58 protein-coding genes and 4 tRNA genes (1 of these 62 cut by a window edge) are annotated in these 56,782 nt (G+C 46.9%); 25 read left to right on the top strand and 37 right to left on the bottom strand.

Going from position 1 to position 56,782, the window contains the following annotated elements; translation table 11 throughout:
* Position 1: 1 nt before the first annotated feature.
* From CLC91_RS06620 to ybgC, 10 genes are all read right to left on the bottom strand, one after another.
* Positions 2 to 77 (bottom strand) — tRNA-Lys (locus CLC91_RS06620).
* Positions 78 to 102: 25 nt separating this feature from the next.
* Positions 103 to 178: transfer RNA gene (locus tag CLC91_RS06625), tRNA-Lys, on the bottom strand.
* 24 nt (positions 179 to 202) lie between these two features.
* Positions 203 to 278 (bottom strand) — tRNA-Lys (locus CLC91_RS06630).
* A 141-nt stretch (positions 279 to 419) separates the two neighbouring features.
* Positions 420 to 1,169 (bottom strand): tol-pal system protein YbgF, encoded by a 750-nt coding sequence (ybgF, locus tag CLC91_RS06635; protein ID WP_095500179.1) that lies wholly within the window; start codon positions 1,167 to 1,169, stop codon positions 420 to 422.
* A 12-nt stretch (positions 1,170 to 1,181) separates the two neighbouring features.
* Complete coding sequence (gene pal / locus CLC91_RS06640) at positions 1,182 to 1,730, bottom strand: peptidoglycan-associated lipoprotein Pal (RefSeq protein ID WP_095498150.1); 549 nt, start codon at positions 1,728 to 1,730, stop codon at positions 1,182 to 1,184.
* Positions 1,731 to 1,770: 40 nt separating this feature from the next.
* Positions 1,771 to 3,102: a Tol-Pal system beta propeller repeat protein TolB gene (gene tolB, locus CLC91_RS06645; RefSeq protein WP_095500180.1), complete on the bottom strand. Its 1,332-nt coding sequence runs from the start codon at positions 3,100 to 3,102 to the stop codon at positions 1,771 to 1,773.
* Positions 3,103 to 3,110: 8 nt separating this feature from the next.
* The gene (gene tolA, locus CLC91_RS06650; protein ID WP_095498152.1) at positions 3,111 to 4,049 is read right to left on the bottom strand and encodes a cell envelope integrity protein TolA; all 939 of its coding nucleotides are present in this window, start codon (positions 4,047 to 4,049) and stop codon (positions 3,111 to 3,113) included.
* A 3-nt stretch (positions 4,050 to 4,052) separates the two neighbouring features.
* Complete coding sequence (gene tolR, locus CLC91_RS06655; protein WP_095498153.1) at positions 4,053 to 4,490, bottom strand: protein TolR; 438 nt, start codon at positions 4,488 to 4,490, stop codon at positions 4,053 to 4,055.
* A complete protein-coding gene (tolQ, locus tag CLC91_RS06660; RefSeq protein WP_095498154.1) occupies positions 4,490 to 5,179 on the bottom strand; it encodes a protein TolQ in 690 nt (229 codons plus the stop codon). Before tolQ ends, tolR begins: the two co-directional genes overlap by 1 nt.
* Positions 5,169 to 5,570 (bottom strand): tol-pal system-associated acyl-CoA thioesterase, encoded by a 402-nt coding sequence (gene ybgC, locus CLC91_RS06665; RefSeq protein WP_095498155.1) that lies wholly within the window; start codon positions 5,568 to 5,570, stop codon positions 5,169 to 5,171. The genes tolQ and ybgC overlap by 11 nt, the downstream gene beginning before the upstream one ends.
* A 555-nt stretch (positions 5,571 to 6,125) precedes the next feature.
* On the opposite strand from ybgC, the gene rnt reads away from it, so the two are divergent.
* Positions 6,126 to 6,740 (top strand): ribonuclease T, encoded by a 615-nt coding sequence (gene rnt, locus CLC91_RS06670; RefSeq protein ID WP_198950916.1) that lies wholly within the window; start codon positions 6,126 to 6,128, stop codon positions 6,738 to 6,740.
* 61 nt (positions 6,741 to 6,801) lie between these two features.
* Here rnt and CLC91_RS06675 read toward each other — a convergent pair whose 3' ends face one another.
* Positions 6,802 to 7,407: a peroxiredoxin gene (locus tag CLC91_RS06675; RefSeq protein ID WP_095498157.1), complete on the bottom strand. Its 606-nt coding sequence runs from the start codon at positions 7,405 to 7,407 to the stop codon at positions 6,802 to 6,804.
* Positions 7,408 to 7,676: 269 nt separating this feature from the next.
* On the opposite strand from CLC91_RS06675, the gene CLC91_RS06680 reads away from it, so the two are divergent.
* Positions 7,677 to 8,999, top strand: a complete 1,323-nt coding sequence (locus tag CLC91_RS06680) for a Na+/H+ antiporter family protein (protein WP_095498158.1) — start codon at positions 7,677 to 7,679, stop codon at positions 8,997 to 8,999.
* 55 nt (positions 9,000 to 9,054) lie between these two features.
* Here CLC91_RS06680 and CLC91_RS06685 read toward each other — a convergent pair whose 3' ends face one another.
* Positions 9,055 to 9,384 carry a Grx4 family monothiol glutaredoxin gene (locus CLC91_RS06685; protein WP_095498159.1) on the bottom strand — a complete coding sequence of 110 codons (330 nt, stop codon included), beginning with the start codon at positions 9,382 to 9,384 and terminating at the stop codon, positions 9,055 to 9,057.
* 194 nt (positions 9,385 to 9,578) lie between these two features.
* Between CLC91_RS06685 and CLC91_RS06690 the strand changes: the two genes are divergently transcribed.
* The 4 genes from CLC91_RS06690 (at position 9,579) to CLC91_RS06705 (ending at position 15,189) form a co-directional block, all read left to right on the top strand.
* Entirely contained in the window at positions 9,579 to 10,163 is a 585-nt protein-coding gene (locus CLC91_RS06690) for a Fe-Mn family superoxide dismutase (protein ID WP_095498160.1), read from the top strand.
* Between the two features lie 285 nt (positions 10,164 to 10,448).
* Complete coding sequence (locus tag CLC91_RS06695) at positions 10,449 to 12,383, top strand: PrkA family serine protein kinase (RefSeq protein WP_095500182.1); 1,935 nt, start codon at positions 10,449 to 10,451, stop codon at positions 12,381 to 12,383.
* Positions 12,384 to 12,406: 23 nt separating this feature from the next.
* Positions 12,407 to 13,672 (top strand): YeaH/YhbH family protein, encoded by a 1,266-nt coding sequence (locus CLC91_RS06700; protein WP_095500183.1) that lies wholly within the window; start codon positions 12,407 to 12,409, stop codon positions 13,670 to 13,672.
* A gap of 11 nt (positions 13,673 to 13,683) precedes the next feature.
* Positions 13,684 to 15,189, top strand: a complete 1,506-nt coding sequence (locus tag CLC91_RS06705) for a SpoVR family protein (RefSeq protein ID WP_095500184.1) — start codon at positions 13,684 to 13,686, stop codon at positions 15,187 to 15,189.
* Positions 15,190 to 15,244: 55 nt separating this feature from the next.
* Here the strand turns inward: CLC91_RS06705 and fadR are convergent, their stop codons facing one another.
* Positions 15,245 to 15,964 (bottom strand): fatty acid metabolism transcriptional regulator FadR, encoded by a 720-nt coding sequence (gene fadR / locus CLC91_RS06710; protein ID WP_095498164.1) that lies wholly within the window; start codon positions 15,962 to 15,964, stop codon positions 15,245 to 15,247.
* A gap of 299 nt (positions 15,965 to 16,263) precedes the next feature.
* On the opposite strand from fadR, the gene nhaB reads away from it, so the two are divergent.
* The 3 genes from nhaB (at position 16,264) to CLC91_RS06725 (ending at position 19,045) form a co-directional block, all read left to right on the top strand.
* On the top strand, positions 16,264 to 17,853 hold the full coding sequence (gene nhaB, locus CLC91_RS06715) for a sodium/proton antiporter NhaB (protein ID WP_095498165.1): 1,590 nt from the start codon (positions 16,264 to 16,266) through the stop codon (positions 17,851 to 17,853).
* Between the two features lie 113 nt (positions 17,854 to 17,966).
* Positions 17,967 to 18,467 carry a disulfide bond formation protein DsbB gene (dsbB, locus tag CLC91_RS06720; protein ID WP_095498166.1) on the top strand — a complete coding sequence of 167 codons (501 nt, stop codon included), beginning with the start codon at positions 17,967 to 17,969 and terminating at the stop codon, positions 18,465 to 18,467.
* Positions 18,455 to 19,045, top strand: a complete 591-nt coding sequence (locus CLC91_RS06725; protein ID WP_095498167.1) for a VOC family protein — start codon at positions 18,455 to 18,457, stop codon at positions 19,043 to 19,045. The genes dsbB and CLC91_RS06725 overlap by 13 nt, the downstream gene beginning before the upstream one ends.
* Positions 19,046 to 19,052: 7 nt before the next feature.
* On the opposite strand, the gene CLC91_RS06730 is transcribed toward CLC91_RS06725, so the two are convergent.
* Positions 19,053 to 19,889, bottom strand: a complete 837-nt coding sequence (locus CLC91_RS06730; protein WP_095498168.1) for a M23 family metallopeptidase — start codon at positions 19,887 to 19,889, stop codon at positions 19,053 to 19,055.
* Positions 19,890 to 19,891: 2 nt separating this feature from the next.
* Entirely contained in the window at positions 19,892 to 20,776 is an 885-nt protein-coding gene (locus CLC91_RS06735; RefSeq protein ID WP_095498169.1) for a 6-pyruvoyl trahydropterin synthase family protein, read from the bottom strand.
* A gap of 114 nt (positions 20,777 to 20,890) precedes the next feature.
* Here CLC91_RS06735 and CLC91_RS06740 point away from each other — a divergent pair, with 114 nt between their 5' ends.
* Complete coding sequence (locus CLC91_RS06740) at positions 20,891 to 22,237, top strand: dihydroorotase (protein ID WP_095498170.1); 1,347 nt, start codon at positions 20,891 to 20,893, stop codon at positions 22,235 to 22,237.
* 52 nt (positions 22,238 to 22,289) lie between these two features.
* On the opposite strand, the gene yejK is transcribed toward CLC91_RS06740, so the two are convergent.
* A complete protein-coding gene (yejK, locus tag CLC91_RS06745; protein ID WP_095500185.1) occupies positions 22,290 to 23,333 on the bottom strand; it encodes a nucleoid-associated protein YejK in 1,044 nt (347 codons plus the stop codon).
* Between the two features lie 75 nt (positions 23,334 to 23,408).
* Here yejK and CLC91_RS06750 point away from each other — a divergent pair, with 75 nt between their 5' ends.
* The 3 genes from CLC91_RS06750 to CLC91_RS06760 all read left to right on the top strand — a co-directional run bounded on the left by CLC91_RS06750 (position 23,409) and on the right by CLC91_RS06760 (position 26,271).
* A complete protein-coding gene (locus CLC91_RS06750; RefSeq protein ID WP_095498172.1) occupies positions 23,409 to 23,627 on the top strand; it encodes a YejL family protein in 219 nt (72 codons plus the stop codon).
* Positions 23,628 to 23,694: 67 nt separating this feature from the next.
* Positions 23,695 to 25,473: a DUF3413 domain-containing protein gene (locus tag CLC91_RS06755; protein ID WP_095498173.1), complete on the top strand. Its 1,779-nt coding sequence runs from the start codon at positions 23,695 to 23,697 to the stop codon at positions 25,471 to 25,473.
* Positions 25,474 to 25,488: 15 nt separating this feature from the next.
* Positions 25,489 to 26,271 (top strand): Zn-ribbon-containing protein, encoded by a 783-nt coding sequence (locus CLC91_RS06760; RefSeq protein WP_095500186.1) that lies wholly within the window; start codon positions 25,489 to 25,491, stop codon positions 26,269 to 26,271.
* Between the two features lie 68 nt (positions 26,272 to 26,339).
* Here CLC91_RS06760 and CLC91_RS06765 read toward each other — a convergent pair whose 3' ends face one another.
* Complete coding sequence (locus tag CLC91_RS06765; protein WP_095498175.1) at positions 26,340 to 27,104, bottom strand: hypothetical protein; 765 nt, start codon at positions 27,102 to 27,104, stop codon at positions 26,340 to 26,342.
* A gap of 183 nt (positions 27,105 to 27,287) precedes the next feature.
* Here CLC91_RS06765 and CLC91_RS06770 point away from each other — a divergent pair.
* From CLC91_RS06770 to CLC91_RS06805, 7 genes are all read left to right on the top strand, one after another.
* A tRNA-Pro gene (locus tag CLC91_RS06770) sits at positions 27,288 to 27,364 on the top strand.
* 626 nt (positions 27,365 to 27,990) lie between these two features.
* Entirely contained in the window at positions 27,991 to 28,869 is an 879-nt protein-coding gene (locus CLC91_RS06780; protein WP_095500187.1) for a hypothetical protein, read from the top strand.
* 75 nt (positions 28,870 to 28,944) lie between these two features.
* Entirely contained in the window at positions 28,945 to 29,283 is a 339-nt protein-coding gene (locus tag CLC91_RS06785; RefSeq protein ID WP_095500188.1) for a hypothetical protein, read from the top strand.
* 113 nt (positions 29,284 to 29,396) lie between these two features.
* Complete coding sequence (locus CLC91_RS06790; protein WP_095498179.1) at positions 29,397 to 30,035, top strand: outer membrane beta-barrel protein; 639 nt, start codon at positions 29,397 to 29,399, stop codon at positions 30,033 to 30,035.
* Between the two features lie 183 nt (positions 30,036 to 30,218).
* A complete protein-coding gene (locus CLC91_RS06795) occupies positions 30,219 to 30,773 on the top strand; it encodes an outer membrane beta-barrel protein (RefSeq protein ID WP_095498180.1) in 555 nt (184 codons plus the stop codon).
* Between the two features lie 180 nt (positions 30,774 to 30,953).
* Positions 30,954 to 31,628: a response regulator gene (locus CLC91_RS06800; protein ID WP_095498181.1), complete on the top strand. Its 675-nt coding sequence runs from the start codon at positions 30,954 to 30,956 to the stop codon at positions 31,626 to 31,628.
* Positions 31,619 to 32,986, top strand: a complete 1,368-nt coding sequence (locus tag CLC91_RS06805; protein ID WP_095498182.1) for an ATP-binding protein — start codon at positions 31,619 to 31,621, stop codon at positions 32,984 to 32,986. The genes CLC91_RS06800 and CLC91_RS06805 overlap by 10 nt, the downstream gene beginning before the upstream one ends.
* A 65-nt stretch (positions 32,987 to 33,051) precedes the next feature.
* Here CLC91_RS06805 and corA read toward each other — a convergent pair whose 3' ends face one another.
* Positions 33,052 to 33,999: a magnesium/cobalt transporter CorA gene (corA, locus tag CLC91_RS06810; protein WP_095498183.1), complete on the bottom strand. Its 948-nt coding sequence runs from the start codon at positions 33,997 to 33,999 to the stop codon at positions 33,052 to 33,054.
* A 27-nt stretch (positions 34,000 to 34,026) separates the two neighbouring features.
* On the bottom strand, positions 34,027 to 34,416 hold the full coding sequence (locus CLC91_RS06815; RefSeq protein ID WP_095498184.1) for a hypothetical protein: 390 nt from the start codon (positions 34,414 to 34,416) through the stop codon (positions 34,027 to 34,029).
* 84 nt (positions 34,417 to 34,500) lie between these two features.
* Between CLC91_RS06815 and CLC91_RS06820 the strand changes: the two genes are divergently transcribed.
* Positions 34,501 to 34,923 carry a GNAT family N-acetyltransferase gene (locus CLC91_RS06820; RefSeq protein ID WP_158220710.1) on the top strand — a complete coding sequence of 141 codons (423 nt, stop codon included), beginning with the start codon at positions 34,501 to 34,503 and terminating at the stop codon, positions 34,921 to 34,923.
* Between the two features lie 15 nt (positions 34,924 to 34,938).
* On the opposite strand, the gene CLC91_RS06825 is transcribed toward CLC91_RS06820, so the two are convergent.
* The 7 genes from CLC91_RS06825 to metA form a co-directional block, all read right to left on the bottom strand.
* Entirely contained in the window at positions 34,939 to 35,700 is a 762-nt protein-coding gene (locus CLC91_RS06825; protein WP_095498186.1) for an SDR family oxidoreductase, read from the bottom strand.
* Positions 35,701 to 36,594 (bottom strand): 3-hydroxyisobutyrate dehydrogenase, encoded by an 894-nt coding sequence (gene mmsB, locus CLC91_RS06830; protein WP_095500189.1) that lies wholly within the window; start codon positions 36,592 to 36,594, stop codon positions 35,701 to 35,703. It lies immediately after the preceding gene.
* The gene (locus CLC91_RS06835; protein WP_095500190.1) at positions 36,587 to 37,717 is read right to left on the bottom strand and encodes an enoyl-CoA hydratase/isomerase family protein; all 1,131 of its coding nucleotides are present in this window, start codon (positions 37,715 to 37,717) and stop codon (positions 36,587 to 36,589) included. The genes mmsB and CLC91_RS06835 overlap by 8 nt, the downstream gene beginning before the upstream one ends.
* Positions 37,718 to 37,727: 10 nt before the next feature.
* On the bottom strand, positions 37,728 to 38,885 hold the full coding sequence (locus CLC91_RS06840) for an acyl-CoA dehydrogenase family protein (RefSeq protein WP_095498189.1): 1,158 nt from the start codon (positions 38,883 to 38,885) through the stop codon (positions 37,728 to 37,730).
* A gap of 13 nt (positions 38,886 to 38,898) precedes the next feature.
* The gene (locus tag CLC91_RS06845) at positions 38,899 to 40,389 is read right to left on the bottom strand and encodes a CoA-acylating methylmalonate-semialdehyde dehydrogenase (protein WP_095498190.1); all 1,491 of its coding nucleotides are present in this window, start codon (positions 40,387 to 40,389) and stop codon (positions 38,899 to 38,901) included.
* A gap of 65 nt (positions 40,390 to 40,454) precedes the next feature.
* Positions 40,455 to 41,627: a thiolase family protein gene (locus tag CLC91_RS06850; RefSeq protein ID WP_179287543.1), complete on the bottom strand. Its 1,173-nt coding sequence runs from the start codon at positions 41,625 to 41,627 to the stop codon at positions 40,455 to 40,457.
* 149 nt (positions 41,628 to 41,776) lie between these two features.
* The gene (gene metA / locus CLC91_RS06855) at positions 41,777 to 42,724 is read right to left on the bottom strand and encodes a homoserine O-acetyltransferase MetA (RefSeq protein WP_095500191.1); all 948 of its coding nucleotides are present in this window, start codon (positions 42,722 to 42,724) and stop codon (positions 41,777 to 41,779) included.
* A gap of 157 nt (positions 42,725 to 42,881) precedes the next feature.
* Between metA and CLC91_RS06860 the strand changes: the two genes are divergently transcribed.
* Positions 42,882 to 43,622 (top strand): SDR family NAD(P)-dependent oxidoreductase, encoded by a 741-nt coding sequence (locus CLC91_RS06860; protein ID WP_095498193.1) that lies wholly within the window; start codon positions 42,882 to 42,884, stop codon positions 43,620 to 43,622.
* A gap of 20 nt (positions 43,623 to 43,642) precedes the next feature.
* Here CLC91_RS06860 and CLC91_RS06865 read toward each other — a convergent pair whose 3' ends face one another.
* From CLC91_RS06865 to CLC91_RS06875, 3 genes are all read right to left on the bottom strand, one after another.
* Positions 43,643 to 44,032: a YbaY family lipoprotein gene (locus CLC91_RS06865; RefSeq protein ID WP_095498194.1), complete on the bottom strand. Its 390-nt coding sequence runs from the start codon at positions 44,030 to 44,032 to the stop codon at positions 43,643 to 43,645.
* 19 nt (positions 44,033 to 44,051) lie between these two features.
* Positions 44,052 to 44,918, bottom strand: a complete 867-nt coding sequence (tesB, locus tag CLC91_RS06870) for an acyl-CoA thioesterase II (RefSeq protein ID WP_095498195.1) — start codon at positions 44,916 to 44,918, stop codon at positions 44,052 to 44,054.
* Between the two features lie 80 nt (positions 44,919 to 44,998).
* Positions 44,999 to 45,916, bottom strand: a complete 918-nt coding sequence (locus tag CLC91_RS06875) for an SDR family NAD(P)-dependent oxidoreductase (RefSeq protein ID WP_095498196.1) — start codon at positions 45,914 to 45,916, stop codon at positions 44,999 to 45,001.
* Positions 45,917 to 46,143: 227 nt separating this feature from the next.
* Here CLC91_RS06875 and CLC91_RS06880 point away from each other — a divergent pair, with 227 nt between their 5' ends.
* Positions 46,144 to 47,034, top strand: coding sequence for a 1,4-dihydroxy-2-naphthoate polyprenyltransferase (locus tag CLC91_RS06880; RefSeq protein WP_095498197.1), 891 nt, complete (start codon positions 46,144 to 46,146; stop codon positions 47,032 to 47,034).
* Here CLC91_RS06880 and CLC91_RS06885 read toward each other — a convergent pair.
* Entirely contained in the window at positions 47,017 to 48,912 is a 1,896-nt protein-coding gene (locus tag CLC91_RS06885; RefSeq protein WP_095498198.1) for a propionyl-CoA synthetase, read from the bottom strand. The two genes, CLC91_RS06880 and CLC91_RS06885, sit on opposite strands and share 18 nt — an antisense overlap.
* A gap of 178 nt (positions 48,913 to 49,090) precedes the next feature.
* Here CLC91_RS06885 and CLC91_RS06890 point away from each other — a divergent pair, with 178 nt between their 5' ends.
* Both CLC91_RS06890 and CLC91_RS06895 read left to right on the top strand, forming a co-directional pair.
* Positions 49,091 to 49,495, top strand: a complete 405-nt coding sequence (locus tag CLC91_RS06890; RefSeq protein ID WP_095498199.1) for a MerR family transcriptional regulator — start codon at positions 49,091 to 49,093, stop codon at positions 49,493 to 49,495.
* A gap of 18 nt (positions 49,496 to 49,513) precedes the next feature.
* Positions 49,514 to 50,674: an isovaleryl-CoA dehydrogenase gene (locus tag CLC91_RS06895; protein ID WP_095498200.1), complete on the top strand. Its 1,161-nt coding sequence runs from the start codon at positions 49,514 to 49,516 to the stop codon at positions 50,672 to 50,674.
* A 129-nt stretch (positions 50,675 to 50,803) separates the two neighbouring features.
* Here CLC91_RS06895 and CLC91_RS06900 read toward each other — a convergent pair whose 3' ends face one another.
* From CLC91_RS06900 to CLC91_RS06930, 7 genes are all read right to left on the bottom strand, one after another.
* The gene (locus tag CLC91_RS06900; protein ID WP_095498201.1) at positions 50,804 to 51,736 is read right to left on the bottom strand and encodes an SDR family NAD(P)-dependent oxidoreductase; all 933 of its coding nucleotides are present in this window, start codon (positions 51,734 to 51,736) and stop codon (positions 50,804 to 50,806) included.
* Positions 51,737 to 52,018: 282 nt separating this feature from the next.
* Positions 52,019 to 52,465: a GNAT family N-acetyltransferase gene (locus tag CLC91_RS06905; RefSeq protein ID WP_095498202.1), complete on the bottom strand. Its 447-nt coding sequence runs from the start codon at positions 52,463 to 52,465 to the stop codon at positions 52,019 to 52,021.
* 161 nt (positions 52,466 to 52,626) lie between these two features.
* Positions 52,627 to 53,199, bottom strand: coding sequence for an HNH endonuclease (locus tag CLC91_RS06910; protein WP_198950911.1), 573 nt, complete (start codon positions 53,197 to 53,199; stop codon positions 52,627 to 52,629).
* Between the two features lie 83 nt (positions 53,200 to 53,282).
* Entirely contained in the window at positions 53,283 to 54,011 is a 729-nt protein-coding gene (locus tag CLC91_RS06915) for an NYN domain-containing protein (protein ID WP_095498203.1), read from the bottom strand.
* Positions 54,012 to 54,065: 54 nt separating this feature from the next.
* Positions 54,066 to 54,419, bottom strand: coding sequence for a hypothetical protein (locus CLC91_RS06920; RefSeq protein WP_095498204.1), 354 nt, complete (start codon positions 54,417 to 54,419; stop codon positions 54,066 to 54,068).
* 81 nt (positions 54,420 to 54,500) lie between these two features.
* On the bottom strand, positions 54,501 to 56,270 hold the full coding sequence (locus CLC91_RS06925) for an ATP-dependent nuclease (RefSeq protein WP_095498205.1): 1,770 nt from the start codon (positions 56,268 to 56,270) through the stop codon (positions 54,501 to 54,503).
* Positions 56,271 to 56,304: 34 nt separating this feature from the next.
* Positions 56,305 to 56,782 carry the 3' end of a DUF3800 domain-containing protein gene (locus CLC91_RS06930; RefSeq protein WP_095498206.1) on the bottom strand. 689 nt of this gene lie beyond the right edge of the window, so only the last 478 of its 1,167 coding nucleotides appear in the window; its start codon lies beyond the right edge, outside the window; its stop codon occupies positions 56,305 to 56,307.

The following is a 56,782-nucleotide window of genomic DNA, read 5'->3' on the forward strand; positions in this document are numbered from 1 at the left end:
GTGGTGGGTCGTGAAGGATTCGAACCTTCGACCAATTGGTTAAAAGCCAACTGCTCTACCAACTGAGCTAACGACCCATCTTATGAGACTTCAAGTTGAAACTGGTGGGTCGTGAAGGATTCGAACCTTCGACCAATTGGTTAAAAGCCAACTGCTCTACCAACTGAGCTAACGACCCTAATTTGGTAAGTTTCAATTGAAGTGGTGGGTCGTGAAGGATTCGAACCTTCGACCAATTGGTTAAAAGCCAACTGCTCTACCAACTGAGCTAACGACCCACATTTCAAATTGTGGTTACCGCACTTGGGTGCGGCAACGGGCGCTTATAATACCCTTTTTAGTTTGCCATGCAAGTGTAAATCCGACATTTTTTGCCGTTTGTTGCAAAAACCATCGAATTGCCGCATTGCTGTACTAATTTACTTAATTTGTTCCAGTTGTTGCTGCGCTAAGCGAGCCGCTGCTGAACCGGAATATTCTTTTAGCACCTGATCATAAAGCTGCTTAGCGCGGCTTTGCTGACCTTCTTTTTCGGCAATCATGCCCAGCTTAACCATGCTATCGGCACGCTTGCTGGACTTAGGGTAATCGCTATTTACTCTGGCAAACGCCGTTTTAGCGGCGCCCAAGTCGTTCTTGTTAAACAACAATTGTCCTAGCCAGTAATTAGCGTTTGCCGCATATTCAGATTGCGGGTATTGCGCCAGAAACGCTTCAAATGCGGGGATGGCTTTCTCATACTCACGCTGTTTGAGTACCAAGTTAACCGCTTCTTGATAGGCGTCCGCTTCGCTTAGGCTGCCAATTGCCGCTCCTGTAGAGGCCGGAGTGGCCGCGGAAGCGGCTGACCCACCGCCTGCTGCAAGTTGATCCGACAAACGCGTTATTTCATCGTAGATTTGTCGTTGCCTTTGTTGCATCTGGTTTAGCTGATAAGCCTGTTGCTCATTAGCACCTCGTAACTCAAGCACTTCTTGCTGTAGCGCATCAATGCGTTGCTGCATCTCCAGCTGCAAGCGGTTGCTGGCATTGAGCATCCGCTGTAACTGTTCTGTTTTGCTTGTGGTTACCGAGCGAGAACCAGAGGTGGCATCTTCAACCGGTGCCGGCGCGGCCACCGCCGCACTCACACTCAACCATAGCAGGCTAGTAAGGGTCAGTCGTTTCATAGCTTAGCTACCTTAGTAAACTAATACCGCACGGCGGTTTTTAGCGAATGCATCTTCACTGCGAGAAACGTCTAGAGGCTTTTCTTCACCATAGCTTACAACGCTTAGCTGGCTCGATTGAACACCAAGACCTTGCAAGTATTTAGCAACCGCTTGTGCACGACGCTCACCCAAGGCAATGTTGTATTCTGGAGTACCGCGCTCGTCGGCGTGTCCTTCAATCAGTACAGAAACGTTAGGGTATTGAATTAAGTACTCAGCATGAACTTGCAGTAACTCAGCAAATTGCGCATTTACGTCTGAACGATCGAAGTCGAAGTAAATGATGTGTTCTTTTTGCATTTGTTCGAACTGTTGACGCTGTTGCTCTTCAGGGGTCATAGATGCTTCTAGACCACCTGTTTCAACGCCCGATGCACCACTGCCTTGTTCAATTCCGGCGTTACCACCATTAACACCAGTGTTTGACGCAGAGTCAGTGTCAGAAGTAGAGCTACAAGCACTGATCGCTAGTAATGGCATTGCAACTAGCATGCTCTTCATCAATTGGTTAAGTTTCATTAGTTTGTTCCTTTATTCTTCTCGAAATGAGAGCCAACAATTATAAAAACGGCGACCAGGCTGGCGCCTTAACTTCACCCTCTCGGGCTGGCAGTCTTGCCTTAAATCTTCCATCCATAGAAACGGCAGCCAATACTTGGCGTCCGTTGTGGGTGGTCCCGTAAATAATCATGCTACCGTTAGGTGCGATGCTTGGGGACTCATCCAATCGAGTCGTGGTCAATACTTGCATAAACCTCGACTCTAAATCTAATCGCGCAATATGGTAACGACCATTGGTGCGATTAACCATCACTAAGTTACGACCGTCTGGGGTAATTGAGCCACCGAGGTTCCATTCCCCTTCAAACGTGAGTCGTTGTACTTGTTTGGTTTGTAAATTTACCTGATAAATTTGCGGACGACCACCTCGCTCAGAGGTAAATACTAAGCTTTTTCCGTCTGGGGTCCAACTTGGCTCAGTATCAATGGCGTAGTGGTTAGTAATGCGGTTCAGGCGCTTAGTAGTAATGTCCACCACATAAACTTCCGGGTTGCCATCCTTAGATAACGACACCGCAAGCTTTTTGCCATCTGGTGAGAATTTTGGCGAGCCGTTAATTCCTGGAAAGCTGGTTACTTTTTGGCGTTGTTGGGAATAAATGTCTTGAATAAAAATCTCGGAACGACGATTTTCAAAAGAAACGTACGCCAGTTTGCGTCCATCCGGTGACCAGGTTGGCGACATTAGTGGTTCAACCGAACGTAACAGCAGAGTTTCGTTAAAGCCGTCGTAATCCGACACCATTAATTGGTATGGGTATTTAGCACCGTGCTCCACAACCACGTAAGCAATTTTGGTCAGAAAAGCGCCTCGCTCTCCGGTCAGCTTTTCATAAACGATATCGGCAATGCGATGTCCGTATTGTCGAAATTGCTTGGCGCTGATAACCGCCTCGCGACTGTCTAGCACGTATTCCGAAGAAAACGCTTGCGGTCCGTTTTCCGCCGCCATTTGCGCGCGCACCATGTCCACTAGTTCAAAGCCAACCAAGTATTGATCGGTGCCGTAGGGTTTCACCGTTCCCACAACCACTGCTTCAACCGCGGTGTTATTCCAAGCGCTAACGGTCAGTTGATTCGCCGCTTGCGGTTGTTGCGGCATGCTCACTGAATCAATCGGATTGAATTTACCGCTGCGGCGTAAATCTGACACCACCACATCGGAGATGTTCTCCGGCGCAGGCCCCGTGCCTAACCATTTAAAAGGAACCACTGCAACAGGGCGAGCACTATCCACCCCATCGGTAATGACAATTTCCAATGCTGCATAACTGTTGATGGACACAAGCGTGCACACAGTCAGCAAAACCCATTGACGTAACGACTTCATAACTCCCCTTAATCAAACTCAGGACGAACGGTTAGGTTAATATCTTTCAATTTTTGGTACACATCCGGCTCTTTTGACACCGGCAATCGTCCCGCTTTGTTGACCGCGAATTCAGCGGAACGACACACATGGCTATCCCCAGACAACACCGATACTCGAGTAACAAAACCATCCGGCGCAATGCGAATGTTAAGTCGGCAGCTTTTGCCGCGCATGGTCTCGTCTTTATTCCAATTACGCTGAATGGTGGCACTGATCATCGCCTGAAAGCGCTGAACTTCCGACATCACCTGACGACTGCGAGCATCGGCAATGGCCGCTTGCTCCGCCGCCATAGCTTCTTGCATTTGGCGTTCCATTTCAGCTCGGCGAGCTGCTTCTTCGCGCGCTTTTTTCTCAGCCGCGGCTTTGCGTTTTGCTTCTTCTTCGGCTTTGCGCTTACGCTCGGCTTCTTCTTTCTTGCGTTTTTCGGCTGCGGCTTTCTCGCGTTTTAGCCGTTCTTGCTCTTTGCGTTGCCGCTCGGCAGCTTCTTTAGCGGCCTTTTCTTTCTCTTGCTTGGCTTTTAATTTTGCTTGCTTGGCGGCTTCTTCCGCTTTTTTAACTTCCAACTCACGTTGTTTGCGTTGCTTTTCCAAATTAGCTAAGCGCTTTTGTTCTGCTTCCGCTGCGCGTTTGGCAGCAGCGGCTTTGCGCTCGATTTCTCGCTGGCGTTCAAGCTCTTGTTGCCGTTTCGCTTCCCGTTCCTTTTTGATCTTTTCAGCCGCTTGCGCCACTTTTTCTTGATCAATCACCACCGCTTGCACCGGTGGCGCAGAAGGCATAGTAATGGCTTTGGGTTTAGTGTCAAAACCGGCACTGACCAAGATTGCAATCAAGCCGGCTAAGTGCACTGCCAAAGACAGATACAATGCATGTTTTAACTTATTGGGGTCAAACTTAAATTTCACCCGCTAACCCCCTTGCTGCGGCTCTGTCATAAGCCCAACCGAGGGCACGCCAGCGCCCTGAAGACTGACCATTAACTCAATCACCTGCGAGTAGCTCACGTCTTTAGCCCCTCTCACCACCACCGGGCGATCCGGTTCAAGCGTTAACAGGGCTGCAACTCGAGTTGCCAGTTCATCAAGCTCAATTGGCTGTTTGCTGTCCACGCCATCAACGTCGAGGTAATAAAAGCCTTCTTCATCAACCGTGGCCACTACCGGTGGCTTACTGTCTTGCGATAAAGGTTCTGCCTCGCCTTGAGGCAAGTCGACTTTAACCCCTTGGGTAATTAACGGTGCTGTTACCATAAAAATAATCAATAACACCAACATGACGTCGATGTAGGGCACCACGTTAATCTCTGCGACCGGCCTGCGCCTTTTGCGTTGATAACCTTGGTGCATTATTGGGCTTCCTTACTGCCGTAGGTTTGGCGGTGCAAAATACTGGAAAACTCTTCCATAAAGTTAGCGTAAGCCGTTTCGATTTTCTCAACTTGCACGCTAAAGCGGTTATAAGCTACTACCGCAGGGATCGCCGCGAACAAGCCCATGGCGGTTGCAATCAATGCTTCGGCAATACCCGGCGCCACCATGGCTAAGGTTGCATTTTGCGCTGAGCCTAAAGCAATAAACGAATTCATGATGCCCCACACGGTTCCAAACAAGCCAACGTAAGGGCTAATTGAACCAATGGTCGCGAGCACCGGTAAGTGATTTTCCATGGTGTCCACTTCTCGAGTCAGGGATACGCGCATGGCTCGATAAGTACCGTCCATTACCGCCGCAGGCGCTTTGTCAGACAGGTTATTTAAGCGGGCGTATTCTCGAAACCCGCTACAAAATAAATTCTCCAAGCCAATGGTGGAACCGCTGCGGGCACTTAATTCTTTATAGAGTCGATTTAAATCAGCGCCTGACCAAAACTTGTCTTCAAATTTAGTGGCATTTTCTTGAGCGAGCTTTAACAGTTTATAGCGTTGAAAAATAATAGCCCACGACGCAACCGACATGGCCACCAACGTCAACATGACTAACTTGACCAGCAAACTGGCTTCTAAAAATAAATCAATAAAACTTAGTTCAGCTTGCACGCTTAAACTCCAAATGAATGTGCTGAGGAATTGCTGTGGGTTTCATGGTAGAAAGTTGAACACATCCTACTTTCACTTCTCCCTGACAATATAAGGTCCCTTCAAGGTCTTTTAATTCTTGTGTAAAAATAATTGAGGCTTTACCTAACTTACTGACAACAGAATCGACAACAAGTTTCTGCTCAAATCGAGCCGCTTTAATAAAATCCAAATTGGCGCTTCTAACGACAAATACCACGTCTTGCTCAAGCAACTGAGTTTGGCTGACATTCATTGCAGCTAACCACTCTGAACGGGCTCGCTCAAAAAAGTTAAGGTAATTTGAATGATAAACTACACCCCCGGCGTCGGTATCTTCGTAATAAACCCTAATCGGCCAACTGAAACTCATTCCTTTGCAACTCTTATAATTTGCGAATTAGCCAACCACTATAACCGATTCCAAAGCCATTTTTAACCAGTCAATTGCATCCTCGTCAACCCCGCATGATAGCCTCTTAACACTTGCCTCTACTAACCGCTGCAAAAAGGTGAACTCGATCACATTCGACCGTCAAAAATGCCACGTTTTCGTCACAAGTTGTTAGCGGTCATTAATAAATCATTTACCAATTAGTTTTTCTAATCCGAATATCTAATTTTTCTCGCTTGTCGAATTAAAGTATTGGCTCTAAACTTCGCTTCGTTATTGGGAAGCACCATTCTGCTGTGGTGAAACAATTCGGGATTTAGATTCCCATCGCCCGAGTTGTCCTTCCAACAATTTGTTGATTGCTATAATGTATTATTTCACCCGAATCGATATGATTCGGGTGTTTTTTTATGTACTCATGACAGCGCCGATCAGATACCGCATAATAAACGCATTAACAGAAGATAGAGAGTTCTTATGACCGCGGCCAGCGATTCCCCTGCAAATGAACCCAAGGATACTAATCCAAATTCGATGAAAGCACGTTTTCGAGGCTACTTACCCGTAGTTGTCGATGTCGAAACCGCCGGATTCAATGCCAATACTGATGCCTTGCTTGAAATCGCCGCCAGCATACTCACCATGGATGACGACGGCTGGCTCTCGGTCGAACAAACGGTGCATTTTCATGTCGAGCCCTTTGAAGGCGCCAACCTAGAACAGGCAGCTTTGGACTTTAACGGTATTCGCCCGTTTTGTGCATTAAGAGGTGCGGTGGATGAGAAAAAGGCACTGACCGAAATCTTTAAAGTCATTCGTAAATCACTCAAAAGCCACGGCTGTCATCGAGCTGTTATGGTGGCCCATAACGCAGCGTTCGATCACGGCTTTGTACACGCAGCTATTGAGCGCAGCAGCATTAAGCGCTCCCCTTTTCATCCCTTCGCCACCTTCGATACCGCGGCACTATCGGGTCTGGCATTAGGGCAAACCGTGTTAGCTAAGGCGTGCAAGGCCGCCAAAATTGACTTTGACAACCAGCAAGCCCACAGCGCCGCCTACGATACCGAGCGCACCGCCGAGCTGTTTTGCTATATTGTCAATCGTTGGAAGTCGCTAGGTGGATGGCCGATCGCTGAGTCGAATTAGCCAAGATTAAGCATAAAAAAAGCCCCTGTAGGGGCTTTTTATTTTAATCGAATCGTTAAGATTATAAGTCGTCAGCGTTCTCAGAAAGATAAGAAGCTACGCCTTCAGGGCTGGCAGTCATGCCTTTGTCGCCTTGTTCCCAACCTGCAGGGCACACTTCACCGTGCTCTTCGTGGAATTGAAGCGCGTCAACCATGCGAAGCATTTCGTCAACGTTACGGCCCAATGGTAAGTCGTTCACTACTTGGTGGCGAACCATGCCTTCTTTATCGATCAAGAAAGAGCCACGGAATGCAACACCCGCTTCTGGATGCTCAACATCGTACGCCTGACAAATTTCGTGTTTAACGTCAGCCACCAAGGTGTAACCCACTTGGCCAATACCACCGTCATCAACTGAAGTGTTACGCCATGCGTTGTGGCTGAATTGAGAGTCGATCGACACACCAATTACTTCAACGCCACGTTTTTTGAAATCTTCCAAACGGTGATCAAAAGCGATCAACTCTGATGGACAAACAAAGGTAAAATCCAATGGGTAGAAAAAGATGACTGCAGGCTTACCTTTAATGGCTTCTGCAAGGTTAAACGTATCAACGATATCGCCGTTACCTAGAACAGCGGCTGCAGTGAAATCTGGTGCTGGACGACCGACTAAAACACTCATGTTATCTCTCCGTGGTTATTTCAGTATGGATGCAGAGAACTCTGCAAGTTTTTAAATACCTGCCAGCATTATAAGAAGTGTTAACAAAGTCACAAGTACTTTTGTATATGATGACTCGATCTGGCTAGTTACTACTCAATAATAGGTGTTTCACAACGTTTCGTTGACATTTTGTTTAGAATCTACGGCTTTTACCGCGTCAATTGGGCTTTTTTTCTAAGCTTGTGGTTATAATGACGCTACTTTATTTAGCAAGGATAATAAGATAAATGAATGCAGTGGTTATCGCCGTATGCTTAATGCTTGGCTTGAGTATCGCCCGCGTCAACGTTGTGATCGCTCTCACCGTCAGTGCTTTGGTTGCTGGATTAATTGGTGGTTTGGATGTTAATGCCACTATAGCCGCCTTTAATGACGGTTTAGGCGGCGGCGCCCAAATCGCATTGAGCTACGCCATGTTAGGTGCTTTTGCGGTAGCCTTAAGCTACTCTGGACTGCCCGATGTCATTGCCAATGGACTCATCAAACGTGTGGGCAAAGACAGTCACTCTAGCGAAGCTAAGTGGCTCAAAACTGGGCTCATTTTAGTGATTTTGGCGATGGCCATTAGCTCACAAAACATTTTACCTATTCACATCGCTTTCATTCCGATTTTGATTCCACCGCTGTTGTTCTTAATGACGCGCCTTAGCATTGACCGCCGTCTTATTGCCTGCGTATTAACTTTTGGCCTAGTAACCACCTACATGATTTTGCCAGTAGGTTTTGGTGGCATATTCTTAAACGACATTTTACTGGCTAATCTCGAGAACAATGGCTTAGTGGCCACCACCTCTGAAATTCCACAGGCCATGCTCATTCCGGCGCTTGGAATGATTTTAGGTTTGCTTATCGCCGTGTTTGTCAGCTACCGCAAACCGCGTCAATATCGGCAAGTGGAAACTCAAGAAGCATCTAGCAATCAAGTTACCATCAATCGCCACGGTGTTATCGCCGCCATCGCCGCCATTATTACCACCTTAGCCGTGCAGCTTTATACCGACTCCATGATCATCGGCGCCTTAATGGGTTTTATTGTGCTTAATCTCAGCGGTGCGCTTAAACACGTTGAAAGCCAAGAGTTGATGGTGAAAGGCGTGGGCATGATGGCCATGATTGGTTTTATCATGATAGCCGCAGCCGGTTTTGCAGCGGTTATTAAAGCCACCGGCCAAGTGGAAGACCTAGTGCAAGCGGTATCAAGCATGATTGGCGATCACAAAGGGGTTGCTGCCTTCATTATGCTGCTTGTGGGCTTGTTGATCACCATGGGCATTGGCAGTTCATTCTCCACCATCCCAATTATCGCCACCATTTACGTGCCATTAGCGGCCTCTTTTGACTTCTCGGTGGCGGCTACGATTGCTTTGGTCGGTACCGCTGCGGCACTGGGAGATGCAGGCTCGCCAGCATCCGATTCAACCCTAGGTCCAACCGCGGGTTTGAACGCTGACGGTCAGCACGACCACATTCGAGATAGCGTTATCCCTACGTTCATCCATTACAATATTCCGTTGCTAATTTTTGGCTGGATAGCGGCGGTTATTCTGTAATGACGCATAAAAAAACCGCCTTTGAACAAGGCGGTTTTTTAGCACTTAAATTCAGTTATTCAGCGGCATGCTTAGCCGCTGTTTCCTTAATGAGTGTTTGCAATTCACCGCTTTGGAACATTTCCATGATGATGTCACAACCACCAATTAGCTCACCTTCCACCCACAGCTGAGGAAATGTTGGCCAATTGGCGTATTTTGGCAACTCAGCACGAATGTCTGGATGTTGTAGAATGTCGACATAAGCAAACTGTTCACCACAGTTAATGAGCGCTTGCCCTGCTTGAGACGAAAAACCACAGCTTGGCAGTTTTGGCGAGCCTTTCATGAATAGGATAATCGGGTTTTCACTGATTTGTTGCTTAATTTTGTCTAGGGTTTCCATTTGACTTCTCGGCCCTTAAATACGTTGGTTTGAATTGCCACAAGTTTACGCTAAAACCCGTCATAACAAAAACCTGCATTTAGTAAGGTTTTTAAAATGAGAAAAATGGGATTCACATCACGCTTTTTCTGAGTACAATACCCCCAAGGAAATATTCCTGTTCACTAACAACAATTAGTTACGGAGAAGTACAAATGGCGATTGAATTACCCGCTCTGCCTTACGCAATGGATGCACTAGAGCCGCATCTCTCAAAAGAAACTCTTGAATATCATTATGGCAAGCATCACAACACCTACGTTGTAAAGTTGAATGGCCTTATTCCTGGTACTGAGTTTGAAGGTAAATCACTGGAAGACATCGTAAAAACTTCAAGCGGCGGCATTTTTAACAACGCTGCTCAAATTTGGAACCACACCTTCTACTGGAATGGTTTAGCACCAAACGCTGGCGGAGCACCAAGCGGTAGCATTGCTGCAGCCATCGACGCCTCTTTTGGCTCTTTCGATGCGTTTAAAGCGGCTTTTAATGACAAAGCGGTTAATAACTTTGGTTCGAGCTGGACTTGGTTGGTTAAGAAAGCAGACGGCTCTTTGGACATTGTTAATACCAGCAACGCCGCTACCCCGCTTACCGATGATGGCGTCACGCCACTGCTAACCGTGGACCTATGGGAACACGCTTATTACATTGACTATCGCAACTTACGCCCAAGCTACCTAGACGGCTTCTGGGCTTTGGTGAACTGGTCTTTCGTTGAAGATAACTTCGCAGGCTAATTCATAAGCACTTGCAACCTAAAAATAAAAAGGAGCCAAACGGCTCCTTTTTTCGTATCTAGTGATAAACGCAGAAACATTTTGGGCCTACTAAAGGTCTAATTATTGAAGACTCAAGATGTAAAACTCGGTGACCGAGACATCTCGGCTTCTAGGATTAGCCACTGAAATAAATAGTGAAATGGTTAGAAAGCCGCGAAATAACGACTAGGATTAAAGAGACAAGGACTGAACGACACAACAACAAAATAGTGCAAGCAGCACCGAACCTTAAGGGGTGACATTATGGGTATTTTCGAACACTATCAATCTCGATTCGAGCAAGCTCGTGAAGAAGAATACAGCTTGCAGCAATTTTTGGATATTTGTCGCGAGCAACCGGATGCATACGCCCCTGCCGCGCAGCGTTTGCTGCAAGCCATTGGCGAGCCAGAGATTATTGATACCTCAAGCGACCCACGCTTATCCCGGATTTTTTCGAATCGCCTTATTGCTCGCTACCCTGCATTTTCTGAGTTTTACGGTATGGAAGAGGCCATAGAGCAAATCGTCGCTTACCTAAAACATTCAGCGCAAAATCTCGAAGAATCGAAGCAAATTTTGTACTTGCTCGGGCCGGTTGGTGGCGGTAAATCGTCGCTTGCAGAAAAGCTTAAAGCCCTAATCCAAAAAATACCCATCTATGTACTGATTGCTAATGGCCAGCGTTCACCGGTTAACGACCATCCATTTTGCCTTTTTGACGCCCATGAAGACGGCCATTTATTGTCCCAAGAATACGGCATTGATCGTCGCTACTTAAAAAACATAATGTCACCGTGGGCCGCTAAACGCCTTAAAGAGTTTCAAGGTGACATTAGCCAGTTTAGGGTCGCCAAAGTTAACCCTTCTATATTAGAGCAGATTGCGGTGGCGAAAACCGAGCCTGGCGATGAGAATAACCAAGACATCTCCAGTTTGGTGGGTAAAGTGGATATCCGACAACTGGAGCACTTTGCTCAAGACGACCCCGACGCCTACGCGTACTCTGGCGCTTTATGCCGCGCCAATCAGGGCTTAATGGAGTTCGTTGAAATGTTTAAAGCCCCCATTAAAGTGCTACATCCTTTGCTCACTGCCACCCAAGAAGGTAACTACAATGGCACCGAGGGGCTGTCGGCTTTGCCGTTTAACGGTATTATTTTGGCCCACTCCAACGAATCGGAGTGGCAAACGTTTCGCAACAATAAAAACAATGAAGCCTTTCTCGATAGAGTTTACATCGTCAAAGTGCCTTACTGTCTGCGCATTAGCGAAGAGCAAAAAATTTATCAAAAGCTGTTAGAGAATTCTGCTCTGAACAAGGCTCAGTGCGCTCCTGGCACGTTAGAGACCTTGTCGCAATTCTCAGTACTGTCCCGATTAAAAACTCCCGACAACAGCTCCATCTATTCTAAAATGCGGGTCTACGATGGTGAAACACTAAAAGACACCGACCCAAAAGCCAAAAGCGTTCAAGAATATCGAGATTATGCCGGTGTCGATGAAGGTATGGACGGGCTTTCCACCCGCTTTGCTTTTAAGATTTTATCTCGCGTATTTAACTTTGACAGCAGCGAAATTGCAGCCAATCCCGTGCACCTTTTTTACGTACTTGAAAAACAAATCGAGCAGGAGCAATTTCCCAAGGAAACCTCTGAGCGGTATCTCGAGTTTTTAAAAGGCTATTTAATACCCAAATACGTCGAATTCATTGGTAAAGAGCTACAAACCGCCTATTTGGAAAGCTACTCTGAGTACGGTCAAAACATCTTTGATCGTTATGTAACCTATGCCGACTTTTGGATCCAAGATCAGGAATATCGCGACCCTGAAACCGGGCAACTGTTTGACCGAGCGGCGTTAAATTCTGAATTAGAAAAAATTGAGAAGCCGGCTGGCATTAGCAACCCGAAAGATTTTCGCAACGAAATCGTTAACTTCGTATTGCGAGCTCGTGCTAACAACGAAGGTAAAAACCCCCGTTGGACCAGCTATGAAAAATTACGCACCGTCATCGAAACCAAGATGTTCTCTAACACCGAAGAATTGTTACCTGTGATTTCATTTAATGCCAAAACGTCCAGTGAAGATCAAAAGAAACACGATCAGTTCATCGCTCGCATGATGGATAAAGGGTACACCCAGAAACAAGTACGGCTGTTATCCGAGTGGTATTTACGAGTTAGGAAATCGTCTTAATCAAGCATGAAAGGAGGTTAATCATGACTACTTTCATCGATCGTCGCTTGAATGCGAAAGGTAAAAGCACAGTTAATCGACAGCGATTCATTAGGCGCTATAAAAACCAGATCAAACAGTCGGTTGCCGACGCCGTTACTAAACGCAGCGTGACCGACGTTGACTCTGGCGAAAACGTTAGTGTGCCAGCAAAAGACATACGCCAACCGCATTTTCATCAAGGACAAGGCGGTTATCGCCAGCGTATTTATCCGGGTAATGATCAGTTTATCAAAGGCGATCAGCTAGAGCGCCCAGAGCAAGGCGGACAAGGCAGTGGTGATGGAGATGCCTCTGATAGTGGCGAAGGGCAAGACAACTTCATGTTCGATGTATCTAAAGAAGAATACCTCGATTTGCTTTTTGAAGACTTAGAACTGCCTAATTTGGAAGAAAATCAGCTCGACAAACTGATTCAATACAAAACCCATCGAGCTGGATTCACCAACTCGGGTGTACCGGCCAACATCAACATTGTGCGCAGCTTGCGTGGCTCCCTAGCCCGTCGTACTGCGATGACTGCCTCCAAGCGTCGTCAACTAAAAGTCTTGCAACAGCAATTGCAGGAGTTAGAAAACACCCCTGGCGCCAGCGCCGATGCCATCATCGCGTTGAAGCAACAAATCGCGGCATTAACCAAGCAAATCGCTGCGGTGCCCTTTATTGACACCTTTGATTTGCGATACAACAACTTCGTTAAGCACCCGGTGCCCACCTCGCAAGCGGTCATGTTTTGCTTGATGGACGTTTCCGGCTCCATGGATCAAGCCACCAAAGAGATGGCCAAACGCTTTTACATACTCTTGTACCTGTTTCTAACCCGTACCTACGAGAACTTGGACGTGGTGTTTATTCGCCACCACACTCAAGCCAAAGAGGTTGATGAACAAGAGTTTTTTTATAGCCAAGAAACCGGTGGCACTATCGTCTCCAGCGCCCTTAAGCTGATGCATGAAATTCAACAGCAACGCTACCCAAGTAACGATTGGAATGTTTACGTTGCGCAGGCGTCCGACGGCGATAACTGGGCAGACGATAGTCCTAACTGTCATCGATGGCTTGAGAAAAAAATACTGCCTCATGTTCGCTACTTTAGTTACATCGAAATCACTACTCGTGCTCACCAAACCTTATGGCGTGAATACCAAAAACTGGCGCAAACTAACGATCACTTCGCCATGCAGCACATAAAAAGTGTGTCGGATATCTATCCGGTGTTCAGAGAGTTGTTTAAGCGTCAAAGCGCCTAAGGAGTATCAAGATGAGCAATCAACGATTAAATGATGGCCCAGATTGGACCTTCGAGTTATTGCAAGAGTATTTAAGCGCGATAGAAGAAGCGGCACAGCACTTTGGACTCACCACCTACCCCAACCAAATCGAGGTGATTACTGCCGAACAAATGATGGACGCCTATGCCAGCATTGGCATGCCAATTGGCTATAGTCACTGGTCATTTGGGCAAAAGTTCATAGAAACCGAACAAGGCTACAAACGTGGGCAAATGGGGCTTGCTTATGAAATTGTCATCAATTCTGATCCGTGCATAGCGTATTTGATGGAAGAAAATACCATCACCATGCAAGCACTCGTTATGGCCCACGCCAGTTTTGGCCACAACAGTTTCTTCAAGAACAATTACCTGTTTGAAACCTGGACTGAAGCCGATTCGATCATTGATTACTTGGTCTTTGCTAGAAACTACATAACCCATTGCGAGCAAACTCATGGTATCGATGCCGTAGAAGAGCTTATAGACTCCTGTCACGCTTTAATGAATCAAGGGGTCGACCGATACAAACGACCTGGCAGTTTAAGCTTAAAACAAGAACAGCAACGACAACAGGATCGCGCCGCCTACTTGCAATCTCAGGTCAATGATTTGTGGCGCACAGTCCCCAAAAAAGACACGCAACAGGGTGATAGTGCAGAAGCAATATTCCCCGAAGAGCCTCAGGAAAACCTGCTTTATTTCATCGAAAAAAATGCGCCTTTATTGGAGCCATGGCAACGAGAAATTGTGCGTATTGTGCGCAAGATGGCTCAGTACTTTTACCCACAAAAACAAACTCAAGTCATGAACGAAGGTTGGGCAACCTTTTGGCACTACACACTGTTAAACCACATGTACGACCAAGGTCGCCTAAGCGACAAATTTATGATGGAGTTTCTGCACAGTCACACCAATGTAGTTTATCAGCCCCCTTATAACAGCCCGCATTTTAGCGGCATAAACCCCTATGCATTGGGGTTTAATATGTTTCGTGATATTCGTAGAATCTGCGAGCAGCCCACTTCTGAGGATAAACAATGGTTTCCTGACATCGCCGGTAAAGACTGGCTCGAGACCCTGCATTACGCCATGAGAAACTTCAAAGATGAAAGCTTTATCAGTCAGTTTTTGTCGCCAAAACTTATACGTGACTTTAAACTGTTCAGCATTATCGACAACGACCAAAAAAGCTTTTTAAATGTGTCAGATATTCATGACCAATCGGGGTATCGAGCCATTCGCGAAGCTCTGTCGCAGCAATACAATTTGGCCAACTTAGAGCCCAATATTCAAGTTAAGCAAGTGGATTTACGCGGCGATCGGTCACTCACGTTAGAGTACACGCCCCATAACCGCATCCCTTTAGATGAAAGTGCCATTGACGTACTAAAACATGTGCATAGATTGTGGGGGTTCGATGTCAAGCTCACCGAGCAGCGAGAACAGTCATCTACCCTAGTTGCGCAAGTACCAGCGCTGGATGACAAACCATAGTCGGACATAAAAAAAGCGCCTTGCTAAAGGCGCTTTTTAACATCGAGAACCGCTTTTACATGGGCTCTTCGGCAATATCCAACGGCATATTCGCCCGCATTTGTTGCCAAATTTTGCCACTTTCCACACCATAATGGTGCATAAGGTCAGGCACTTGCTTGTAGTTGCCTTGTTGGGCCAACTCTGCCAGCGCCAAATAGAACTTTTGAGCTTCTGCTCGAGCCTGCGGGTGACTAAAGTAATACTCTCCCACTCGGCTATAAAGCCCTTTAAAGCCATTTAGGATAAGAACATAAATTGGGTTGCCGGCTGCAAACGCAAGTTTATGGTGCAGTTGATAATCAAACTCGGTATAGGCTTGGCTGCTGTCTTCGAGAGTAACGCCCTGAGTAATAAACTGAGCTACTTCTTCCGATTTGTTACGCACCGCCGTTCTGAAATACATGCTGCTGATTTCTGCACGCGCCGCTAACAGCTGATCCACAAGCTCTGGAACACCGTCTTGGTCCAAACGAGCAATGGTTTCTAAAATATTAAGCCCCGAGGTTTCCCAGAAATTGTTCACTCGTGTTGGCTTTCCGTGTTGAATGGTTAACCAACCATCACGGGCCAGACGCTGCAATACTTCTCTTAGAGTCGTTCGAGTGACACCAATGAGTTCCGACAGTTCTCTTTCGGCAGGTAAGATTGAGCCTGGAGGAAATTTATTTTCCCAGATTGAACGGACGATGTACTTCTCTGCAAAACTGGCAGGGCCTTTAGCATTAATAATCATGTACCGAGTCTTCTAGTTACTTTTAAGATTTTGACTGATCATACCAGATAGATTAACAACTAAAAACCGAAAGATTCAGCCAACAAACAAAATAGAAAGCCTCACAAAAAACCATCAGGTGTTGACCAATTGCCGCTTAATAGCTCGGTATTAATTTTGCAATAATTCGATAAAATTTGCGCTAACTATGACTTAATGCCTAGAGCAGATAAAAAACTACTGCTACAATGCCGCCGTCAAGTAGATAAGGTTCGTATAAAAAGCGGCCAACGTTTTTTCGAAGCAACGGAGCAACCAACATGCAAATGTCCATCGGACAGGCATTTATTTCTAACTTCTTAGGCCAGGCACCTAAGTGGTACAAACTTGCCATCATCGCATTCTTAGTAATTAACCCAGTCATCTTTTATCTCGACCCGTTTATCGCGGGATGGGTATTAGTGATTGAGTTTATCTTTACCCTTGCTATGGCGTTAAAATGTTACCCACTGCAGCCCGGTGGTTTGCTTGCCATCCAAGCCGTGGCCATTGGCATGACATCTCCCAACATGGTGTTGCATGAAATTCAGGCCAATCTGGAAGTCTTATTACTTCTGGTATTCATGGTTGCCGGTATCTACTTCATGAAGTCGCTGCTGTTATTCATCTTCACAAAGATGATCACCAAAATCCGCTCGAAAATAGTTCTATCGGTGATGTTTTGCACCGCTTCTGCATTTTTATCAGCATTTCTTGATGCGTTAACGGTCATCGCGGTTATTATTGCGGTAGCCGTTGGTTTTTATTCCATCTACCACAAGGTAGCGTCTGGTAAAGACTTTGGCCAACATCACGATCACACCGACGATGAAGCTAACCCAGAGCTGCAACGAGAAACCCTCGAAGAATTCCGAGCTTTTCTCAGAAACTTATTAATGCATGCCGGCGTAGGTACTGCCCTAGGTGGTGTGTGTACCATGGTGGGTGAGCCGCAAAACTTAATCATTGCAGCCCAAGCCAATTGGAACTTCACCGAATTTGCTATTCGCATGGCCCCGATAACCGTTCCTGTATTTATTATGGGTATTGCTACCTGCATCATTGTCGAGAAAATGAAATGGTTTAGCTACGGCGCCATTTTACCAGACAGTGTTCGCACCATTTTGCAAGATTATGCCGCCTATGAAGACGAGCGTCGTACCAACGCCGATAAAGCAAAACTGATTGCACAAGCCCTGATCGGAATTTGGTTGATAGTCGGCTTGGCTTTGCATTTAGCCTCTGTGGGTTTAATTGGATTAAGCGTAATTATTTTAGCCACCTCGTTCACCGGTGTAATCGAAGAGCATGCCTTAGGTAAAGCCTTTGAAGAAGCTCTGCCATTTACTGCATTACTAGCGGTATTCTTCGCCATTGTAGGGGTTATCATTGAACAACAACTGTTTACACCAGTCATTCAAGCCGTGCTGTCGGTGAAAGACGCGAATACTCAGTTGGTGATGTTTTATTTAGCTAACGGTCTGCTGTCGATGGTGAGCGACAACGTCTTTGTAGGCACGGTTTATATTAACGAAGTGAAATCAGCGCTGCTCAACGGCCAAATTACTCGCGACCAATTTGACATGTTAGCGGTTGCCATTAACACAGGTACCAACCTACCATCCGTGGCAACGCCTAACGGACAAGCCGCTTTCTTGTTCTTGCTGACGTCGGCCCTAGCACCACTGATTCGTTTGTCATACAGTCGGATGGTATGGATGGCACTGCCCTACACCATTGTACTGACACTGGTGGGTATGTTTATGATTCAATCGGGCTTGCTTATCGATGCCACCACCTGGCTGCATGAAATGCAATTAATTCAGCACCACAGCATTGCTGAAGCGGCTGGAACCGCCGTTACCCACTAAACGACGTCGATAAATCCTTGACCCATGTGAACAAATGGGCAAACTATAAGAGCGCCATATGGCGCTTTTATTTTACCCACCGCCCAACATGCTAAATAGGGAAGTTTACATTGATGTCTTTCACTCAATTTGCTCACAGCCGCAAGTCTTGGGGAGCATTGCTCGGTTTCGTCGTATTGTTTGAAGCATGCGCCCTAACCTTTCAATACCTGTTCGACTACCAACCTTGTATTATGTGCGTATACCAGCGTGCGGCACTGCTGGGTATTGGCTTAGCCGCTGTCATTGGCTCAATTAGGCCGGCGCATTGGTTGTGGCGGTCAATCGCGTGGCTTGTATGGTTAATCGCAGCAACGTGGGGCACTCAAATTGCTCACGAACTGGTGCAATTACAAACCAACCCTTCACCCTTTCATGTCTGCAGCTTTACTCCAGAGTTTTGGTTACCCCTTGATCAATGGATGCCGTGGTTGTTACAACCAACCGGTAGCTGTACCGATGAACTGTGGCAATTTGCAGGGCTCACCATGGCGCAATGGACCCGGGTGATGTTTGCCGGCTTCACCATAGCCGCTGTAGTATTTAGCAAGGCCTGTTTAACATGGAAAAAATAAGCGACCAAGAAGCACACATCAGCTGGGCTTGGCTTTTCAGCGAATGGCCGGCCTTTGTTGAGCGGCTAACTGAGTTTGAGCAAGAACTTGGACTAGAGACGCATTCGCTGGAAGTTGATCATTGCGCGCTTCGAGTAAATCAAACCAACACAGCCGAGCGCCTGCTCGAGTCCTTTGCTCCTTTCGGAAGCATTATCAGCAACAAACCCGTCAACGGTCGTCCTATTGCGCTGCTAAAGCTAAGCACTGAACTGGTCTATCAACAACGTCGCATTGGCTGCATTGAATTGCCTTTTCCAAGCAATAAACGCTATCCTAATGCCGGTTGGGAGCACATCGAAATGGTGGCCAGCAGCTCCGACAGCAGCATGAACGCACTGAGCGCTAGTTGCCAAACCTTAGTGACGAGGTACGTCCCCAACGCGTCAAAGATAGGGCAACAAATTCAAGTGAAACACAGCTCTCCCCAAGCCGAAGGTGAGCAATTGCCTAATCCAAGCATCGCCTTCAAAAAAAATGGGGTGTGCATTAAACTGCACCCCCATTCGATAATCGATGTCATAAACAGCGAACAATAATTAACGGTTATTGTTGTTTTTTGGCCTCGGCAATGGCTTGTTTCATAGGCGGCACAATGAGCTGCGGATCGAGGCGCAATTGAAACCAGTTAAGGCGCCAATCTAAGTGCGGCCCGGTTACTCGACCGGTCGCGCCAATTTCCCCAATTTTATCGCCTGCACTCACTTCCTCACCCACTTCCACCGACAGTTTGCTTAAATGCAAGTACGACGAAGACACTCCATAACCATGGTCGATAATGATGGTACCGCCGGAATAAAACATATCGGCGTCGGCAACCGTCACCACGCCGTTTGCTGGCGCGACAACAGGGCTTCCAGTAGGGTTAGCTACATCAACACCAAAGTGAGGACGGCCGGGAACGCCATTGTAAATTCGTTGACTGCCATAAACACCACTAATCCTACCTAAGGCTGGCCATTGAAAATCAGCGCGATAGTCATTCCGGTCACTGAATTGATTACGAGCTTGATGCACCATTTGGGCATTATCAGACGCTCGGGCGATGTCTTCTTCGCTGGGCTGCATAATGCGCTGAGCAATGCCTTCAATCACCTGCTTTTGATAGTCTCTGCTCTCAACGTCAAGAGCAATGGTTTCTACTTCACCATCTGGATGTTCAATCACTAATTGGTGATTACTCTTTGAATCCCGATCAAAACCAAAGACAAAGTATCCTTGCTCAGACACCTGCAGTTGCTGATCGTCCAAATGCACTACTGAGTTGGGCGTTGTTTGTCCACGCACCAATGCCCCTTGGATCATTTCTCCCTGAAGCAACGTTTCTGCAAAAACACTGGCATTTGTGCACAGTGCCACTAACCCAACTATCCATTTATTCATTGTTATGTTTCACCAATTTGGCAAAAGGCAATTGCGCCCTTTCCGATACCCTCGTAAGCAACCACTTCGACATTTTTATAATGATTCAGTTCCGCGGTTTGTTGGGCCATGTATTGCGCCAGTAATTCCACGGTTGTGTCGGTCGGTATAATGTCACATATTGCCATTGGGATCGCTAATTGAAAACACCCTTGCGGTGCCTGATAACAAAAGCCATAGTGACTGTTAACGCTCGCCTCACATTGACTTGAAAGGGTTAACGACTCTAACGCCACTAAATCTTCTTCACTGCCAAGGTAGCGATCTTGCCAACGATTCGCCCAATAGCGCTCCATGGCTTCGCTGCGAACTTTATTTAAATAAACTTCTACCGGGCTACGATGACCGTGAGCAATGCGTTGACAATTACCGTCGTGACGCTTTAAACCGTGGCTGTAATGATAATAAGGTGTTGCCAAGTGTTCGGCTCTAAAACTCAACTCAAGATCCAGCACATTGGTGGGCAACGCTTCCAATAAAGGCGCTGTTAAATACTCAACAACGGCCGCTTCATCAATGCGCTCGTTCGGAATTAAGGCGTAGGCTTGAGCTGGGCACGACAAATAGATATCACCTTTTTCGGTTTCGAAATCTACCCAAACCGTCTGCCCTTTTTGCTGCCAACGACAACTGGCCGATGAAGTGGGTACCAATAAACGATGGTCCACCAGCTCATCAATAACTTGTTTGATGCGCTTTTTCACTTTAGAAAAATCCAGCACCATATTTTGCTCATCCAACCCACCGGTTAGCGTGACATCAACACTCCAGCTTTCCCCTACCATGCCTCTTTTAGGGCATAAATAAGAAAAATCGGCGACGGTTAGATCCTTAACAAATAACTTCAATTAAACGCTCCTGGGCAGAGAAACAGTCCACCCTAATATGTATTCACGGTGTGATTGGGTTATTATATGTCAGTGACACCCTTAGCTGAAATTAAAATAATCATTAGGTACAGCATGAAAACCTTAATTCGCAATGCAAAGCTGGTAAACCAAGGACAAATTCGCCAACAAGATCTGCTCATAGATGCTGGTAGAATTGCACGAATCGACGACACAATAACCCCAGATGCCAATACAAAGGTTATTGATGCCGATGGAAAATATTTAATTCCAGGGATGATCGACGATCAAGTTCATTTCCGCGAACCCGGTTTTCCGAACAAGGGAAACATAGGCTCTGAATCCCGCGCCTGTGTTGCTGGCGGCATCACCAGTTTCATGGAAATGCCGAACGTAAATCCGCAAACCACCACGCTAGAGGCGTTAGAAGATAAATACGCACTCGCGGCCACCAAAGCCGTTGCCAACTTCAGTTTTTATTTAGGTGCCACCAATGACAACCTTGAAGTCATCAAGCGTTTAGATCCGAATCAAGCCTGTGGCGTAAAAACCTTCATGGGTGCCTCAACTGGCAATATGTTAGTAGATAACATTGAAGCGCTTGAAGGCATTTTTGCCAATGCGCCTACCTTGATTGCGACCCATTGCGAAGACACCCCAACCATTACCGAACAAGAAGAGTTGGCTCGCGCCAAATATGGCGACGACGTGCCCATGGAGTTACACGGTGAAATTCGCAGTCGCGAAGCTTGCTACAAATCTTCATCGCTCGCGGTTGAATTGGCAAAGAAACATCAGGCTCGATTACACGTTCTGCACTTAACCACAGCTGAAGAGCTCGAAATGTTTAAGCCGGCCAAGCAGCTTTCACAGCTCAGTAGTGCCAACATTACCGCAGAAGTGTGCGTCCACCATTTGTATTTTAATGACAGCGACTACACTCGCTTGGGCAGCCAAATTAAGTGCAACCCGTCGGTTAAAAAGCAATCGGATAAAATGGCACTCATTAAGGCGGTGAACGACAATGTCATCGACATCATCGCAACCGATCACGCGCCCCATACGTGGGACGAAAAGCAAAACAAATACTTCAATGCACCCTCTGGCGTGCCGCTGGTGCAGCATGCCCTGCTGAGCTTGCTGGAGCATTACCACAATGGTTTGTTCACATTAGAAAAAATCGTAGAGAAAACCTCGCATGCGGTGGCCGAGCGCTATCAATTAGCGGACCGTGGCTACTTGCGCGAAGGCTATCACGCCGACTTGGTGCTACTGGATTTGGACTCGCCTTATACAGTGACCAAAGACAACCTGCTGTATCACTGCAAATGGTCGCCCTTTGAAGGCCATCAGTTTAATTCAAGCATTGCGGCAACTTGGGTAAACGGCACACTCATGTTCGATGGCACCAATATCGTTGATAATCAACTGGGTGAGCGACTGGCGTTCAATCGCGACTAACAGCCGCCTAATCAAACAAAAAGCGCTGCCAAATAAGCAGCGCTTTTTTCTTTTAATCACCGCCTTTTAAGCGGCGCAGTAGCTGATCTTTCAAATTAGGTGGCACCCCTTTAATCGTCAGGGTGTCATGAATGGTGTTGTACACCACCCGCTCACCTAAATGGCTCGCGTCAAAACTAATGGACACGCCGCCGCCGCTGCCAGCAAACTTCTTAAGTTGGCGTAAGGTGGCTTTATCACCATCAAACTCGTCTTCTAATCCGTATTCTCCGGCATTAGTGAAATCGTAAAAGCTGTCCAAACCAGCCTGAGCCAGCTGCTCAGACAATTCCGGCAGTTTTACGCTGCTGCCTTGATCCACTTTATCGCTACAGTAGTCAAACAAAACTTCTCGCACCTGTTGGCGCTCTTCTTTATCCAACTCCGTGGCAGCCACGCAATCTTCCACCGCCACCATCAGTGATTTATTTTGCGCCTTTACATTAAGACCTTCGCTACAGCCCATAAAATCTAAAAAGAAATCCGCCACTTTCCGGCCCGCCCGACCTTTTACAAAACTTATGTACTTGCGACTTTGCGGATCTGCATCCCACTCGCTTAAATTAACGCGCGCCGCTAATTGCAGATTGGCTAAATCCAGATGGTCGTTTTGGCGTAATTCCATGTCATCATTCACCGTTAACGATTGTTTGGCGCTTAACAAAGCAACAAACAAGTAATCGTCAGCAAGGTGACTGTAGCTTGATAGCAGCAAAAAACCGCCTTGAGCAAAATCGTATTTAGCCAACTCGTTTTGCAGAAGCTCCCCCGCCTTGCTCGAAAATTCAACAAACCCCAGTTGATTTTGGCGGTAGGCGGCTAATGCCTCCTTAAAGTCGGTATTAACTTCTGCTGCTGTATCCGTTTCGGATTCCGGTAAACCAAAGAATCCATAACCTTTACCCGGTTTAGCGGTATAAATGCGATGAAGCTCTTCGATAGTATGGGTCAAAGCCTGGCTGTCATTTAGCGGTTGCGGTCGCAAACGACAGGCAAGCTTGCCATCATTTTGGGCAACAATTGCGTGAATAATCGCCGTTTCAATATTAATAGTCATAGCGGTCAATAGTGATAGTGATAAAATTTCGGTATTATAGGCGGCTATTATCCACTAAAGCGAAGACATGTCACTATGGCATTAGTATCAAAATACAGTAACGAGCAAGTTGAAGACTTGGTTAACGCAATTATCGACCAGCTTGACCAAAAGCAAGCGCCTCTAGATTTGAGTATCATGGTTTTAGGAAACACCATTAGCCACCTGATCAATTCGCGAGTCGCTCCAGAGCAACGCGCTATGCTGGCCAAACAGTTTGCTGATGTTTTGCAGCAGTCGATTGCAGAAAACTAATGAAATTTAGCCTTATAACCACTATGGTATGTAAGGCAAGCTTATCTATTTTAAGGAAATTTCAGCAATGCTTAAGCAAGCTGAGAATCAAAAAAGAGAAACCACCTCGGCCCTAATAAACTGGGGGCATTGGTTCGCCTTTTTTAACGGTGTACTGGCGGTCTTAATCGGATTCCGATATCTATCGGCCATCGGCTCACCGGAAGGCCTGGTTGGCTGGAGTTATTTCCTTGCCAGCAGCTTCGGTCATTTTGTGTTCTTAGCCTTCATGATTTATTTGCTGTTTTTGTTTCCAGCAACCTTGCTGTTGCCTTATTCAAGCTTTTTGCGAGGCTTTGCAGCTATACTGGCAAGCTTCGCGCAAACCATTTTGCTGTTCGATGTTCAGGTGTTTAAAAGCTATGGCATTCACTTAAGCCCTTTTTCCTTCGAACTCGCCTATTCCAATCTAAGTTCCGTTATTCATGGCTCATCGGCATTGCTCACCTTGAGTGTGCTGGTCACCATTCAATTAGTGGTCGCCAACTGGATTTGGCGACGAATACGAAAAATTCAGAAGAAAAACTGGGGCCCTAAGGTCGTTATTGCCGTGGCGATCAGTTTCTTTGGCAGCCATTTAGTCCACATTTGGGCCGACTTAACCCAAGAAACCCGCATTACCAGGCAAGACGTACTCTTGCCGTTAAGTTACCCAGCAACCGCTCGCTCGTTCATGGCGGAGCATGGAATCGAGCAAGAACTACCGACGGTAGCAACGCCTACAGAGACTCAACTAAACTATCCTTTAGCCGAAATGTCCTGCCAGAATTTAAGCAAGCCTAATAACGTACTGATGGTGGTTGTCGATGGCTGGCGAGCGGATATGGTTGATGCCGAAACCATGCCCTTTTTCAGCCAATATGCCCAGCTTAATCGCCGTTACAATCAGCACTACAGCGGCGGCTCTAACGCCAGAACCGGATTGTTCAGTATTCTATACGGCCTCCAAGGTAACTACATAGACGCCATAGAGTCCGATAACACTCCTCCGGTGTTGTCACAGGTGTTAACTGACTTGGGTTACCAACTGAACTGGTACTCCAGTAGCGAGCAGGCCAATAGCGCTCTGCAATTGGCTAATTTTCAACAACACCCCAGCGAGAACTTAGCCAACCAAGCCAATACCGATAAAGCCATCGTTGCCAATTACCTCACTCAGCAACCAACCCACACAGCGCCCTGGTTTAATGTGGTGCGACTAAGCGGTCCTTCCAGCTATGATACCCCAACCGGTTATTTAGGAATTGCGACCACCAAAGCGCCCCTGCAATACAACGTTGCCGAACGCATTTTGTTTAATCAATACCGCCAGTCTTTGCATGCGTTAGACGATCGCCTGCATGCCTTGTTAGCGGCACAAGCTCCAAACACCAACATCATCATAACCGGTATTAATGGCATGGTATTTAGCAGTGATATCGCCAGTTATCGCAACAACCTAGCCCCAGAATCGGTGCGAGTTCCACTGGTCATGCACTGGCCTCAACTGGATAACAGCGACGTAGATTACGTCACCTCTCACAATGGCTTGGTGGCTACCCTGTTAAGCCGTACGGCCATGTGCAGCAACCCAGTATCCGACTACAGCTCTGGCACAAGTTTAATGGCACCTAGCACTCAACAGTGGGTCTACGCTGGTAATGCAAGAAATTTCGCCATTTATCAACAAGGGCGAGTGACTGTCATTAACCGCCATGGCAAGTATCGAATTTATGACGGAGACTTTAATCGCAAGCGCGACTATCGATTACGAGCAAAACCTTTAATTGAGGTAATGCGAGAAACCCAACGTTTTGTTGATAAATAGCCGTTAAGACTGCCCGTGTACATAGCCCATATTCAGCTGGCGTGCTTTCGCGATGCTCAATTGTCCGAGCTTAACTGGGCCATCACGGGGTTTATTGACGCCCTGCGCGACAATGGTCAGTTATTAGGACGAGAGTTCCCCACTCAAATGGTGGATGCTTGCTTTACCACTCGAGTGGTACTGCCTGCTAAAGATAGCCTTAACGGCATTTATGACTCGCCGTCGGTTAAGCATTGGCGACACACCTTAAACCAAGTGGGGTTAACTACCCCCCGGGTCAAAATCGACGGCATAGACCTGCACTCTGATCACAGTGACCAATGCCAACAACGCAACTGGCAGGTGCTGTTCACTAACTATTTAAGCAGTTGTTCACCGCTGCGTTGCGGTAATGATTTTGCCCCCATCCCCCTTTATACGCTGCCCCGACTTGGTGAACACGATTACCGACCAATATTGCGTTGGCAACAGGCTTGGGCGGCACTCGACGAACTGCAAATTCAAGGTACCTACAGCGCTGTAGAATCCCAAGCTCTGTTCGAACTGGGCTCAATTGACAGCGAACTGTTTGCTAAAGGTTATGCCATAGCGCAAAGCATAGAGCGCTTATCTGACACCCCAACCTATTACTACCTGTATCGCGTTGGCGGCGAGTCTTTAAGCCAGGAAAAACAACTAACCTGCCCTAAATGCAAAAGCGACTGGTTATTAGACCAGCCGCTTTTCGACGTATTCGATTTTAAATGCGACGCTTGTCGCTTGGTATCCAACCTGAGTTGGAACTTACAAGGTTCTTAATAAGGCTTGTGAGCGACAACAAAAAACGGCTGGACAATGCCAGCCGTTTTTTCACTATTAAGTATCGCTTATTGAGGCGCTACTTGAAGAGGCATGCTGTAGCAAGTTTGCTGGTCAGCTGATAGTACTAGCAACACATTATCAACTTTAAAATCAGTTGGGCTAAATTCGCAGGTACCAAGCGCAGCTCCGCTCGCAGCCGTCACTTCAAGCCTTTGATTAGCTTCAGCTTTTGCAACCGTAAATGGCGCCGAGATTAGGCCATCTTTTAAGTCTACGCTGGTGCCATTGAAGCTTACTTTACTTGGCGTTTTTAACTCAGTATCACTGTAGTCCGCTACGAAAACTCGCATGTTATCGCTGCTGGCAACCGCTTCTGGTGCGTCTTGAATCACTAAGCCCGCTTTGTCATTTTCATTTTGACCGTAAGCAATAATCAGCTTGTAATCGTCTTTACGCACTGAAATGTCTTTCGTTTCAATGGTTTTATTAGTACCAACATCTTCTAGCGCAAGTGATACCGTATGCTTATCACCACCGGCGTGAATGTTGATGTGTGAATTTTGATAAATTGAACTTTGATTTTTCTCACCATCGAACAATGGCTTCATGTTAGCACCAACAGCTGCATCGTATAGAGAGACCTGAGCACCTGTGTCGCCGTTCATCACCATGTTTACGGTTTGGAAATAAACAGTGTCGCCATCTACAATTCCTTGAACTTGGTCTTTAGCGTGGTCTAGCGCTTCTTTAGCATCGTCGCTGTTACAAGCAGATAGGGCTAAAACAGAAGCAACTACAGCGGCAATTTTCATGGTCTTGGTATTCATCATTAGGCTCTCTTAAATTCGTTTCAATGGGTTGACGATTTCAGTTTACGTAAATAACAAATTGTGAATGTGGAGCCATTTTCTTAAATTGTGTGAAGCGGACAACACAAAGTCGCTTAATTAGTCGGCAGTTGTGTTGAGGAAAGTTGACATGAGGTAGCGAACAACCGTAGCATTACCGCTATTCGGGCATTAGCGCAGTCTGGTAGCGCACCGTGCTGGGGGCGCGGTGGTCACAGGTTCAAATCCTGTATGCCCGACCAAACCAAAAAGCCCGCAATGAAAATTGCGGGCTTATTCTTTTTGTAGCCGAACTTGCGTTTTAGCCATTAAAACGAGTCGCCTTGTCTTTGTTCATTACATCTAAAGTAAAAACAATGGCAAATAAAGCGATAACTGCAAACATGATAATCTCCTGCCTCTCGGCGTTTAAGTTCCTAATTAAGTTGCACATATAATAACCAACAACGGTTGAATAGAGGCTGAACAAATCAGCCTGAAAGCTTAACCACAGCTGAATTTAGAGCAATTTGTACACACGCATAACTAAGACAGGAGATAAGGGTAAAAGGTTGGAATACTTAGATGCTATCCAGCTCTTCTTTTTGCCAGCAAGCTTGGCAAAATCCGGTTCGGCGTCCCTGAGAGAGCAGTAAATAACGGGCGGGCTTTTTGCATTCGCAATAGTATTTCTGCGAATAATGGGTAATCGAATGCGCCAGATCAATCAAATGAGCTGTTTTACCTCGATATTCTACTTTTTTGGTGTCAAACGCCAAATCCGTATTACCCAACAAAATTAAAAACCCTAATTCTAGCAAGATGCAGAGTAAAGAAAAACCGCTAAACCCAGTGGTTATTCTGTTCAATTTTTGGCAAAGTGAGCATTATGAATGGAATCATTAACTTTTGCTCTCGAACTCACGTCGAGTGTTTTTCCACCAGGCTACCCCTCTGGCAAGTTGTCGGGCTAGTTGCCGCCGGGCTATTGTGTACGCCATTAAGCGCTGCAGAATTCAAACTTGAGTTCGGAGGCTTTTATTCAGACTCCAACTCGAGCGTAGAGTTACCTCAGGGACAACGCTCCATTCGCTTAGATTTTGAAGACGACTTTAAGCTTAACGCTCGCGAAGCCGTCCCTATCGTTAGCTTTCAAACTCGCTTAAACAATCAACACAGAATATGGATAGAATACTTAGACCTTAAGCGTCGTGAAGCCGGCGACTTTAACGGTCCATCGTTCGATTATCACTATCAAGGGCAAACCTTACAGGGACGTTCAGGCAGTTTCATAGCGTCTCAATTAAACATTGAAATTGCATCGGCAAGCTATGGCTATCCGCTTCGGAATGAAGCAGAGTCGGAATTTGGTGTACTGGCTGGCTTGCACAGAATCAAAGTACGTTTTGGCCTCGATGGCCTATCCGCTATTTGTCCACCGGGTGCGAGTTGCCCGACAACCACTGAATCGGTGTCGGAATCATCGGCTCATCCACTGCTGAATATTGGCGTTTATGGCAGTTATCGAATTTATAAAGGCTGGGATCTCAGCGGCAGAGGACGAGTCTATGGCATTGATACCAGTAGCCTAAAAGGCCGCTTTTTCGATGTTAATGCCGGCCTTAACTATCAATTAATGCCTCGCTTGAACGCCTATTTCGGCTACAGTTACTTGCATTTTTCCAGTGAGCTTAGTTTTAACAGCCAGTCACCTAAGTTTGGTTATCGCTTCTTTGGCCCGGTGGCAACGCTCTCATTTCAATTCTAAAGGCTGTGACAAACTAAGCATTTCCAGCGATTAGAATTGGCTACTATAGCGAAAATTTTTTAGAGAGCGCTCACTATGTGGTATCGAGTCACAATCATCGTTTTAGCCTGTTTGTTGTTAGCCGCACACTTCCTGCGCTTTGACCATCTGCTGCTAACCGGCGTTAGTCTGTGTTTACCTTTGCTGTTGTTAGGCCGTAACCCCATTACCATTAGACTGCTGCAAGGCGCCTTAACTGTGGCTGCCATTGAGTGGACAATCTCTAGTTGGAGCCTAGTACAGCAACGTTTAGCCCTTGGCCAAGATTATATCCGCCTGAGCATTATTATGGCCTCGGTCATTGCCTTTACTTTGCTGGCAGTTAAGTTCAGTGGCGATCTAACAAAACGATTCAAAACCAACCGAAAGGAATAATTATTCCTAACTAAAATCAATTGGTTACCGAAAATTTATTCAGTACCAGTTCAGCTAGTGTGCTCTAGGATTGCTCTCGAACAAAACCTAAAAGTTACTTTGGAGAGAGTAAAATGAAAAAACTAACCTTAGCTGCACTTGCTACGTCAACTTGTCTAGCAGCCACCCCAGCATTAGCGACCGAGTTTTTTATTGGCGGTAATTTGGGCGTCCAACAAAACAGCTTTGACTATAAAACCCATAACATGTTGACACCTGCTCCGGCCAACGCCGACATTAATAGCGGCTCAACAAGCGAGCGTGATGGTTTTTATGAACTTAAGGCCGGTATGTACTTTGGCGATGCCACTCAGCACCGAGCAACTTTAAGCTACAGTGTTAACGATGGAAAAATCCATTCCCTCAACAACACTAAGTTCGAGCAACGCAACATCTTAGCCTCTTATGATTATCTGATTCCTTTATCAGCAGACAATCGCCTAAGCGCATTTATTGGTGCCACCATTGGTAGCGCCAACTCAAAAGTTCACACCGCTGACGTAGGTTCAAGTAATGACTTTGTTTACGGTGGCCAGGTTGGCTTAAACTACCGTGTAACCCAAGCCGTTAGCGCTGAACTAGGGTATCGCTACTTAAAGCAGGACTACTCGAGCAGCACCTTGCCAGAAGTCTCCCCTACTAGCTTCGACTACGCCGCTTTTGATATTAACAATAGCCAACAACTGTACTTAGGCGTTGATTACCGTTTTTAATTAGGCCGCTTAAGCCATGCTATCAAGGCACCGTTACGGTGCCTTTTTTATTCTCAGCAACAATTAAAAGGAACTCTTATTCCTGTTCAGTAGCGGTTAAGCATAAACCCGTAGACTCTCTAGTCATTCACACAGGCTCTGCGATTGACTGAGCTAACCTTAGCAAAATAAGAGAGTACAACCATGCGCGCTAACAAACCCCTAATAGCCCTTTTCGCCACGCTAGCTACCACCCCTGCCATAGCTACCGAATTTTTTATCGGTGCCACTGCTGGAAGTCAGGCAACAGAAGTAAAACTCGATAAGGATCGCACTCGCTCTAGCGACACCGCTTTAGGCCTTCGTGCCGGTGTTATTATTGCCGACAACCATCGCATTACCGGCAGCTATAGCCGTGCCGAGGGCATATACGATCCAAACAAAAAAGGCGATATGCGCAATCATAACATTCTGGCCTCTTACGACTATTTAGTTAATATCGGCGATACCCGTTTGAAATGGTTTGGTGGTGTGAGTGCTGGTGCCGGTGTATTCAAAGATGGCAGCCTTGGTAACGAAGCAAAAATGGCTTACGGCGTTCAAACCGGCTTGTCTTACAATTTTGATAATGGCATTAGCACTGAATTAGGTTACCGCTACCTAAAACACGACATGAAAGCCAAAGGCGCAAACACTGGCAGCACCTTAGCCATTGACAATACCCAACAGCTTTATGTAGGCATTGATTACCGCTTTTAATCGATAGCAAGCCTAGTTATAGAACAAGCCCATTTTCGATGGGCTTTTTGCGTTTTTGGTCATTTCTTATACCCATATTCAGGCAACATTAAGTTGTTGTTAGTTATAGTATCTACCTCGATTGGCAGAGCCTCGTAATCAGGCTACACTAGCATTGTAAAAATCAGAGGTTAGGAAACTATGAGAATTTTGGTCGTTGAAGATGATGCCATTTTATCGCATCACCTAAAGGTACAATTGGAAGACATGGGGAACATTGTACAAGTGGCCCCTAACGCGACTGAAGGCTTATACCAAGCCAGTAATTACCCGATCGAAATCGCCATCGTAGACTTAGGTTTGCCGGATCAAGACGGCATTACCCTCATTCAGCAAATTCGCGAAGCCGGCGTTAAAGCACCGATACTCATTCTAACCGCGCGAGTCAATTGGCAAGACAAAGTGGAAGGCTTAAACGCCGGTGCCGATGACTACCTGGTAAAACCGTTTCAAAAAGAAGAATTGGTGGCTCGCTTGAATGCCTTAGTGCGTCGCAGTGCCGGTTTTGTTAAAACCGTCATTACCTGCGAGCACTTAGAGCTCGATTTAGCCGCCAAGCAAGTAACCTTGTCTCAAGAGCCCATGGAAATTACCGCTTTTGAGTATCAAATTCTTGAATATTTGATGCGACATCATCAAGAAGTGGTGTCTAAGCAGCGACTGCTTGACGTGCTTTATGGCGATAAAGAAGGCGATCCGAACACCATTGAGGTCATGGTGTCCCGTTTGCGTAAAAAACTGACCAACGGCGGTCTTGATAATTCAATTGTCACCATCCGCGGCCAGGGCTACAAGTTTAATCGCTCATGCAACTAATACGCATGCTGCGCCCTAAGAAACGCCTGTTAACCCGGGTGTTTCTCACCTCTCTGTCCATCATTGCATTGGTGGGCTTTGGCCTAGCCATCATGGTGAATGAGCAGCACGTACAAAACAGTTACAACAAAGAAACCGCTAAGCTTATCGCGCAAATACCCAACGTTGCCGCCGAGTTAAGGGAACACGATTTAATTCCCGAAGACTCCACTTGGCTTGAAGAAAACAGCATTCGTAAGCAATATCTCATTGCGTCATGCTCCATTCATTACAATCAAGTGTGGACCTCAGCGAAAGCGGTTGAACTTGGCTTATTTGACACCTGTGAACGCTTTAATCTTATTCGCAACGAAGCCCCACCCTACTATGCCACCCTCGCCGACCAAAAAAATTACTTTCTTTATCTATTAGAAGTCGAGCTAGGCGGCCACCCTTATAACTTGCTGGTGATGAAAGATGCTGAGCAAATCGAACAAGAGTACAATAAGTTTTCCCGCAACACCTTTATCAAGCTCGCCATAGTATTGGCATTGGCTTTGGTGCTGATGATCCTTGCCAGCATTTGGGGAATGCAGCCATTGGTGAAAATGCAATCTGAGTTGCAACGCATCACCGAAGGTAAGCGCCGAGCGCTGTCGCCACAATACCCGGTGGAGCTTGATGGCGTTACACAAGCCGTGAACCAATTGCTGGAACAGTCCGACGCTCAGCAAAGTCGCTACCAAAATGCCATGAATGACCTGGCTCATAGCTTGAAAACTCGTCTTGCCGCAGTGCATGCCCTAATGGACGACAAGAATTTAGAACGCCATCAATTGATGGATGAAGTGATGAATCAAGTGGGGCAAATGGACTTGCTGGTTAAATATCAACTTAAGCGAGCCATGCTGGGTCGACAAGGCCTGCAGCACGAATCAACAGCGCTGTTGCCAATACTGGAGCAACTGGCCCCAATGTTGAACAAGGTCTATCAAGACAAGCAAGTCACTTATCAGCAACGAGTGGAGGCTGATGCCCTTTTCCCCGGCTCTAAAGGCGACATTATGGAGCTGCTTGGCAACTTAATGGAAAACGCCTTTAGACTGTGCATTAGCCAAGTCAGAGTCACAGCAAAGAGTGTTGATGAGCAGCTGATTTTGTGGGTGGAAGACGACGGTGAAGGGGTTGCTCCAGAGCTTAGAGACAAGATTTTAGAGCGAGGCGTACGCGCCGATACGCGCTCAGCCGGGCAAGGCATTGGTCTTGCGGTGTGTAACGAGATCGTCGCATCTTATAACGGCCGCATTACCATAGAAACCTCAGAGCTTGAAGGTGCCAAGTTCGAGATCCGCATTCCGATTAAATCGGAAAAAGTGTAAGCAATGCTCTGAAGCGCCTCGTCTCTATAGCCTTGCTTACCGCACAGCCTCGCTTTGACGATGACCTACAACCAGCCTTTTCTGCGGAAAAACAAATAGGTTCCCACGGCGCTGGCGAGCATCATGCCAATGGCCATTGGGTAGCCGTATTGCCAATCCAACTCCGGCATGTTCTCAAAGTTCATGCCGTAACTGCTGGCAATTACCGTCGGCGGTAAAAACACCACCGCGGCGACTGAGAAAATTTTAATGATTTTATTTTGCTGCAAACCACTTAAGCCAACCGCCGCATCCAGCAAAAAGTTCAGCTTGTCGAAAATGAACTGGCTGTGGGGCATCAGTGAGTCGACGTCCGCCAACATCTCTTTTAAATCTTTAACGTTATCTTCGCTTAAGACCTTACGGTAATAGCGGTTCATGTAACGCAGAGAACGCTGAGTATCCAGTAGGGTCAGTCGAATTTTACCGTTGGCGTCTTCTTGGAAAGTAATCAGCTTAAAAATATCGTCCAATTCTTCGGCGTTTAACGCTTGCTCACCGACGTTTTCCAATACCGTGTAAACGTCTTCAATTAAGTCCGACAAGTACTCCACTTTCAAATTAAACAGCTCTAAAAATAAATCCGGCGGCGTCATGTTTTCCAGTCGGCCCAAACGCAAATAGTTTCGCAGCAAACGCATCAAGCCCACGTCTTCTTCTCGTATGGTGAGCAAAAAGTCTTTACGTAAGTTGAAGGACACGTTAACGGTGCGCAGATCTTGCCCTACACGCTGTGGAAACAAGCTGTTGATGTGTAAGCCGTCTTTGTCGAGATAAAAACGCGCCGAGGCTTCAATTTCGTTAAAGTCGTCTTCTTCTGGTACTTCTTCGACAAAATAAGTAGCCAGCCACTGACGTTCATCGTCTTCTGGCTGAAAAACGTCTAACCACAGGGTTCCCTCGGGAATGGTATCACTGCAGGTTAATTGGGTGGTGTGTAGAATGTTGTCTTGATATTGATAGGCGGTAATCAATGGCTGTCTCCCAAGCGGGGGGTTGTATTAGTTAGCGCTTTCGTCGTTTGCTTGAGCAAGTTCGATGCGAACACTTTCTAAGGGCGATATGCGAATTTGCTGACCTTGTATGGTTACCATAGAGCTGGCCCCTATTTCACCTTTTCGAGCCAGAAACACTTGCGCATCACCGGTATTCGGATTGCTAATGGTTACTTGCATAATTTGTTGATTGTCATACCAATGCCAGCCAACAAACACCAGCGAGCCTATGATCAAAGCCCCCAAACACAAGGTCGCGTAAAACTTTAACAAAGCTTTACGGGATAACGCAGTAACATCGGCGGTTTTGTCCACCACTTCAACCGGCTTTCGCTGTTTTAATACAAACAGGCTCAATAGAATAACGATGACGGTTATTAGTAATTTGGTTAGCACAGGCTTATCTCAGGTATAGTTGGCTACAATTGCCAGTATACCCCTTAGGCAAAGAATTGTTAGCACTTGCAGTTAAGGTTTCGATTGAACACACAAAATTTCTTGGTCAGCAAGGTTAACGAGCTATCAAGACCACTGATTAATCGCTTTTATCAGGCTCATTACAAGCGCAGTAAGGCAAAATCTCACGACGTCGTTTATCAAATAAGCAGCGATGTTCGCGTGGGTGTGGTTCGATATGTCCCCATTAATGAGGTTTGGCTACTCAGAGGCTTAGTCATTGCCCCGGATTATCGCAATCTGGGCTTAGCCAGCAAACTGGTTATTAAAAGCCGCGAGCAGCACCTGCCCTGTTATCTTTTTTGCGACCGCACACTGGTGGATTTCTACAAACGCTGTGGCTTTGAGCTTTGCCAAGCCGAGGGCTTGCCAAGTGGGCTGTTGCAGCGCTTTTGTGGCTATAAAGCGCGTCAGCCAAAGCTGGTCGCTATGGCCTGCTTTAGCTGACATAAGGCTAACTGGCTAGATTTTCAAGCCGCCGTTAACTTCAATCACGGTGCCATTTACATAGTCATTTTCAACAATGTAACGGGCTGTGTGGGCAATTTCTTCGGCGAGGCCCAAGCGCCCTACCGGTACCATGTTCACCAATCGGTCCAACATTTGTGGCTTCATCGCCGCGGTCATTTCCGTTTCAATGACCCCAGGAGCAATGGCTACGCTGCGAATATTATGTCGCGCCAGCTCACTGGCCCAGGTGGTGGTCATTGCGGCAACCCCGGCTTTAGAGGCGGCATAATTTGACTGCCCCATGTTACCGGCGCGGGCAATGGACGACATGTTAATAATAAGCCCTTGCTGATTGCTTTTGATCATGGCTGCTGCGGCTTCTCGACCGCACAAAAACGAACCAACAAGATTCACGTTGATCACCGAGTTAAACTGGCTGAGCGACATTTTGTCGGTGATTTGGCCGTCTTTTGCTTTGACCAACATGCCATCGCGCAAAATACCGGCGTTATTGATTAACACGCTAATTTTGCCAAAATCTTCGAGGATGTAGTTAAAGGTATCGCTGATAAGCTCTTCGTCGGTAATGTCAACGCAATAGCCCTGCACTTCTGCACCGCTAGAACCAATATCACCCACCGCTTTGTTAAGCGCTTGCTCATCGGCATCAATGATTGCCAGCTTAGCACCGGCATTAGCAAAGCTCTCGGCCATGGCAAACCCCAGACCGCGGGCGCCTCCTGTGATAACGATAACGGATTCGTTCACCTGCATTTATACATCCTTACGTGCAAAATAATTAAAGATACTGGAAAAATCTGACGTGCCATTACCAGAACGAGCGTGTGCTTGGTATAAGCTACGGGCCAGCGCCCCCATGGGTGCCGAAGACTGGCTCGACAGCGCTGCTTGCGCCGCTAGGCCTAAGTCCTTCACCATCAAATTGGTCATAAAGCCACCTTGATAGTCGTTGCTCGCAGGTGTGCTCGGCATAACGCCAGGACAGGGATTATACTTTTCTAAGGCCCAGTTACCACCACTACTTACTTTCATGATTTCCGACAACACTTCAGGATCAAGGCCATTATCTATGCCCAGTTGCAAAGCTTCAGCCGTGCCAATCATCAACACCGCCAGCAGCTGGTTGTTGCAAATTTTCGCCACTTGCCCGGCACCACTGTCACCGGCATGAAACACGTTCGAGCCCATGGCATTTAACACCTCGGTTGCTCGCGCTATGGCCACTTCGCTACCGCCGCAAATGAAGGTCAACGTACCGGCAGCCGCTCCTGCGGTACCACCAGAAACCGGCGCATCCACAAACTCAAACCCCTGCGCTTTGGCCGCTGCAGCAACCGTTCGCGCAGAATCGGCATCAATGGTCGAACAATCAATCATTAACGCCCCAGAGCGTGCATGGCTAATAAGCCCCTGCTCGCCAAGGTATAAGGTGCGCACATGGCTGCCTGCAGGCAACATGGTGATGATAATATCAGCATCCACCACCGCTTGATTGGCGCTGCTCGCCTGAGTAGCACCTAACGCAACCAATGGGTCGATAGCCGCCTGAACCAAATCAAACACCGCGACCTGATGGCCAGCTTTAATTAGGTTAATGGCCATTGGCCCACCCATGTTGCCAAGGCCAATAAAAGCAACCTTACTCATAAGCCTCTCCTGTATTTTCTAAATCCGCTAATGGGTGCAAATGCGCCTCCCATGGCGATTGTACTAATTGTTGTACCGCAGCTTCTGGAATGTCTTGATAAGCTGCGTATTTAAAGCGTGGATTTTTGTCTTTATCAATGAGCAGCGCGCGTACGCCTTCGATAAAGTCACCGTAAGCAAGACAATGCAACGACATGGCCAACTCTTCTCGAAAACACGTCGCCAACGAGCGTTGCGACGAGCGACTCGCCTGCCAGTCAATAAGCGCTATCGACAGCGGACTGCCGCTTAGCAAGGTACGCTTGGCTTTAGATAGCCACTTTTGCTCGGTTTCTAAGGCATTAAAGCGCTCTAGAATATCGCTGATATTGCCCGCCATAAGCTCATCCACCAGCGACTGACTGTCCGCCAACACCGACGCCCTTGGCGCTATCGCACTACTGGCTGCTAAGCGTGTAATACAAGCGCGGGCAAGCTTATGGTTAAGTTGTTCGCTGTTTTCCCAAGGGCTTTGGGTAAGCGCTTCAAGCAGAGGTTGAAGCTGTTCATCCGCTAACTGATGATCCGCCAGCCCTAAGTACAAGGCGTCTTCTGCGGCAACGGTGTAACCGGTTAAGCCTAGGAACTTGCCCATTTGTCCCGGCATGTTAGCCAGAAAATAACTGGCTCCCACATCCGGATACAGCCCAATCGTGACTTCCGGCATCGCAATTCTCGAACTTGGAGTAACGATGCGATGACTGGCACCGGCCATTAGCCCTAAACCGCCGCCCATCACAAAGCCGGAACCCCACACAATAATGGGTTTTCGGTAGCTGTGAATCAGGTAGTCAAGGCGATATTCTTTAGCAAAAAACTCGCTGGCCCAGTCACTGACTTGGCCAGATGCATTGGCCGCGGCTTGATGCAGCGACACCACATCACCACCGGCACAAAAGGCTTTGTCGCCTTCGCCAGCGAGCACCACCGCCGCTAATTTTTCCTGACGCTGCCACTGCAGTAATTGCTCCAACAGTTGCTCGACCATGTCCAAATTTAAGGCATTAAGCGATTTGGGCGCGCTTAAGGTTGCCAACCCAATGACATGGCCATTACTGCAAGCTAATTCTTCAAATTTAACCATTAACTGACCCTTACAGTATTTCGCCAGCGTCTTGGGCTAATAAGCGACGAGCAACAATAAGTCGCATGATTTCATTGGTGCCTTCAAGAATTTGATGAACACGCACGTCTCGTACGTGACGCTCTAACGGGTACTCTCGAATGTAGCCGTAACCGCCGTGCAACTGCAGAGCTGCATCGCACACCTTCATGCCAATATCGGTAGCAAAGCGTTTCGCCATAGCACAATAAGCGGTTTTCTCTGGATCGTTTTCATCCAGCTTAAAGGCCGCTAATCGCACCAGCTGACGCGCCGCCACTAACTCGGTGGCCATGTCCGCTAACTTAAACTGCAAGGCTTGAAACGCGGCAATGGGCTTGCCAAACTGCTGGCGCTCTTGCATGTAGTCACGCGCTCTATCCAGAGCCGCTTGCGCCGTACCCAGTGAGCAACTGGCAATGTTAATGCGCCCGCCATCAAGGCCTTTCATGGCAATTTTAAAGCCTTCGCCTTCTTGCCCTAAACGATTAGCTTGAGGCACTCGTACCTTGTCAAAATTCACCTGCCGAGTAGGCTGAGCATTCCAGCCCATTTTTATTTCCGGCTTACCATAGCTAATACCGTCGCTGTCAGCCGGCACTGCGATTGCCGAAATACCGCCAGCACCGGGCCCGCCAGTACGTGCCATCACAATCAGAATATCCGTTTCACCAGCACCTGAGATGAACACCTTAGAGCCGGAAATTAAATAATCGTCGCCATCGGTAACAGCTTTAGTGGCCAAATTGGCAGCATCAGAGCCCGCACCGGCTTCGGTTAAGCAGTATGACGCCAACTTAGTGCCGCTGGTGAGCAATTCACCCCACTCCTGCACAAGCTGTGCTTGGCCAAAACTGGTAAGCATCCAGCTGGCCATGTTGTGAATGGTAAGCATGGCGGTGGTGGCGGTACAGCCGGTGGAGAGTTGCTCAAAGATAATGGACGAATCCAGTCTCGAAAGCGCCATTCCGCCGGCATGTTCCGGCGAGTAAAGCCCGCAAAAGCCCAGCTCACCGGCTTGACTGATCACTTCCTTAGGGAAGATGTGATGTTCGTCCCAATGACCGGCATTGGGCGCCAATTCGCTGTCAGCAAACTGACGGGCCGCTTCAGCAAACGCCTGCTGATCTTCGGTTAAATTGAAATTCATGGCGTACTCCTTACTACTTAAGCGCTATGGTCATGTTGGGTGCGGTATCAATGTCTTCTTCAAACCAACGGGCAGTAATGGTCTTGGTTTCGCTGTAAAATCTGACCGCTTGCTTGCCATAGGCGTGTTGATCACCATAAAAGCTGCCTTTCCAACCGGTGAACGAGAAGAAAGGTAATGGCACTGGAATCGGAATGTTAATCCCCACCTGACCCACTTCAACTTCGTGTTGGTACTTGCGAGCCGCTGCGCCGCTGGCGGTAAAGATGGAGGTGCCGTTGCCATAAGGTGATGCATTCACTAACGCAATAGCTTCTTCTAAGGTATCCACTTCAATGCAGCACAATACTGGGCCAAAAATCTCTTCTTGATAAATGCTCATCGACGGCGTGACTTTAGAGAACACGGTTGGGCCAACCCAGTTGCCCGACTCATAACCGTCAACGGTGAAGTTTGAGCCGTCTACTAAGCAGTCGGCGCCTTGTTGCTTACCTTCTTCAATAAGAGACAGCACTCGCGCTTTCGCCGCCGGTGAAATTAATGGGCCGTAGCCGGCATCCGGATCATCCCACAAGCCAGGTTTGACTTTGCCAATTTCAGCGGCCACTTCGTCAATCCATTGCTTTGAGCTGCCCACAAACACCGCTACCGAAATCGCCATACAACGCTGGCCTGCCGCGCCTACAGACGCCCCAACCAGGTTATTGATAACTTGTTTCTTGTTAGCGTCAGGCATAATCACCGAGTGGTTTTTAGCACCGGCAAAGGCTTGTACCCGCTTAAGGTTATCGGTACCGGTTTTGTAAACGTATTGGCCAACCCCAACCGAGCCCACAAACGAAATGGCTTTAATGTCTGGATGAGTCAGCAAAATATCTACGGCGGTTTTGTCGCCATGAACCAACTGCAGCACTCCTTTCGGTGCGCCCGCTATTTCAAAGAGCTCAACTAAGCGTTGTGGCGTCATTGGATCTTGCTCTGACGGTTTTAAAACAAAGGTATTACCGCAAGCAATGGCAATTGGGAACATCCATAACGGGATCATCGCTGGAAAGTTAAACGGCGTAATACCGGCACAAACCCCCAAAGGTTGGGTGTAGCTGTAGGTATCAATGGCTCGTGCGACGTTTTCAACCGTCTCGCCCATGGACAAACTGGCAACGTTACAAGCGTGCTCAGCCACTTCAATGCCGCGCCAAACATCGCCTTTGGCGTCTTCAAAGGTTTTACCGGTTTCTTTGGCAAGAATTTCGGCCAATTCATCGTGATGCTCTTTAAGCAAAGCTTGGTAGCGCAACATCACCCGGGCGCGCTCAGATACCGGCGTTTCTTTCCAGCTGTCAAAGGCTTTTTTGGCACTGGCGATGGCCGCTTCTACTTCGCTGTCTTGAGCGCAATTCACCACGGCGATGGCTTCATTGTTAGCCGGATTGGTCACCGTAATTTGACGACTGCCTTCACCTAAAACAAACTGGCCGTCGATATAATGTGAGACTTGTTTCATTGAATCTTCCTAAGCCTTTATAGGCGTATTGTTATTATTGTATTCGTTGTTGTATTCGTTGTTGTTTAAACCGTTAACGCGATTGCGGTCGCTTCGCCACCACCAATACACAAAGAGGCCACACCTCGGTGTAAGCCACGGGCTTTAAGTGCATGAATAAGAGTGACAATTAAGCGCGCGCCAGAGCAGCCAATAGGATGCCCCAAAGCACAGGCACCGCCGTTTACGTTCACTTTAGCGCCATCGAGCTTAAGCTCTTGAATGGCCAGCATGGTGACCATGGCAAAGGCTTCGTTAATTTCAAACAAATCGACGTCTGACGCTTGCCAGCCCACTTGCTCAAGCAAGCCATTAACCGCACCGACGGGGGCAATGGTAAATTCTTCTGGCTTTTGCGAATGGGTGCTATGGCCTTCAATGGTTGCCAATATGGTTAACCCTTGTTGCTTAGCCGCTTCTTCGCTCATGAGCACTAATGCCGCAGCGCCATCGGATATCGAACTGGAATTAGCGGCGGTAATGGTGCCGTCTTTAGTAAACGCTGGACGCAATTGCGGAATTTTCTCAGGGCGGGCGTTCCCAGGCTGCTCATCGACCTCTATCGTGACCTCGCCTTTGCGCGTCGAGAAGGTCACTGGCGTAATTTCGTCACTGAAGGCACCGCTTTCAATAGCGGCATTGGCACGACGCAGGCTCTCCAGAGCATAGTCATCCATGTGCTCGCGACCAAGGCCATAATCGTCCGCTGTTTTTTGAGCAAAGCTGCCCATGGCACCGCCGGTGTAGGCATCTTCTAAGCCATCTAAAAACATGTGATCCAATACTTTGCCGTGGCCCATGCGCATGCCACCGCGAGCTTTATCAAGCAAATAAGGCGCTAAACTCATGCTTTCCATGCCACCGGCAACAACCGTTGTTGCACTGCCGGCTTTAATCAAGTCGTGGGCTAACATGGTGGTTTTCATACCCGAGCCACACACCTTGTTGACTGTGGTGGCGCCCACACTAATATCCAGTCCCGCTTTCAAGCTTGCTTGACGCGCCGGCGCTTGTCCTTGTCCTGCGGGGAGCACGCAGCCCATCAGCACTTCATCAACCTGAGTTGACGACAAATTGGCTTGCTGCATGGCAGCTTTAATGGCTTGAGCCCCTAAATCTGTAGCAGGGACAGAAGATAGGCTGCCTTGAAAGCCGCCCATAGCCGTGCGTTTTGCAGCAACAATTACTACCTTTGACATGATGGTTTCCTTCGAAATTTTGGCCATTTTTGTTATTCGTATCACACAATGACGTTTACGCAAACGTAAAGCAAGTATTTAATACAAAGTCTGACCACAAAATGTGTGAAGGGTTGTTGCTATAAGTTGACAGTAGTAATGAAGAGTCGCTATTGCTCTTCCCAAGGGGTAATGCCTTGGATGGATTCGGTTTCCAAGTTGTAAGGGGTTAACTGATAAACGTAATAATTAAGCCAATTGCTAATGAGCAAATTGGCGTGGCTGTGCCAGCGACCAATGGGGGCTTGGCTGGGGTCATCGTTGCTAAAGTAGTTTTTAGGAAGCGTCGGTTGCAAGCCAGCGCTTAAATCGCGCTCATACTCAAAAGCCAAGGTGTCTCTTTGGTATTCAGGATGGCCAATCACAAACAAATTACGATTATCTTTTGAAATCACCAAATACGCCCCAACCTCTTTGGAGCTGGCCAATACCGTTAATTCTGGATGGTCTTGTAATTCCTGAAGCGACATTTCGGCATAGCGTGAATGAGGCGCAAAGAAACGATCGTCAAAGCCTCGTAATAATGGCACGTGCTGTTGAACCCGCTCATGTTCAAACACCCCTGAGCGTTTTTCGTCCATAATGCGGCGCTTTAAATCATAAAGATGATAAAAACCTGCATGGGCGGCCCAACATAAGAACAATACCGAAGTACAGTGCTGCTGACTCCAGTCCATAATTTGCTGAATTTTGCCCCAGTAACTGACTTCGGTGAAATCTAACTGGCCTAATGGAGCGCCGGTGATGATCAAGCCATCGTAGTTTTGTTCGCTGATTTCATCAAAATCGCGATAAAACGCGTTCATGTGATCCATGGGCGTGTGTTTGGAAGCTTTGTCGTGAATGCGCATTAAATCGACGTTAACCTGCAAAGGCGTGTTACTGAGCATTCTGAGCAATTGAGTTTCTGTCTCAATTTTGTTGGGCATTAAATTCAAGATCAACACCTTCATGGGGCGGATATCCTGATTCGCAGCTCGGGTTTCCGACATCACGAAAATATTTTCTTCGGTGAGAATTTCGGCAGCAGGTAAATGATCAGGAATTCGTACAGGCATAAAGGCATCGGCGTCATCAGTAACTAATGAGAGTATAATACACTAGGCATTTTGGATGTCTACACTTCTAGACGTCATAAACATCTGAGTGGTTATCGTTTTCTTTGCCACAATTTGCGGTACACTCTAGCCATTGTCTTCTAATCGTTTGTTCAACATGTCACAAACCACCGCAATCATTTTTGGTGCCAGTTCTGCCTTAAGTCAGCAGTTGGCCTTGCAGCTTGCCGCTGAAAACGTTCGGCTAGGGCTTATTGCGCCTGAGCTTGACTCCCTTAATGAACTGAAGAGCCAATTGCCTGACAACACCTTGTATCAACAGGTGGATATTAACAGCCCTCAATCCATAGCCGACACCATAGAGCAGTTATGGCAACAGCTTGAAGGGGTTCATTTAGTCATCGTCAATACCGGCTTAAACGCCTACCACCCCAAACTGCCTTGGCAAATCGACCAAGACATCATTGACGTCAACGTGGTTGGATTCAGCCGCGCTTGTCATAAAGCCTTTGAGCTATTTAGCGACCAGGGCTACGGCCAATTAGCCGCGATTAACTCCGTCTCTGGCGTTCGCGGCGGTCCGGCCATGGCGTTTCATGCATCTAAAGCCTATGCCAGCAACTACCTTGAAGGCATGCGCATGCACGCCCAACGGCTTAAGTTGGGCGTTACTATTAGCGACATACAATTAGGGCAGTTCGACAAGTTTGCCCAGCAAGGACGTACATTGTGGCTATCACCACTGCCTGTGGTTGCGGCGCAAATATTAGCGGGATTAAAGAAAGGAAAAGCCAAGTTTTACGTTACCCGACGCTGGCGATTGGTGGCGTGGATGTTTACCTTACTGCCGGGCTACATCTATAACACCCGGCGCTGGAATAAGAAGACCAAAGACTAACAGTCGAAAAACGGGCTCGCTTAGCGAGCCTGTTTCATAATGACCTCAGCGGTAAATACATCGTTATTAATCACTGGGTAGCGATCGTAGGTTTGGAAAATCACTCGGCCGTTCGACTCAATCATGGCTACCACCCCATAATTACTGCTGCTGTTAATGTTTTTGCGTTCAATCAAGAACTTAAACGGCACCGGAGTTACCGCCACATTAAAGGTTTTTTGGTCGACAATAACCCCCGGCGTGTCCATATCAATAAGAGCAATGGTAATACGCGCATCTCGCGGTAGCGCAATACGCTCAAGGTAGCCAGCAGCACCGCTCACTACAATCGGCTTTTCAGGCGGTACGGTTACACAACCGCTGATGAGCATTAGTGCAAACGATAACAAAACGAGCAATCTTTTAGTCATAATCAGTATCTCTTAGTTGCTATTGCGGCTTGGTATAACGAATAAGCCCTTCTTGAGTCGCCGACACCAGAAGATTACCCGCCAGATCGTAAAACTTACCATGAACCAATCCACGCCCACCACTGGCGGAGGTACTTTGCGCTTCAAATAAAATCCATTCGTCCAGCTTAAACTCTCGGTGGTACCACATGGAATGATCGATGGTGGCCATGCGCACTCCTCGAGTCATAAAGCTCACACCATGCGGTTTTAGCGCTGTGGTTAAAAAATTATAGTCAGAAACATACGCCAGCAGGTTTTTATGCAAACGCGGATCATCCGGCAGCGTACCGTTGGCCTTTAACCACACATAGTTAACCGCCTCAGCTTTATTTGGCGCCAACGGGTTCACCGGCTCTAATGGCCGCATTTCAATGGGGCTTTCTGCCAACCAACTGGCCAGTGCCGCTTGCGGTACGTGGCCAATCAGCGCTTGGGCTAACTGCTGAGTGCTCTTAAGCCCCTCTGGCCCTTTCACCGATGGCATGGGTGAATGATGCTCAAAGCCTTGTTCAGGAATTTGAAATGAACAGGTCATGTAAAAAATGGGACGACCCTTTTGAATGGCTTTAACCCGTCTCGTTGAGAAACTGCCACCGTCGCGAATGGTTTCTACGTCATAAACAATGGGCAAAGCAACATCGCCAGGCAGTAAAAAATAGGTATGAAGTGAGGTAATGGTGCGCTCTTGAGGCACCGTTTGTTTGGCCGCGGCGAGTGCTTGGCCTATGACTTGGCCGCCAAACACGTGGCCAAAGCCAAGATCCTGACTTTGACCGCGATATAGCCCTTGCTCGATTCGCTCTAATTCGTGGAGTTGCACTAACTCCTGCAATACATCGGACATGTAATCAACCAGCTATTCAAAAATGAAACGCTAATTTACCGCAATTGCTGTAAAAAAAACAGATGAGCCGGCGCTTAAAGCTAGCTAAAAAAGCTTTGTTTCGCCGCCTTTTTAAGGCGTTCGGTTAACTCCAGCAAGTACTCTTTACGAGAATAGTATTGGCGAAGAATTGCCGACTGCTTAATGCTTGGCCAAAGTCGCAGCAAGTTTTCCGGATTCATCTCGTCTTCGTCAAAGGTATGACCGCGATTCTCGTGCACCCGCACTACCGAAAAGTGATTGCCCGCCGCCATCAAATGCTTGCCATTAGGCGCTTTACTGCCGGCTAAGAACAGCAAACCTGGGGTCACGCTTTGAGGGCGCGCTTTATCCAGCAAGCTGTTTTCGTAGTGGCGCTCGGTTTGTCGAGTTTTCGCCACTGGGCAGATGCTGTTAACGTGAATGTTATGCTCAGCACCCTCTTTGGCAAGGGAGTTCACCAGACCGAACAACGCCATTTTCGCTGCGCCATGGGAACAGTGATCTTCCTCGCCAAAAAAGCCAGTAGCTGAGGTGGTTACAATAATGCGCCCGTGTTGTTGCTTTTTGAAAATGGGCCACAGACGCGTGGCCATGTGAAACACACTGTCCACTTCCACCGAAAACATGCGTTTCCACTCACTAAACTGGGTATCTTCAAGCGACTTGTGCTGTTGGTAACCGGCCGAGCAAACCATTAAATCGATGCGCCCCCACTGCTCCATGACAAAGCTAATGGCGCTCTCAATGTCCATTTCTTCGGCAACGTCTAACACAAAGCTCAAGGCTTCGCCGCCCAGGCGGTTCACCATTTCTGCGACTTCTTGCAGGCTGTTATCACTTTCGCCATCGCCCGATGGACTGCAGCCAATATCGATTAAAGCGACTTTAGCGCCTCGTGACGCCAATGCTAATGCATAGGCTCGCCCTAATCCACGTGCAGCACCGGTAATTATGGCTACACGATCATCAAATCGCATGCTGGGTTTCCCTCAAAAGGTTGGAGTTTATTCTAAGCTTAGTAAACCACATTTTGCGGATGTTAAAAAAAGCAAAAGGCGTTTTTATTACCTCGATCAAACCCGTGTCAAAAATCCTCACTGGATCCAACTTTTTACGACCAATAAACGCGCACTATTAAACAGCGTTTAGGCTGATCAACGAGCTATGTTAGACTTTGCAAAAATACTTTGGACCTGTTGAATATATGTCTGCTTGGATTATGGCCATTCGGCCACGAACACTGCCCGCCGCCATAGGCCCGATTTTTCTTGGCAATGCGCTGGCGTGGAGTCACGGCTATTTCACCTGGCTTATCGCCATCAGCTCAATGCTGTGCGCGTTATTGCTGCAAATTGGAGTAAACTTAGCCAACGATTATTTTGATTTTAAATCCGGAGTCGACACCGATGAGCGCCTAGGACCTACTCGGGTTACTCAGCAAGGGTTGTTAGCGCCCGAAGCGGTGCGCAATGCCATGGCTATGTCGCTCATTATGGCAGTGACCGTGGGCTTATATTTGATTTATATCGCGGGTCCTGTTGTCGCCTTTCTAGCCGCGTTTTCAGTATTAGGCGCCTTGTGTTACAGCGGTGGTCCCTACCCGCTAGCGTCCCATGGATTAGGTGAGGTTGCGGCCTTTTTGTATTTTGGTTTGGTGGCCATTGTTGGCGTTTACTTCATTCAAACCGGCACCACCGTCTATGAAGCTTGGTTTGTAGCCAGCTGTTTGGGCTTGCTTAATGCCGCGATTATGCTGGTGAACAATACCCGTGACATCAGCACCGACCAAAAGGCGGGCAAACGCACCTTAGCGGTGCGCATCGGTCAAGCCAACTGCCGCTCGCTGTATGCGGTGCTGGTTTATCTACCCTTCATTTTGGTGATTTTGCATTGGTTGTTTGGAGACTTACGAGGCTTTTGCGTACTGGCCATCTTGTTTGCGATGCCGCTGGCCAGAAACTTAGTGAGTGCCTTTCAGCAACAACAAGGCGCTGCGCTCAATCCGCTATTAGGAAAGACCGCCATGCTCACCTTGTTGTTCAGTTTGCTGCTGTCCGCAGGGCTTATTGCGTCGCGGTTATTTCCCGTATCCTAAATGACTTAAGGTCGACTCCACTAACTCTAGCGTTGACGCATCTTCAATGGTTGCCGGCATTTTATAAGCTTGATTGTCGGCAATTTTCTTCATGGTGCCTCGAAGAATTTTGCCGGAACGGGTTTTCGGCAAACGTTCGATCACCGACACCTTCTTAAAACTGGCGACCGCGCCAATTTCGCTGCGCACCAATTGAATCAGCTGCTCATATAAGCTTGACTGAGCAATGGTTTCACCCTGCTTTAACACCACCAGCCCCACGGGTAACTGCCCTTTCAGCGGATCGTGTACGCCGATGACCGCCGCTTCCGCCACCGAAGGGTGTTGACACAAGACTTCTTCGAATCGGCCGGTGGACAAACGATGGCCCGCCACATTAATGATGTCATCAATTCGGCTCATGATGTACAAATAGCCATCTTCGTCAATGTAGCCAGCATCACCACTTAAGTAACAACCTGGGTAGCGGGCAAGGTAACCCGCCTGATAGCGTTGCGGGTTGTTCCAAAGCCCGGTAAGCGTGCCAGGAGGCAGCGGCAGCTTAATCACGACAGAGCCGGTTTCATTAGCCGCCACCGGTTGCCCGCTTTCGTCCAAGACTTCCACTTGATAGCCAGGAATGGCTAAACAAGGGCTACCCGGTTTAATTGGCATGGGGTCTGTCCCCATCATGTTAGCGGCGATGGGCCAGCCGGTTTCAGTTTGCCACCAATGATCGATAACCGGCACTTTTAGGGTGTCGCTGGCCCAATTCAGGGTGTCCGGATCGCAACGCTCACCAGCTAAAAACAACACCTTGAGCGACGCCAGTTGCTCTAATGACAGCAAACTGGCTTGCGGATCTTCCCTTTTAATGGCGCGAATGGCGGTAGGTGCGGTGAAGAAAGACTTCACTTGATACTCTTGTATCACTCGCCAAAAGGCCCCCGCATCTGGGGTTCCAACCGGTTTTCCTTCATAAACTATGGTGGTTGCACCGGCCAATAATGGGCCGTAGGCAATGTAGGAATGCCCTACCACCCAACCCACATCGGAAGCGGCCCAAAACACATCACCGGCATCAATGTCGTATATGTGTTTCATTGACCATGCCAGCGCTACCGCATGACCGCCGTTATCTCGCACCACCCCTTTCGGTGAGCCTGTTGTGCCTGAGGTGTATAAGATATACAGCGGATCCGTTGCCGCAACGTCAACACAATCCGCTTGCGGTGCTTGCTCGACCAGCGCTTGCCAATCGACGTCTCGACCAATGAGTAATTCTGCTTGTTGTTGTGGACGTTGATAAATCACGCAGTGCTGCACTTTGTGAGATGCTTGAGCTATGGCGTCGTCCAACAAGGGCTTATAAGCCAATATTTTATTGCCTTCAACGCCGCAGGACGCCGATAAAATGGCTTTGGGCTTGGCATCGTCAATGCGTGTAGCAAGCTCATTGGCGGCAAAGCCACCGAATACCACGGAATGGATAGCACCAATACGGGCACAACCAAGCATGGCGTATAAGGTTTGTGGGATCATCGGCATGTAGATGACCACGGTATCGCCCTTCTCTACCCCAAGTTGCTTTAAACCACCGGCAATGCGGCTCACCTCTTGTTGCAGCTCTAGGTAGCTAATGGTTTGCTTGGTTTGGGTAACCGGAGAGTCGTAATGAATGGCGGCTTGCTCGCCTCTGCCATTAATCACATGCCTGTCCACGGCGTTATAGCAGGTATTCAAGCTTGCCCCTACAAACCATTGGTAGTCATGGTCGTTTGTACTGTTCAGCACCTTATCCCAAGGTTTTGACCAGTCAATAGCTTGCGCTGCTTCCCCCCAAAACGCCTCTGGGAATTGACTCGCTTGTTGTGCCATTTGCTTTCTAATTTCCGACATTACTGCATCTCCATGAATACTCAGCTAAGGACCGCACTTATATTAACCGTGTATAAAAGTTAGCCAATTAGACCATAGTGGAGGTTCGTTAATTTTACAGTGACAACTGACAAGCTTTACCTTTACGTAAACTTCCTTTAGTGTAGAGCCAACTCATATAAGAAAAAGATTTTGCATAATGACCACAGACGTAAAAGGCACCTACAGCATCAGCGAGCTGTCGAAAGAGTTTGATGTTACCACTCGCAGCATTCGCTTCTACGAAGATCAGGGCCTGCTGAAACCCAGACGTAAAGGCCAAACTCGAATCTACAGTTTAAAAGATAAGGTTCGCCTGAAACTCGTTCTTAGGGGCAAACGTTTGGGCTTTTCGTTGGCAGAAACTCGACGCTTATTCGAGTTATACGATGCCGATAAATCCAGTTCCAGCCAATTGCAAACCATGCTTGAAATGATCGACCAAAAGAAACAAGAGCTAAAACAACAAATGGACGACATTCAAGTGGTATTAATGGAGCTCAATGCTTCAGAAGCCCAGTGCAAAGCAGCACTAGAGGCCAATACCAGCAAAACCCCAAAATAATAAATAGGTATTGATAACATGACTCAGTTATTTGAAGGCTTTGATTTCGGTCACGGCGAAACCTTGGATATGCTGCAAAGCGCGGTTCGAGATTTCGCTCAAGCGGAAATCGCTCCCATAGCCCAAGAGGTTGATAAAAATAATGAATTCCCTAATCACTTGTGGCCTCAGCTCGGTGAAATGGGCTTGCTTGGCATCACCGCACCGGAGGAATACGGTGGCGTTGACATGGGCTATTTAGCGCACGTATTAGCCATGGAAGAAATTTCCCGCGCATCGGCCTCGATAGGCTTGAGTTACGGCGCCCACTCCAACTTGTGCGTGAATCAGTTGGTTAAGAACGGTAACGCTGAACAAAAACAGCGCTATTTGCCCGCGTTAATTAGCGGCGAGCACATTGGTGCGCTGGCCATGAGCGAACCCAATGCCGGCTCCGATGTGGTGTCGATGAAGCTTCAAGCAAGAAAGCAAGGCGACCGTTACATTCTTAATGGCAACAAAATGTGGATCACCAACGGACCCGACGCTCACACCTTCGTTATCTATGCAAAAACCGATAACCAATTAGGCGCCCACGGCATTACCGCGTTTATCGTGGAAAAATCCTTTAAAGGGTTTAGCCAAGCTCAAAAGCTCGACAAACTAGGCATGCGCGGCTCCAATACCTGCGAGCTGGTGTTTGAAGACGTTGAAGTACCTGAAGAGAATATATTAGGTGGCTTGAATAACGGTGTGAAAGTGTTGATGAGCGGGTTAGATTACGAACGCGTTGTACTGTCAGCCGGCCCTCTTGGCATTATGGCGGCGGCCATGGATTTAGTATTGCCTTACGTACAACAACGGGAACAGTTTGGCCAACCCATTGCGTCGTTTCAGTTAGTGCAGGGAAAACTGGCGGACATGTACACCCAAATGAATGCGTGTCGCTCCTATGTGTATGCAGTAGCTCGCGCTTGCGACCGTCAGCAAACCACTCGCAAAGACGCCGCAGGCGCCATTTTGTATGCTGCAGAGAAAGCCACTCAAGTCGCGCTGGACGCCATACAACTGCTTGGCGGTAACGGCTACATCAACGAATTCAGCAGCGGCCGCTTGTTAAGAGACGCCAAACTGTACGAAATTGGCGCTGGCACCTCTGAGATTCGCAGAATGCTGATTGGCCGGGAGTTGGTTCGCTAATCAGCCAAATACTTGTTTGTGGAAGCTAACGGTAACGGAATATCGTTAGCTTTTCTTCGGCATTAATCGATGCGCCTGTGCAAAAGCCTTCGATTAAAAAGTGTCGATTGGAACGCCTGCAACCACCTGCTAGTTCTCAAGAATCTTATGAATGACGGCATCGGCATTGTACTGAGCTGACTCGCTACCAATAATCTCCGGCCAGTGTTGTTTTTGGTCTGCCAACTCGCCAGTAAGACCGCTTTTACTGCCCCACCAAATGCCCGAGGCGAATTCACAGCTATTCAGCAGTACATCGACGTAGCGCTTGGCACCGACATCCACCGAGTGAGCCTTACCAAGAGCCTGCATAACCCACATGGCGGTATTCATAACCCATCGCTGATGCCAAGGCAAGGTAGCTGTGCCCGCTGTACCGCGCGCCATGCCAGGGTCAACCGTAATAAAGCGCATATCTGGGTGTTTGCGCGCCATACTCATGGTCCATAGAGCCCCCATAAGCTTAACGGCGCCATAGTGGTCGGTATAAGCCTTATGTTCGACAAATTTTTCGCCGTTAACCACACTTGTCCATTCTTCGATAGAGCCTTCGGTAATAGGAGGCTTAGCACTACCCACCTCAGGGGCGCCTCTTGCAGCAAAACTGGCGACGTACATAACAGAGCCAGCTTTCGATAGCTTACCACTGTCCATAAGAAGGTCCGTTAACAGAACATGACCCAGCACATTCACCGCAAAGGTGAATATGACCCCATCTTTTGTCAGTTTGAGAGGCTCCGTTCCGCCACCACCGCCGGCATTCAATATCATGGCATCGACATTGGTATTAAGCTTTTCAGCGGCTTTTCTGCATGAGTCGAGATCACCCACATCAACAATTAAGGTTTCGAACACTTGCTTGCCGGTTAACGCTTCCAGTCGTAAAAGCGCTTCGTTAGCTTTGTTTTCGCTACGACACGCTAGCACAATTTTAGAAACTCCATCGTGCATGGCGAGCTGTCGTGCTGCCTCGAATCCAAGCCCGGAATTAGCGCCGGTAATTAGAATTACAGAATGTGTCATATAACCCCCTTGTTGCTACACGTAATGACAAGCTTCCAGAGTTTGTTCCCAGCGAGAGTCTTCGAGTGGCTGCTCTATTTCAGAGTCCAAGCGAACACTTGTAATACTCATGATTGCACCAATATTTAATCAGATGTATTACATATCAGCGTGTTGACTGGTATTTGGGAAGCTTAGCTGTGTAACGCCATTCATAGGCTGATAATAGCTTGCTAAAATTGTGTAGCGAAGCGAAACGGCCAAGCGTTGCAAAGCACTCTAAAATGCTTGGTTATGAGCGTACTAAATATTTACGTACAACCTCAGCATGTCTTTGTGTTGAATACCATTTTCATAGATTGGCTCGGAGTAGTTTAGCAAAAAATAGTCTTTGATGATTGAGTCAACTCGGAAACCTAAACGCTGATAATAAGTAAGTTGATAACCAAATGTACCCGTACCAAGCTCAACACGATTGATCCCCTTGATTGCCAACTGAGACAAAACGAGCTTTAGTAACTGAGAGCCAATACCTTGACCTTGTAGCTCTGGAGATACAGCTACATTAAATATCTCAGCAAGACTGTTGGTCTGTGCTTTAACGATACAAGCCGCCAAAACACGCCCATTGTCTACAGCAGCAAAGCACCATGAATCTGATAAATATGAAGCGATACTAGCTTCAGAAGGATCAGCTTCAAGCAATAAATCCAGTGGAATTTCACTACTTTTAACTTCGATAAAGTGCATATTTCCTCGAGGTACATAACGCTTCAGTAAAGGGCTGCAAGGCTTGGGTGAGTTTACGCTAAACTGGCCTAACCAACGCTAAGTCAGACAGACCACCGTAATCACATCATTCCAAATTAGCACCAAAAATGCCAAGCGTTAACATCCACTTGAAGAATTTGTTATAGCGCTTTATACGATTGAGCCACTATTGTATTGATTTCACTCGCCAATACTTGCGCTTGCTTCATGGTTTCCTGAACAGTCTCCCAGTTTTTCCAATGTTGCTGCCACTTCTCTGTACCCGCGAGTGTTTCAAAATCCAACTTCGTAGGAGTTTGCCATTTTTCATATTTTTGTAATGCCTCAATACGTTTATCTAGGTCTGCTATACCCCGTGTTTTAGGCGATAGCTTGGCATCACTCAGTATCCAGCTGTGCCAAGGCTTATTGCCTTTAGACTGATTGCACTTTCCGCATGATGGCACTAAGTTGTGTATCTCCGAAATATATCCAGTTGGTTTCTTATTTAGAACAAGAGGTCTCAAATGATCCCACTCTGTAGCTGTAGCGCCACAGTATGAACACTCAAATTTTTCCAAAGCCATACCGAGAATGTTAAGCGCTTCTTTTACTTCTTCATTCGTTGGCACAACAACAGGGATAATTGAATTGATAAATGAATTTGTGATGCTAGATGAACGACCTGTGATTTTCATAGGTTTTGGCATCTTAAACAGTTGAAGATACTCCATAATTACCCCTGCGCTATAACGCTTAAATTTGAGACGCCAGCGCCTTTCGCTGGCGTCCTGTACAAATTATTGAGCTACAATATTTACTTGTTAGGTTGCTTTACTCGACGTTTGTCTTTGAACCAGTAAACAGAACCATTGGTTTTCTTCATATCAAAGAGGTCAATTGCTAGAAATAGATCACTTAGCTTTTTGTATCCATAATTGCGATGATCGAAAGATGCTCGATTCTTGATATGAGTACCGATCGGGCCCAACATTGCCCATCCATCATCATCTTCTACAGCCTCAATAGCTTGCCTTAGTAAATTCATCAGTTTAGTGTCACTCTTTAAGTCCAGTGATGAGGTTTCATCAATAATTTCTGATTCTTCTGGCTCACCTTTTCGATCTAGAAACAAAAACTTTGAGCAAGCATTCACAAAAGGTTCTGGAGCTTTTCTTTCTCCAAATCCTAAAACCAGCTTGCCCTCAGCAACCGCCCGTGTTGCCAAAGGTGTAAAGTCGGAATCAGATGAAACAAGGCAAATAACATCTACACTCTTAGTGTAAAGAACATCCATTACATCAATCGCTAGCGCAATATCAGAGGCATTTTTCTGTTTTGTTAGATCGAACTGCTGGATGGGCTGAATCGCATATTCATGTAAGATCTCTTCCCAAGGTCTTAAGGCTGACTTCTTCCAATTGCCATAGGCTCTGCGAATATTCACCACTCCATATGTGGCGAGCTCTGATAAAATGAAGTCGACTCTCGATGCGGGAGCATTGTCTGCATCAATGAACAAAGCTATTTTTTCTTTAGATTCCAAATCATTTCCCTGAGAATATTAATATATTGGCCTTTGCAACAACCTAACGCCTTGTTATATGCTCTTTTGGTAAATAGTAATTGGCAAATCAGTTTCAATTACCATATCCCTAGAATGAAAATAATGAACAGCGATCGAAAACTTCTCTTGCACTTCATTTACGAAATTCTTGCAACGCTTGAAACGCTTCTCCTTACAAATCTCAACTAGAAAGTCGTCAAAGTCATCATCATATTCTGTACAAGGACTTTCATTTTCACTTCCAGCCATAACCCATATGAACTCGTAAAAGACATTTTCGAACTCAACACTCAGTCTATAGCTAGCTATTAGACGGCCACCCCACTCACGCAGCTGCCGTGGAGGACTTTCGATCTTTTGGATGCTATTCAATACTACAATCGTCATGCTAATGCCTTAGGCGCATAACGCCTTGCTCACCGGAAAATTAGGAGCTTAGCGAGTAATTTTTTCGAGTGCAGCAACTTGTTAGGCCTCTGCGTCATAAATTTCTCTGATCTTTTGAGCCATTTGTGGCGTGACCGAAAAACCTTCTGCTGTGACGTGACTTAATGCGACATAAGGTTTGCTGCTACCGCCATTTGGTAATCCTAGCTCTTCCTCTATATCGTTTTCTAATACCACTGAAGAACCTATGTTGTCATCGATCTCATCAACAATTTTTTGTGTTGATCGATCTGCTGACGCAATTGCATCTACCCCTTTGTGAGCTTGATGATCTCGGTCATAAACAGCCACATATGGGATAGAAAACTTATTCATGAGCTTAACATAAAGAGGGATATTATCTTTTGAGCCGCAATCGATTAACGTATACTCGTACCTGAAAACACCAAGCTCTTTCGCCAACAGAGGAAATACAGTTTTTTCTGTAGCGCCCTCTAGCAAAACAACTTTACTTGCAAAAAATAATTCCCCACGATCAGGGTTGATCCAGTAGGAAAGGTTGAAATCTTTCTTTGAATCCCCTTCAAATAAGTCTTCGGTGCACTGTTTAACCTTAGTTCCGTTTAACTCATCATCCTTTGTTGCTATGTAAATAGACTTATAACGCTCAACATCAATTAAACCGCTTGAGTGAGTACAAAGAATAACTTGACTCCCTGACTCAGACAAAGCCACGAATGAGTCGAATAACGACCTTTGTGCTTGGGGATGCAAATAAAGCTCAGGCTCTTCGAATATGAAGTATCTTGAATTTGATGCTTTCCTATTTCCTTGCTCTTCCGCTGACTCTGCCTCAGCAAGAGCCTTCTTAGCAACTACTTGTATTAGAGCAACTGTTAGAGCTCGCTGTAAACCGTGCCCCTTTCGTTTTATGTCAGTTCTAACACCGTCATCAACCCAAACCTGTGTATTTGCTTTAAATACATTTTCAATATCAGGTGCGTTTACTTCAATATCTACTTTTGCACCCCATGCAACAAGCTCATCAGTTAACTCTTGTTCAAAGTCAGTTAATTGCTGAGGTCTATCATTATTGTCATTGCCTTCCTGGTCTTTTTTGTTCAGGGTGGAAAATAGTTTCCCGAGTTTTTCCTTTGTATCCTTCCAGTCGTTATTGTGTTCAGACATTAAAGCTACAACATCAGCATACATTTTTCCGAAAACACTAGAATCTTTAGAAGAAAAATCATCCGAGGCTTCTTTTACTGCTGGTATAAAGTAAACCTCACCAAATATTCCTTTTGCGACACTTTTCAAGCCAAGAAAGTTTGTCGACTCAAGCTCAAAAGCGAATTGAATATCCTCCCTGTTATTCTGGATATATTCGTTTTGGGCATCGATGATGTTTTGTTTGGTAATTCGACCAGAATCGGGGATATGAGGATGGAATGGCAGACTAGAAGCAAGCTCTCTTTTAGTATAAACAGAAGCATTTGCTTCTTGAAGCCAGTCATCCGATGGGTTTTCTATGTACCCTCGGTATTCAAAACTACCGCCTAGAAAGGCAGTTTTTCTTACAACTATTTTTTCTTCAGAGGTTAAATACTTCTTGAATGTAGTTTTGTCTGATTCATCAAGATCACCAAACTCAATTTCCACAAATAGTTCAGTAGACCCATGATAAAAATCCAGTTCTTGTTGCTTTATCTCACCAAAGAAGAACAAGACAGAAGATAAGAGATTCGATTTCCCGTGGTTATTCTGGCCAATGATAACCATCAGATCTTGTGCTTCTAGCTTTTCTTCTTTTACTGAACGCCAGTTTTTGACGCATATACTTTCAATTTTCACTTTTTATTCCTTGTGAGGCTGGAAACCGCCAAGACTAGACAAGCGCCTTAACTTTTTTTCGATGCTGATGGACTGATTCCTTTGCCACTATTCGCTGCTCATCTGTTAGATCATTGAGCTTAGGTAGATTTTTCTCGAAGTTTTTGAATCGCTCGGCCATCCCTCTCATTGAGATGCCATCGATCAAGCTCCGATGTTGAAATAACTGCCAGAGTTCCATTAATTCTGATGGTAGATTAACACCAGAAATAAGTTTATTTGCAATCCACAAATAAACGTCAACAATTTGAAGCCCTATAGAATCAGCACTTTTCGAAATCGTCAACTCCTTATCTGTTAAACCTTTATGTGAAACTTCTTCAGGCGAAAAATCCGTATAGAGTGGATTATTGAAATACATGGCCTTATCTTTCTCAGAAGAGTTTTTAATGCCTTCGGCTATTCTTGAAAGATTATAGTGCGTTCCAATTTGAGCCTTATTGAATTGATTTTGCCTATCCACGATTATAGAT

Source organism: Paraferrimonas haliotis (assembly GCF_002282895.1).
Lineage (GTDB): Bacteria > Pseudomonadota > Gammaproteobacteria > Enterobacterales > Shewanellaceae > Paraferrimonas > Paraferrimonas haliotis.

Bases quoted from the DNA above. Each gene is read 5' to 3' on its own strand.
- pal (WP_095498150.1), bottom strand. From the start codon at position 1,730: ATGAAACTTAACCAATTGATGAAGAGCATGCTAGTTGCAATGCCATTA.
- metA (WP_095500191.1), bottom strand. From the start codon at position 42,724: ATGCCTGTACGAATTCCTGATCATTTACCTGCTGCCGAAATTCTCACC.
- yejK (WP_095500185.1), bottom strand. From the start codon at position 23,333: ATGACTATTAATATTGAAACGGCGATTATTCACGCAATTGTTGCCCAA.
- CLC91_RS06675 (WP_095498157.1), bottom strand. From the start codon at position 7,407: ATGAGTGTTTTAGTCGGTCGTCCAGCACCAGATTTCACTGCAGCCGCT.
- dsbB (WP_095498166.1), top strand. From the start codon at position 17,967: ATGTCTTTCACTCAATTTGCTCACAGCCGCAAGTCTTGGGGAGCATTG.
- tolB (WP_095500180.1), bottom strand. From the start codon at position 3,102: ATGAAGTCGTTACGTCAATGGGTTTTGCTGACTGTGTGCACGCTTGTG.
- CLC91_RS06790 (WP_095498179.1), top strand. From the start codon at position 29,397: ATGAAAAAACTAACCTTAGCTGCACTTGCTACGTCAACTTGTCTAGCA.
- CLC91_RS06785 (WP_095500188.1), top strand. From the start codon at position 28,945: ATGTGGTATCGAGTCACAATCATCGTTTTAGCCTGTTTGTTGTTAGCC.
- CLC91_RS06910 (WP_198950911.1), bottom strand. From the start codon at position 53,199: ATGGAGTATCTTCAACTGTTTAAGATGCCAAAACCTATGAAAATCACA.
- CLC91_RS06695 (WP_095500182.1), top strand. From the start codon at position 10,449: ATGGGTATTTTCGAACACTATCAATCTCGATTCGAGCAAGCTCGTGAA.
- ybgF (WP_095500179.1), bottom strand. From the start codon at position 1,169: ATGAAACGACTGACCCTTACTAGCCTGCTATGGTTGAGTGTGAGTGCG.
- CLC91_RS06895 (WP_095498200.1), top strand. From the start codon at position 49,514: ATGACTCAGTTATTTGAAGGCTTTGATTTCGGTCACGGCGAAACCTTG.
- fadR (WP_095498164.1), bottom strand. From the start codon at position 15,964: ATGATTATTAATGCTAAAGGCCCTGCCAGTTTTGCAGAGAAGTACATC.
- CLC91_RS06795 (WP_095498180.1), top strand. From the start codon at position 30,219: ATGCGCGCTAACAAACCCCTAATAGCCCTTTTCGCCACGCTAGCTACC.
- mmsB (WP_095500189.1), bottom strand. From the start codon at position 36,594: ATGAGTAAGGTTGCTTTTATTGGCCTTGGCAACATGGGTGGGCCAATG.
- CLC91_RS06890 (WP_095498199.1), top strand. From the start codon at position 49,091: ATGACCACAGACGTAAAAGGCACCTACAGCATCAGCGAGCTGTCGAAA.
- CLC91_RS06725 (WP_095498167.1), top strand. From the start codon at position 18,455: ATGGAAAAAATAAGCGACCAAGAAGCACACATCAGCTGGGCTTGGCTT.
- CLC91_RS06755 (WP_095498173.1), top strand. From the start codon at position 23,695: ATGCTTAAGCAAGCTGAGAATCAAAAAAGAGAAACCACCTCGGCCCTA.
- CLC91_RS06780 (WP_095500187.1), top strand. From the start codon at position 27,991: ATGAATGGAATCATTAACTTTTGCTCTCGAACTCACGTCGAGTGTTTT.
- CLC91_RS06805 (WP_095498182.1), top strand. From the start codon at position 31,619: ATGCAACTAATACGCATGCTGCGCCCTAAGAAACGCCTGTTAACCCGG.
- rnt (WP_198950916.1), top strand. From the start codon at position 6,126: ATGAAAGCACGTTTTCGAGGCTACTTACCCGTAGTTGTCGATGTCGAA.
- CLC91_RS06860 (WP_095498193.1), top strand. From the start codon at position 42,882: ATGTCACAAACCACCGCAATCATTTTTGGTGCCAGTTCTGCCTTAAGT.
- CLC91_RS06680 (WP_095498158.1), top strand. From the start codon at position 7,677: ATGAATGCAGTGGTTATCGCCGTATGCTTAATGCTTGGCTTGAGTATC.
- CLC91_RS06800 (WP_095498181.1), top strand. From the start codon at position 30,954: ATGAGAATTTTGGTCGTTGAAGATGATGCCATTTTATCGCATCACCTA.
- CLC91_RS06685 (WP_095498159.1), bottom strand. From the start codon at position 9,384: ATGGAAACCCTAGACAAAATTAAGCAACAAATCAGTGAAAACCCGATT.
- tolR (WP_095498153.1), bottom strand. From the start codon at position 4,490: ATGCACCAAGGTTATCAACGCAAAAGGCGCAGGCCGGTCGCAGAGATT.
- ybgC (WP_095498155.1), bottom strand. From the start codon at position 5,570: ATGAGTTTCAGTTGGCCGATTAGGGTTTATTACGAAGATACCGACGCC.
- CLC91_RS06920 (WP_095498204.1), bottom strand. From the start codon at position 54,419: ATGACGATTGTAGTATTGAATAGCATCCAAAAGATCGAAAGTCCTCCA.
- CLC91_RS06730 (WP_095498168.1), bottom strand. From the start codon at position 19,889: ATGAATAAATGGATAGTTGGGTTAGTGGCACTGTGCACAAATGCCAGT.
- CLC91_RS06700 (WP_095500183.1), top strand. From the start codon at position 12,407: ATGACTACTTTCATCGATCGTCGCTTGAATGCGAAAGGTAAAAGCACA.
- CLC91_RS06690 (WP_095498160.1), top strand. From the start codon at position 9,579: ATGGCGATTGAATTACCCGCTCTGCCTTACGCAATGGATGCACTAGAG.
- CLC91_RS06840 (WP_095498189.1), bottom strand. From the start codon at position 38,885: ATGAATTTCAATTTAACCGAAGATCAGCAGGCGTTTGCTGAAGCGGCC.
- CLC91_RS06900 (WP_095498201.1), bottom strand. From the start codon at position 51,736: ATGACACATTCTGTAATTCTAATTACCGGCGCTAATTCCGGGCTTGGA.
- CLC91_RS06845 (WP_095498190.1), bottom strand. From the start codon at position 40,389: ATGAAACAAGTCTCACATTATATCGACGGCCAGTTTGTTTTAGGTGAA.
- CLC91_RS06875 (WP_095498196.1), bottom strand. From the start codon at position 45,916: ATGCGATTTGATGATCGTGTAGCCATAATTACCGGTGCTGCACGTGGA.
- CLC91_RS06865 (WP_095498194.1), bottom strand. From the start codon at position 44,032: ATGACTAAAAGATTGCTCGTTTTGTTATCGTTTGCACTAATGCTCATC.
- nhaB (WP_095498165.1), top strand. From the start codon at position 16,264: ATGCAAATGTCCATCGGACAGGCATTTATTTCTAACTTCTTAGGCCAG.
- CLC91_RS06825 (WP_095498186.1), bottom strand. From the start codon at position 35,700: ATGCAGGTGAACGAATCCGTTATCGTTATCACAGGAGGCGCCCGCGGT.
- CLC91_RS06850 (WP_179287543.1), bottom strand. From the start codon at position 41,627: ATGTCAAAGGTAGTAATTGTTGCTGCAAAACGCACGGCTATGGGCGGC.
- tesB (WP_095498195.1), bottom strand. From the start codon at position 44,918: ATGTCCGATGTATTGCAGGAGTTAGTGCAACTCCACGAATTAGAGCGA.
- CLC91_RS06740 (WP_095498170.1), top strand. From the start codon at position 20,891: ATGAAAACCTTAATTCGCAATGCAAAGCTGGTAAACCAAGGACAAATT.
- CLC91_RS06705 (WP_095500184.1), top strand. From the start codon at position 13,684: ATGAGCAATCAACGATTAAATGATGGCCCAGATTGGACCTTCGAGTTA.
- CLC91_RS06835 (WP_095500190.1), bottom strand. From the start codon at position 37,717: ATGGTTAAATTTGAAGAATTAGCTTGCAGTAATGGCCATGTCATTGGG.
- CLC91_RS06750 (WP_095498172.1), top strand. From the start codon at position 23,409: ATGGCATTAGTATCAAAATACAGTAACGAGCAAGTTGAAGACTTGGTT.
- CLC91_RS06765 (WP_095498175.1), bottom strand. From the start codon at position 27,104: ATGATGAATACCAAGACCATGAAAATTGCCGCTGTAGTTGCTTCTGTT.
- CLC91_RS06885 (WP_095498198.1), bottom strand. From the start codon at position 48,912: ATGTCGGAAATTAGAAAGCAAATGGCACAACAAGCGAGTCAATTCCCA.
- CLC91_RS06880 (WP_095498197.1), top strand. From the start codon at position 46,144: ATGTCTGCTTGGATTATGGCCATTCGGCCACGAACACTGCCCGCCGCC.
- CLC91_RS06905 (WP_095498202.1), bottom strand. From the start codon at position 52,465: ATGCACTTTATCGAAGTTAAAAGTAGTGAAATTCCACTGGATTTATTG.